Raw genomic sequence first — 47,601 nt, 5'->3', positions numbered from 1 at the left:
ACAAGGAGCAACGAAGTCATTGCTTAATGAAACGGTGTTAAGTACTTTTTACCAACAGCCTGTTCAACTAGTTCCATTGCGCAACGAAGCAATGGCAGTCTATCCCTATTAATGAAAAGGAGATTTTTTATGATTACAACTGATTTTCACGTAGCCGTTCCTACTGCCTTTACCGCAGACGAGGAATTAGATATCGAAAAAACGATCCATCATATTCGCTTTTTGCAAAACCAAGGAGTCCAGTCCGTACTTGTATGCGGTTCGACTGGTGAGCAGCACAGCTTGTTATTAGCTGAAAAACTGCAAATACTCCACGCATTGGAACAATCTGGTTTATTAGCGGAAATGGAAGTACTTTTTGGAGTGGCGAGTATTCGTCAAAAAGAAGCTGTTCTTTTGGCAGAAGCAGTCGCTGCTACGAAAGTGTCCGGTATTTTGCTAGGATTCCCGCCTTATATCCTTCCCTCTCAGCAGCAGGCCAAAGATTATGCCGATGCCATTATTTCGGTTTGTCCACTGCCAGTGATTTTGTATAACAATCCTAAACGGACAGGTTTTCATCTTGAAAGCACAACTTTGCTGGATATGGTGCAGCGCCATACAACGATTATTGGTTTGAAAGAAGCTGGCGATAAAAAACGAGTAACGGAAATCCGATCACAGTTACCTCCGGATGCTTTTGCTTTTTATGCCGGTGGAGAAGCAGATTTGGCAGGAAAAATCGCGGCAGGATTTGATCGTCTTTCTTCTATCAGTGCAAACGTTTTGCCTCAAGAAATCTTCAGCTGGTTTACTGCGTTGCTGCAGCATAAGGAATATCAAAATAAGGAACTATTTACCGTGGTCGATACTATTTTGAAAGCAGAAAGTCCCTTACCAAAATTAAAACAGCTTCTCAAAGAGAATGGCTCCGATGTAGGGAACTGCCGAAGTCCCTTAAAATAAAAAAAGCTGGAAGGCAGAGAATACTCTCACCTTTCAGCTTTTTCAAATTAAGCTTGTTCTTCAAATAAACGTGCTACTTCAATAATGACTTGGGTTGCCTTTTCCATACTTTCTAAGGAAACAAATTCAAATTTACCATGGAAATTCTCTCCACCTGCAAAGATGTTTGGGGTTGGTAATCCTTTAAAGGAAAGCTGAGCGCCATCTGTCCCGCCGCGAATCGGTTCAATGATTGGCACGATCGATAGATTTTTAAGCGCTTGTTCGGCAATATCGACGATTTCTTTTACAGGCTCGATTTTTTCCCGCATGTTATAGTATTGATCACGGATCTCGACGCTGATGTTTGTTTCACCGTACTTTGCTTGCAGTGCTTTTACTTCTGCCAGCATGTTCGCTTTTCGCTTTTCAAAGTTAGCATGGTCAAAGTCACGAATAATATAGTAGGAACTAGCAAGTTCTACTTCTCCTTTGAGCGAAATCAAGTGATAAAATCCTTCATAACCCTCTGTTTTTTCCGGAACTTCTTCTTTAGGCAGTTTATCGTTCAGTTCCATGGCGATTTTTAGCGCATTGACCATTTTATCTTTGGCAGTGCCGGGATGAACGCTGTTTCCTTTGAAAGTTAATTTTACTGCTGCGGCATTGAAGCTTTCGTATTCTAATTCTCCTAGTGGGCCGCCGTCCATTGTATAGGCATATTTTGCACCGAATGCTTCCACATCGAAACGCTCCGGTCCTCTGCCAATTTCTTCATCTGGCGTAAATGCTACGCGAATCGTACCGTGTTTGATTTCTGGATGCTCAAGCAAGTAGTTCATTGCGACAACGATTTCGGTAATACCGGCTTTGTCGTCGGCACCAAGCAAGGTCGTTCCATCGGTCGTGATCAGCGTTTGGCCTTTGTAATTTTTTAGATTGGGATATTGTGCTGGAGAAAGCACTACGCCTAGCGCTTGGTTCAAAACGATATCCCCGCCGTCATAATTTTCATGTAGCTGCGGGGAAACACCTTTGCCTGTTAGATCGGTTGCGGTATCAACGTGTGCCATGAAGCCTATCACAGGAACTGTTTTGTCGGTGTTTGCTGGTAAAGTAGCCATCACATAGCCATTTGCATCCATCGTCACTTCGGAGAGACCGATTTCCTTTAATTCTTCAACGAGTACTTTAGCTAGTTCTAGTTGACCGGGTGTTGTTGGACAAGTCGTGCTTTCCTCGTTTGATTGTGTATCTATTTTTACATATTTCGTAAATCGTTTTAACAATTCTTGCTTCATTTCAATCACTCCTCTATGTAATTCTCTTTCATTATAGCCAACTTTTTAGGATATTCCCACGATTCCGCATTCTTTTTCTTCAAAAAAGGGCCAAACTATAGTACCATTTAATCTATCAAAGTAAAGTAGGTGGGAAAATGCGTTTTATTTCATGGAATGTCAATGGATTGCGTGCTGCTGTCAAAAAAGGCTTCTCCGACTATTTCAAAGAAGCGGATGCAGACATTTTTTGTGTGCAAGAAACGAAATTACAAGCAGGTCAAATCGAGCTGGAGGGTTTGGAAGGCTATCATGATTATTGGAATTATGCTGTCAAAAAGGGGTATTCGGGAACGGCGGTTTTCACGAAGGAAGAACCGCTTTCCGTACAATATGGTCTTCCCGAGGATGTGCACAATCAAGAAGGACGTGTGATCACACTAGAATTTCCAGCTTTTTATTTTGTTACTGTCTATACGCCGAATTCGCAAGCGGAATTGAAACGACTAGACTATCGTACGGAATGGGAGCAAGCTTTCGCCGATCATATTATTGCGCTTGATAAGCAGAAACCGGTCGTTTTTTGTGGTGACTTGAATGTGGCGCATCAAGAGATCGACTTAAAAAATCCGAAGACCAACCGCAAGAATCCTGGCTTTTCTGATCAAGAGCGGGCGATGTTTGGGCAATTATTAGATAATGGGTTTGTCGATACGTTCCGCTATTTGTATCCAGAGCAAGAAGACGCTTATTCTTGGTGGTCTTATCGGATGAATGCCCGGTCACGGAACGTTGGCTGGCGGATCGACTATTTCGTGGTTTCCAGCCGCTTAGCTGATTCGATCCAAGAAGCACGTATCCATGCGGAGGTCTTGGGATCCGATCATTGTCCGGTCGAACTTGAGATTGCGATCCAAGAATAAAAAACGAAGCTCGGTAATGAGCTTCGTTTTTTTATTTCTCGTTCAGAAAATGTGCTGCTACTTGCGCATAGAGCTCTGCCCCGATCTTCAATGTGTCTTCATCGACATTAAAGCGCCCGTGGTGGTGAGCAAAAGTTGTTTCTTTAGCAGGATTTCCTGTACCTACTAAGGCAAAACTTCCCATTGCCTCAAGCTGATAATAACTGAAATCTTCTCCAACAGTAGTTGGTTTTGCCGTTAAAAGCGTTTCCTCTCCGAATGTTTTACGGATCACCTCTTGTACAAATGCTGCACTGTCGTCATCATTGATAACTGGTGCCGGGCCTCGGCGATAATGGATCTCAGCGGTTCCGCCATATAATGCGGCTGTTTGGTTCGCATAATGACGGATCGCTTCTTCCACTTGGTCACGAAGACTTGGCTCAAAACAGCGTACAGTTCCTTGTAAAACGGCTTTTTCAGCTATAACATTATACTGGGTGCCTACTTCCATTTTCCCGATCGTGATCACAGCGGGTTCCAAGGGATCGATTTTCCGAGAAACGATGGTTTGGACGTTCTGGACAAAATCTGAGGCAATAATGGCAGCATCTACGGTTTCATGCGGCATTGCGCCATGGCCACCTTTCCCTGTAAAAATGATTTCCAAAATATCGGCAGCTGCAAATGCAGGTCCCTTATGGCAGATGACTTTTCCTGCTGGTGCAGGCGACCAGATGTGGATGCCGAAAACTTGGTCGACATCTTTCATCGCGCCTTGCTCGATCATGACTTTTGCGCCCTCCCCGTTTTCTTCGGATGGTTGGAAAATCAGCCGGACATTCCCTTCTAAAGTATCTTTCGCTTCATATAATACCTTAGCAGCAGTAAGCAACATAGCAGTATGAGCATCGTGACCGCAGGCATGCATTTTTCCGGCTTCTGTTGATTTATAGGCGATATTATTTAATTCTTCAACTGGAAGTGCATCCATATCTGCTCGCAAGGCAATCGTTTTTCCAGAGGAGCCCCCTATTATTTCTGCGATGATGCCAGTGGGTTCAGTTCTCAGGGAGTGGATACCGATTGCATCTAATGTTGCTGCGATTTTCTCTGTGGTTTGATATTCCTGCCACTGCAACTCTGGATGGCGATGCAATTCTCTTCTGAAAGCGATCAAAGCATCCTCTTCTTCTAAAATTCGGGAATGGATTTGTTTATACATAAAATACCTCCAGCACGTTTACTTTACTTCATAATCCCTATTATAACGAACCCACCAGTTAGTCGCAAAGTTCAAGTTTTACTTGTTGACTGTTTCCCTTTATTTCGGTAAAGTAAGTCTATTACATCACTAAAGAAGGAGATTCAAAAATGAGTAAAGAAGAAACAGGGAAAAAATGGGCATTGATCGCGATCATGCTGGGTGCTTTTTTATCCTTATTAGATACCACCATCGTCAATGTCGCCCTACCGGATATTGGGCGCGTTTTAAAAACATCCAGTCAAACGATCGAATGGGTGATTTCCGGATATGCCTTAGCTTTTGGGCTTGTCTTGATCACTGCTGGACGGCTTGGCGATAAATTTGGAAGAAAGCCGCTTTACATTATCGGCGTTGCTTTATTTTTATTGATGAGTATTACAGCTGGTTTCGCAACGTCAGGAACGAGTTTGATTATTTCACGTGTTGTTCAAGGACTGGCTGCTGGATTGTTCTTCCCGCAGATCAATGCCACGATCATGGATCTCTATCAAGGACCGAAGTTAGGTAAAGTATTTGGTATTTTAGGGGCTGTTATCGGTGTTGCAACTGCGATCGGTCCGCTTACCGGTGGATTGTTGATCAATACGTTTGGTGCTGACGACGGTTGGCGCTGGGTATTTTTTGTTAATGTCCCTATTGTTATTATCACATTGATTCTTGCTTTTATTTATATTCCTAAAGACAAAAAACAACCACATCAAGTGAAGTTTGATATCCCCGGCGTTTTTGGAATAACATTGGCGCTATTATTATTGTTATATCCGCTGGTTGCTCATGGGGCAAATGATTTCAGCTGGTTAGATTTTATTGTGATGCTGCTTTCCTTGCCGGTCTTTCTACTGCTTTATTGGTGGAGCGCGCGTCAAGAAAAGCTTGGCAATCAGCCGATCATTTCGCCGAAGCTACTCAAAAACAAGAAGTTCTTGTCAGGAATGATTTTTTCACTCGTTTATTTTGCAGCTTTTACAAGTATTTTCTTTGTCCTTTCGCTTACTTGGCAGACTGGTTTTGGGAAATCAGCGATCAGTTCTGGACTTGCACTTAGTCCATTTGCCTTCGGAAGTATGTTCGCAGCGGCGAACAGTAATCGTTTTGTTCAAAAGTTAGGACGTAATTTATTCTTTATTGGATTGATCTTTATCATTCTGGGACTTGCTGGGACAGCACTTGTATTTTATCTGCATAGTGACGTCTTCTCTGCATGGTGGCTAACATTGCCACTTCTCTTGGGCGGGATCGGCAGTGGTCTGATTATTGCACCGATCAACAGCTTCACCCTCTCGACTGTTTTACCGGAGCAACGTGGAGGTGCAAGCGGGCTGTTTAACACCGCACAACGAGTTGGCACATCGTTTGGGATCGCGATCGTTGGGACAGTTTATTTCCGTACATTGAGTACGATTGGTGGAACGAGCCGTAACGAAGTGTTTTCCGGAAGTTTACAGATGAGTATGTTAGTGAACATCGCACTCTTACTTATCTGTACGGCGTTGGTGTTTGCGTTACCGAAGAAAATCAGCGAGCGTTAAAAAGAAGCGTAAATGAATGGAACTGACCTACTTTAACAGGTCAGTTCCACTTGTTTATGCTTCTTTTTTTGTTCTTTTTTTACGTTTGAATAGGTAGATGCTACTTATCATCAGCAACCCGATCAACGGATAAAAAATGGTGCTAGTGTCTCCTGTTGCTGGTAATTGTAAGTTGTTCTTCTCTGTCACTTGGTCAGCTGCTTTTTTCGCTGCAGCTTGAGTCGCCACTATTGGTTTTAATTCTGGCTTTTTAGCGTTGTCTGAAATGATAGGCTTATTTGTAATTTCATCAAGCCATTTTTTCGGTTCAATAGATTTCCCCCCCGTCTTGTCCGTATTCGGTTTGTCAGGCTTGTCTGTATTCGGTTTGTCGGGGATGATAGGTTTTTGCTCGTCTGTTGTAGTTTTGGCATAGATCAAACGTACTTGTTGGTTTACTTCTGTAAAATATCCCGTTTCGCTACCTTGAATCTCTTTTAGTTCATAACCTTCGATCGTTTTTGCTTCTGTTTGATAGGCTGTTCCGATTTTTCCTGTGAGTTGTTCCGATGTTGCTAGTTCTTTGCCCGACTCATCTTCGTATGAGACAGTCACTGGCGCGCCTGTTTTCGCTGTATAAATATAGCGTACCTCTTGTGTCGAAGCGGTATACGTACCTTTTTCTGCTCCGATAACTTCTTTTAGTTCATAACCTTCGATCGTTTTTGCTTCTGTTTGATAGGCTGTTCCGATTTTTCCTGTGAGTTGTTCCGATGTTGCTAATTCTTTGCCCGACTCATCTTCGTATGAGACAGTCACTGGCGCGCCTGTTTTCGCTGTATAAATATAGCGTACCTCTTGTGTCGAAGCGGTATATGTGCCTTTTTCTGCTCCGATAACTTCTTTTAGTTCATATCCTTCGATTTTTTTTGCTTCTGTTTGATAGGTCGTTCCGATTTTTCCTGTGAGTTGTTCCGATGTTGCTAGTTCTTTGCCCGACTCATCTTCATATGAGACAGTTACTGGTGCGCCTGTTTTCGCTGTATAAATATAGCGTACCTCTTGTGTCGAAGCGGTATATGTGCCTTTTTCTGTTCCGATAACTTCTTTTAGTTCATATCCTTCGATTGTTTTTGCTTTTGTTTGATAGGTTGTTCCTTCTATTCCTGTTTGCGTTTCGTCTTCTGCCAATTTAGTTCCTTCTTCGTCCTCGAAAGAGACAGTTACTTTTCCTTCCGCTCTTGCTTTGACTGTTACTGGATCAGAAAAGTGCTGTGAAAGCTGTGGATAATTGGTTGAATTATCGATACTTCCGGGAATAATGAATTGCGAGATAACATCGCCTTCTTTTAGGACAATATTATTAGGAAGCTGAAATTCATAGCGGAAATCTGCATCGACTGTATAGTTAAACATTGAATTGATTGGTGTTGTATTCCCGTTGGTGTAAAATTTACCGTTAATCGCTATCATTGCTGCGTCCCACTTTCCATTTAAAGGAAGTGTATCTTCTGAAGGGAGTGTCGCATAGTTTGGAAGTTGTCCTTTGATGGTCGTATCCCCCACATATGGCTGTTCAATCGTTGCTTTACCAATAATGGTCTGTGGAACTGCTTTTGGGGTAATCGGTTTAACGACAAATGTACTTACTGCTATCATTGCCGTTATTACAAGAAAAGCAAGTTTTTTCATTTATGATCCTCCATTTCCAATTATAAGCAACATCTATTGTTTGTTAATTTAATGATAGTTAATTTTTTCACATTAAACAATTGGTTTTTGGCAGAATTCTAATTTTATCATATATATCGTAACATTTTTGACATATTTAGCTGTTTTTTATACACAAAAAACAGCTCAGCATTTGCTGAACTGTTTACTTCATGCTTATTTATTTAATGCATTTTTAGCTTGGTCTGCTAAAGCGCCGAATGCTGCTGTATCATTTACTGCTAAGTCAGCAAGCATTTTACGGTTGATATCGATACCAGCAAGTTTAAGTCCGTGCATCAATTTGCTGTAAGATAGTTCATGCAAGCGAGCTGCCGCATTGATACGTGTGATCCATAATTTACGGAAATCACGTTTCTTTTGACGACGATCTCTGTAAGCATATTGGTAAGATTTCATTACCGCTTGGTTTGCTACTTTAAATAATGTATGTTTAGCGCCATAATATCCTTTGGCTAGTTTAATGACCTTTTTACGACGTTTGCGTGTTACTGTTCCGCCTTTTACGCGTGGCATATTGTCTACCTCCTAGATTTTACATAAATTAGTTGAATTGATTATTTCATTTTTGCGACCATTTGACGAATACGTTTGAAATCGCCAGCTGATACCATTGCTGCTTTACGCAATTTGCGTTTTTGTTTTTGTGATTTGTTTGCGAACATATGGCTAGTGAAACCATGTCTGCGTTTTAATTTACCAGTACCTGTTCTTTTTAAGCGTTTTGCAGTCCCACGGTGGGTTTTCATTTTTGGCATGAATATTTCCTCCTTAAAACTTTACTTTTCTTGAAGTGGCGCTAGGACTAAGAACATTGAACGTCCGTCCATTTTTGCTTTTTGCTCCACAGTACTTAGATCTGTACATTCAGTTGCAAAACGGTCAAGCACCTTTTGACCAATTTCTTTATGCGTAATCGCACGTCCTTTGAAGCGAATCGAACATTTCACTTTATCGCCTTTTTCAAGGAACTTGCGGGCATTACGTAATTTTGTATTAAAGTCATGTTCATCGATAGTTGGGCTTAAGCGAACTTCTTTCATAACGATGACTTTTTGGTTTTTCCGGGCTTCTTTGTCTTTCTTTTGTTGTTCAAAACGGAATTTACCGTAGTCCATAATACGAGCTACTGGTGGTTTCGCATTCGGAGCAACAAGTACTAAGTCTAGATTGGCTTTTTCAGCGATACCGAGTGCTTCGACTTTGCTTTTCACACCTAATTGTTCGCCTTCTTGGTCAATCAATCGTACCTCACGTGCGCGAATCCCATCGTTTACCAACATGTCTTTGCTAATAATAAGCCACCTCCAAATATTTCTGGTCCAACAAGCGAGAAAATTGCCTGCTTTAGATCTCGCTAGCCTGAACATTTCAGACCATTAAAAAACGGGCATGCTAGAAAGCAAGGCCCGCACATCCAAAATCACGACGAACGTGATATAGTGTTTGAAATGTTTGCCTGAAAACGTTCCGTTAACGAGGCGAGAAGCGGGTTGCTTCTTCTTTCTTGTATGATAACCTTTATTACTATATCACATGCATGCTTGCCTGTCAACAACTCTTTAATGACTAGTTGTTAGCAGAGAACCGGTAAGGTATTTTTTCCCTAGTTCGCTTTGCAGAAAATCTTGGAAATAATGGTTCTTGTCTGTTTTACGATAGTCGATCTGAATTTTATTTCCCATACCGATGTGCTTGCTGATAGCTTCTTCTACTCCCCGCTTAAATACGCGACAGCTCATGACCCAATAATGGATGCGAGGTGTTTCATCGTGGATCACGACAGAGATGATCCCTTCTTCCCCCAAGCGATCCCGATAGCTTACTGCTGTGATTTTTTTACCTTCTGCTTCTAATGCTTTCAGTTTAGACAATGTAAAAATCGTTTTGTTGTTGTTGAATTGATTGGTTTTGTTGAGTAGTTGGATGACCCGGGCTTCGTTTGCTTCTGTGAATGCTTCGTAGGTCAATTCAATTTGCAACGACTGCAGAAAGCTAGTTAAATCCGTGCTGCTAGCAAGTTCTGCTTCGATTTTTTTGAAATTGTTATTGCGAGCTTTATCCGTCTCGGTCAGGCTGATTTTTTCAAAATAGCCTCGCCATTCGAGTTCATAGAATAGATCCAGTTGATTGTTATAATGGAGCGTTGGCTGCTCTTCTCCAAGCGTTGCCTTGATTTCTGCTAGTTCCCGCTGATTGTCATCAATAAAAATGGTGTCACGGGGGTTGATATTCCATTTTTTTGCGATTGCTTGCAAATTATCACTTTTTGGCAACCAATTCAATTGTTTCAGGGAGAAAAGCCAGTCAAAATCGGCGAGTTTTTTCGCTTCAGTGGAAATACTTGCGTCATTTTTGGAGGCTGCTGCCATGAATATTCCGGCTGCTTCTAATTTTTTAAGGTGTTTTTGATAGATTCGGTGATTACTGTTCTTGCGCTCCTGCAGATTGGCTTGGATCATTTCTGCGCCTTTATCGCCGATGATACCTGGCCAGTAGGTATTATCCAGATCGCTGATAATGCCTTTTTTCGCTTTACCAAGCCAAGCTTTCAGAATGTTTCGCAGGCTTTGCGCGCAGTAATACTGTCCTTCTAAACTGCTGCCATAACTGAAATGGTACAGCATTGTGGTATCGAAATAATGCTTCAGGCCGACGAAGTTCGCGATGTAATTGGTGTCATTGATCTTAATGTGGTTGTCAGCTAAGGCGAATAAGCGTGTGTTCGCTTCTCGAATGATCGTCACTAAGCCTTGTTCATCTACAGCTTCTAAGTTTCCAGTTGGCCGGAAAGGTAGATATTCCAGCGTATTGATGATCAATAATGTGTCCGGATACTTCGCGCAGATCTGTTCCACTTGCTTCACGTATTGCCATACTGCAGCTTCAAAATCTTCTGCGAGGTAAAGCTGGAAACTACTTTCGTGAATGTGGATCGCATCCGCCTGTTTATCTTCGAGTAATAATTCTTCCCAGTAACGGTTAAAATCGCCACTTGTGATCTCGATCGGTGTGTCAGCCAGTTCATATTCCATTGCTTTTACCAAGTGATTATTGGCTGTCTGACCCATCGCCATAAATAAATGGATGGATTCTGCATCCTTGTTTTTTTCAACTTTTGCTGTCTTACGGATCATTTGAAAATAGTCTTCTTTATACATGCGCTTCCACTCCTTCGTTTACATAGGCGTTCAATTCATTACAATCATAGCGATTCAAGTTTAAAGCGCCGCCTTCTGGAACGATGCTATAAGCAGATCTCGTTCCCCAGCCGAAACGATAGCCAGCCTTTTGGTAGCATGCGCGTACTTCCTCGTTTTGACTTCCGAATGGATATGCCACTGTTTTACGCTTCATCAAATGACCTAGTTGCTTCTCATATTGGACGATATCTGCTTCGATCTCCGCTGGCGATTTATCTGGAAGATGCGTATGTTTGCACGTATGGTTGCCAATGAGATGTTTCGTTGCCAGCTGCATTTCCTCCGCTTGAGTTAGATAATAATCTTGATAATTGGCGGCTGGGATCTGTTCAAATAACGTTTCGATCAAGGCTTTCGCCAGCGATTCTTTTTGGAAATAACGTTTGATAAAAATGATCTCAGGTTTATCAAGTGAAGCAACTTGGCTGTAGCTTGCGTATTTTTCTTCAAACTGTGGTTCCTCCGATTGAATAGCAGTTAAGATCGCAGAAGGCCGGTAGTAGTTCAGGATCTGATGGATCTTGTTCACTTGAAGCAAGTCCGCTGTTTCTCTAGCGGGCAGGAAAAACTGTCCTTCGATACCTTTTTCTTCGAGGTAGCTTGCTGCACTGTATAAATGCTCTTTATAGCCGTCATCAAACGATACCATGAAGTATTCTTGTCGCTCGTCAAACTCGCCTTTTTCCAGTGTAGCCATATCCAGTGGCGCATAGTGTTCTGTTAGGTAGTCAATCTGCTTTTCAAAAATAGTTTTTGGCAAATAGTTGTTTACTGTTTGGACAGTTTCTTCTGAACGGATATAGTGGTACATAAAATTATTCACCAGTGCATACCGCTGCGTTAAGCGATTTGGCCTTCCCTGATCGGATCGCAACTGGAAGATGACTGGTTTATCGCCTTGATACGCATATTTTAAAGTAGCATTTTCGCCTAAGTATGGAGCCGTATAGATGGGGAAAAGCTGTTTATTTTCTTGCACTGACTTTAATCCCACCAATGCTTGATTGGTATAGACGGTCGCGTAAGGAAATTGCTCGATTTCCATGATTTCCTGCAGATCCGTTTCTGAAAATAAGGAAAGGTCTCCGATAATATCGCAGATCAATAAGAAATCATTCGTTTCTGTCTGGTATTTTTTATAAACGTATACAAGACCTGATGGCGTGTAATAGAAATAATAGGTAGTAAATGGATTTTGGAAAAACCGTTTTTGATAGCGCTGCTCTTCCATAATGCCCGGAAGTTGTTTACTTTCCAATTCTTCGGCTGTCAAAATAGTTCCAGAGATAGGCGCTTTCAGTGGTCTTTTTTCCGAATACTGATAGGCAAGTGTCTCCACTTGATAACCTAAGCGACTATATAGCTGCTCGGCCTGTTTAGATAGACCGATAATACGTAATGGCTTGTCTGTCAATGTTTTTTCGACTTCTTTCAGTAGCAAAAGCCCGTAAACCGAGCCTTGTTTGGCGCTCCACAGGGAGAGGAAGTATTCCGTTTTGTCAGAATAGAAACCTAAAATAGCGACAATTTCGGCTGCTTCTTCTAGCACAAACATATTGATGGGTTGTTTCTGGTCAAGTGTATTGGTGCCGGAAAAATATTCAAATACGAACAGGGCTTTGCTCTTGCTTAAAATGTGATTGGCTTGGTAATGACTGTGAATAAACTGTTGAATCGCTGGAATATCACGGTAACGTGCTCTTCTAAAGTGAGGCATTGATCTTCGTTTCCAATACCTGAAGATTTTCTGCTGCCATCACATCATCTAACGAAATCGTCGCGCCGTGTTGCTCGAGTAATGCCATCAATTCGATCAAGCTCAATGAATCAAACCGCGGTACTTCCAGCAAATGTGTTTCCATGGAATCGATCGTTACATCAAAATTATCTTCCAGAAAGGCTTTAATTTGCATATTTATGTTCCTCCATTACTAATTCATTCATAAACTTATCCAATTCTTCTTTTAAGATCACTGGATTGTTGCTGGTCATTCGGCTGGTCACGTCGTCAGTGAATTTGACACGGTCGATTTTTGATTTGATTTTGTAGATTCTTAGCCGATAGTATAATTCAATCATGCCCTTGACAATCAAATATTCCAATTGCTGACGTTTCTTGCTGCGGACACGAACTTTGTCGAGGAAGAAATCGCCTACGCAGATCGAACCGAAACGGCTCTCTTCGTTGATCGAATATTTTTGCGTCGTTCCTTGGCAGATATTAATGACTTCCAGATCATTGCCTTCGTTATAGGCAAAAGTCTGTTTGCTGAGTGGAAAATGGACTTTCTTTTTATACAGAGAAACAGTGCGCACATAACGCTCTGTATCCTCACGGTTGAAATGGACCGTTTTGCCATTAATGCGGATCAGCGGCATTTCCATTTGGATATAGGGAATCTGAACGATCCGTTTTACTGGCTCATAGATCCGGTTGAATACTTGTGGTTTATAAATCTCGAGTTGAGGCGGCAGCTCTTTTACTGGCTCGCCTTCGATATCGATCATGAAATTCTCGGCATTGATATTCGGAAAGTACGTAATATAATATTGTTTCTGATTTTTATGATCCAATAGTTTAAAATCGAGCAACACGATGTCTTTTTGGAAAGAAATATTTTCCTCCTCTAAGGCAGTAAAATGTGTTTCATCGATAAAAAAGACAACATTATCAGCTAATTTCATCTAAAACCTCTCCTACTGCTTTTTTTTGAAAAATATGATCCGCTTGTTTCAGTAAATCATATTGACTGATCTGCATATCGGTTAGTTCGTGCATAAAACCGGTGTAGATATATTTCTGGAATTCTTCACTATTTGTCACTTCTTGATAGCTGATCGAAACGGAATTCTGGCTCATGCTCTCGATCAACGCCGTGGAATAGCCACTGATGACCCATTTACTCTCTTGGATCCGTTCAAATGTGCTTTTCACATCATCACTATACTCTACTTGAACGCGATATTGTTTGAGTTTTTGGATAAAACTTCTTTCAAAGTTCACCCCTAGCGGCATTCTGAAAATGATCGGATATGGATTGTGTTTGGAGAGTGGCTCGATCAGCGCTTCAAAATCCTTGTATTCCAGCTTTTGGACCACGACTAGAATCTGATCTTTTTTCGTAATAGACTGATCTTCTAAGAAAGCAGGACAGCGGTAAAGCACCTTGGAAGGATTGAAATGTAGCCGTTCTCCGAATACTGGGCCCCAAGCGACTAAGTAATCTGCGGTCACGACGCTCGGTGCGGAAAAAGCGAAACCAGGATGTAGTTCGGAAATATTGGCATATTGGACTTCGACCGTTGTGATCCCCAGTTCTTTGGCTGCGTGGATCATACCTTGGTGGGCATAGCCTAGTGAAAGGAATACTTTTTCAACATGGTTCATTTGGAAAAATAATTTATAATTCAATTTATCAATGTAGTAATCTCGTAATTTCATAGTCAATAATTTCACGATTGGCATCCCTGTATAGCCGTTTGCTAATAGATCTGCTTCAAAGGCATTTAATGCCGCCAACTCTTCAGGTGTCCATGTAACAATATCGCTGCCAACAAATTGTTTGCTATAAATTTTAAAATCATCCGTTGAAAATGAAGCCTCGTAGCGATTGGGAGCATTTTTCCCATCTAAGTAGCGGTCAATCGGAATGCAGCGGTAGCCGGCATTTTCATAGTAGCGATAATACTCATCAAGCAGATTATCGCAGCCATCTTCCGTATATCTGCCGCGAAGCATAAAGACCACTGCTTTCTCACCAGGTCGCACGATCCGAAGCGACTTTTGTTTGCTTTGCGGAATGGTGGCGGAGGTTTTATAGCGTCTGATGATCCGCCCGATTCGCCCTTCGCTGGTACGGATACTTTGGTCAGTGATCAAATTCATAGTCGTTGGCACGGCGATCAGTTGATAGACAGAGAAGTCCTCGCGCTTAATCGCATATAGCTGATGTTTTGTTTCTAGTCTGCGGATCGTTTCGATCGCTTCTGCACGGTTCATTGGACCAGCCTCCTTGTCCATGTCGTCTGATAAAAATTTTCTAAGATCGTATTTCCCGCTGCTGAAAAATGCAGGCCGTCTGTCGTATAGCTGTACAGTAATTGTTTGTCAGCTGCCAGCTGGCTATTTGGATCTATCACTTCACAATTCCATTTTTCGCCTAAATAGTCGATGCGCTCATTTACTTCGGCGATCTGCTGATTGGAAACAGAAGCAACATATAAGGTGTACACAATTTTGACCAGTATGACTTCACAGCCCACTTGCTGCAGGTGCTTTAGGATCATTTCTAAGTGCTGGGCCGTTTCTGCGGGAGTGTAATCCGTGATCAGATCATTGACACCTAGTGCGACAACAGCCATCTCCGGGATTTGCTGACCAATCAATTGCGGCAAATTCGCAGCAACAGTGGCAGCGGTGATTCCACCCATTGCCAAATTGGAAAAACCTTCTGGCAGTTCAAGTAGTTCTCCTCGTGAATCTGCCAGAAACCAATTTGGTTTCAGCTGTTTAGCTTTCCATGTCGAAAATCGATTTTCGTATAAGGCTTGATTTGCCTGTTCACGCGCTTGATAGTCAAAGTAGCGAGCACCGACCGCTTGATAGAAATCGGCTTTATCGTCTACATCAATGGACGTTTCCTTTTCCATTTCAAAGCCGCACGTTTCTGTAGTAAAGAAACTTTTATCTGCTAGATAAGCTTCCTTGGTGGAAAGATAGATCGCACCGTTAGGATAATAATAGTCAGCCCTGTTTTGCCGGCGGTAGTTTTGATCCACACCGGCAATATCCGGCAGCTTTCCATCTGCTGTCATTGTTGTATAGAGCGCGGGACTTTTATCCGCTTTACTAACACTGACCAAATGGCGTGCCCCTGTTTTTTCAAATTGCTCTATCGCCGCTTGCACCTGTTCTGCAGTACGGAGCGGAGAAGTCGGCTGCAAAAGTGCGAATAAGGTATTCTCTGAAAACTGTTGGAGAAAATCAAGTACTACTTCCGCACTAGTCGTCTGATCACGTGCTAGTTCCGGTTCACGCAGTAAAACAGTCACGCCAGTTTGACGAATGATAGCGGCGTATGCTTCGGAATCCGTAGAAACGTAAATATCTTCCGGAGAAAATGCGCCCGATTGAAGCGCCGCCTCGATCGTATGAAAAATAAGCGGTTTTCCCGCTAAAAACAACATGTTTTTATCTCTAAGTCCTTTGGAACCAGACCTTGCTGGTATCAGACATATTTTTTTCATTTCTTCACCTCAAATGCTATTTCACTTTTCTCGCTGGTGTTCCGACATAAGTGCCTGATTGTTCGATTGGCTTTACAACAACCGCTCCCGCACCGATGATCGACCAAGAAGCGACCTTCATCAATTGGATCACGACACTGCCGCTGCCGATATAGGAACCTGTTTCGATAACGGAGAATCCATTGATCGTTGCATTTGGCGAAATATTGCAATGACTCGCTACCGTTGTATGATGTTCCACCACTGCGCCTGTGTTAACGATGGTATTATCATGAATTTTCACTTTAGAACCGATAAATGCGCTGTATCCAATGAAGATACCTTTGCCAGCTACACTATCTTCTGTAAATAAGTGCGCACTTTTACTAATGATATTGATGAATTTGTCATAGTATTTTGACTTTAATGTATGAAAAACTTCTTGGCGCTTGCGATTATCACCAATTGTAATAAAAATCGCATCAATTTCTCCTGTTTCAAGGAAAGCGGCTGCTTCTGCAATTTTCCCTAGGATCGGATAACCGTTTCGTTCTGTCCAATCTTTATCATCAAAATAACCTACAAATTCATACTTTGTCAGATCTACTACCGGTAATACTGCATCAGAATGGCTACCTGCACCAATAAAAGCTAACTTTTCCATCTAAATCACCTGTTCCTTCCTATCATAAAATGGTTTTTGTTTGGCGATGCCTTGTTCTAGCTTCTCTGTGATGATTTGATATGCCAGATAGCTGGAACTTGGTTTTTCATAAGGATTATCAAATACAGTGACTGCTGCTAGCTTTTTGATACCTGCCAGAATTGCTGGGGCAGTGGACTCGCAGTGGATGACGCTTGGACCGCTTGTTCGTGCTTTCTGCCGATCTCCGATATTAAGCGATGGCCTTTGCAGCGACGGTACCTCGATCAAGCCGGAGGAAGAGTTACCGATCAAACCTTCTGAGTAACGAACGAGGGAATGATAGCTTTGCGTTTCTAATGAAGGGAAATAATAATGCCTGTCTCCTTCTGCGATAAATGCCAGGCATGCTTCGCGGATATAATCAGAACCGGTATCCGAATTGGAACCGATGAAGATACACTGCTTGTCCGTGCTTTGCAATGCTTCTAAAAGTGCTGTGATCTGTGCTTTTGCACTAGCTTTGCTATCTAGTGTGACCGGATGGAAAAGGATCACGTAGTAAGCATCTTCTAAGCGGCAATCCAGTTTATTCTCTAGAGAGGCTTTGGTTAAAAGCAAGGTTTGCTTGCTGTTTTCGACACCTAGCGAACCGATATTATAGACCATTTGCGGAAGTTCGCCCATTTGAATGATACGGTCTCTATGATCATCGGTGGACGCTAAATGCAGGTGGCTCATTTTTGTGATGGCATGACGGATAAACTCATCATAGTTACCAAGTGTCAATTCCCCGCCATGTAGGTGACAGATCGGGACTTGATAGATCACAGCCACATTAGCAGCTGCCAACATTTCATATCGATCGCCTAAGATAATAAGCAGATCATAATGGTTGGCCGTAAACACTTCGCCTAGCCCCGCGGTCAGCTTTGCTAAGCCGCTTGTAATCGTCTGATTCGTGGTATCCCGCAGCCCCATTGGAATCTCTTTAACGATCGGGATCTCATCTTTTTTGATTGTCAAAATCGTTTTCCCATACTTTTCTTCTAAATGCGTGCCCGTCACGACCAGTTCAAGGCGAATCTCAGGATCTTCATGAAGCAATGTGATCAAGTTGCGGAGGATACCGTATTCCGCTCTGGAGCCAGTTACTACACAAATTCGTTTCACTGGACATTCACCTGCACTTCCGGAGCAGCTTCTAATTCGATCAGATCATCTTCTGCAAAATCACGAGTACTTTCTTTGCCAAGGATCTCATACCATTTCATTGGGGAAATACCATTACCCGGACGTTTGACCGTCAAATTATCGGCTGTGAATATTTCTCCTTTGCGAATGGATCGCTTTGCAACAATCGACTTGCGGGCTGCTTCTCGATTTGCTAGTTCCGCAGCGACCGGTTTTTTGTCGCCAGTTCCGAGTGCTAATTCGATATGGCGAATCCCTTCTACTAAACGTTTTAAGATATCCGGCGTTGCACTCGCCCGGTGGTCTGGTCCCGGCAAATCATTATCGAGTGTAAAATGCTTTTCAATTACTTGAGCCCCCATGGCAACAGAGGCGATCGGTACTTCATAGCCAAGGGAATGATCGGAATAACCGATTTCCAGGTCTGGAAAAAGGGTTTGAAATGTCCGCAAGACCTGTAGATTCACATCTAGAAAAGCCGTTGGATATTCCGTTGTACAATGCAGGAGCGCAATATCTGATGTTCCATTTTCCTGCAAGACTTGAATCGCCGTGTGGATCTCCTCCAGATCCGCCATCCCGGTAGAAAGGATTACTTTTTTCTGTAGACCGCCGATTTTTTCTAAAAATGGTAAATTTGTAAGATCCCCGGAGGAAATCTTATAGATCGGCATATCGGTCTGAATCAGAAAATCAAGCGACTCATCATCGAAAGGTGTAGAGAAGACGGCTAATCCCTTTCCTTCCGCATAATTTTTTAATCCTAAATAGTCGTCATGGGACAACTCTAATTTTCGTGTCATTTGGAGTTGTGATTCTTGCTCGCCTGTAGTTTCTTTTTGATAATTGGCTTTCGGCGCATGTTTCGAAATTAATTTATCCGCTTTAAAAGTTTGAAATTTAACAGCATCAACCCCGCATTTAGCAGCCTCATCAATCATTTGCTTCGCTAAATTCACATCACCATTATGGTTACATCCGATCTCTGCAATAATATACGTCATGAGGACACTTCCTTTTCTCTCTTTGATAAGGTGATTATAGCACTCAGAAATGCTGAATTGGGTGGATTTACAAAGACTTAACGGGGATTTACGAAGGGTTAACGGGAAATTAATGTGGCGGGGGGTTGCTGGCGAAATAAACATCTAACCCATGTCAACTATATTAGGGGGAAATCGCAGAGGCACAAACATTTTTGCATTTGATTTATTTAAAAATTCATATCTACACACCTAACTGAAATTTACGATTTCTTTATATTATCTGGTCATCTGTTTTTTTATTAGCTTTGTGTTTTTTTAAAAAATTCTTTACTTTTTCTTTTGATTAAAAGATAATAAATAATATAAATTACTTATTTGTGTGTCTAGGATACCAATACAACTGGGCTTGTGGGTAGATTTATATTTCAAAAAAATAATATAATAATTTATTAAAAAGGGAGCAATAAATTATGCATTTAGAAAAAATCAAAAAAGAAGAAAATAAAGTTAGCAACCCTCTCCACTCAGTAGAAACAGACTATAAAATACTTAATAAAACTTTTTATGAAAAAAATCCTGAAATGACTAGAGCATTAAAAATAGCACAAGAGCAAATTGCAGATAGGCCTCCTGTGAGGAAAATTGTTAATGTTATTGAAACCGTCGATTTTTTATTTAATAAAGGACAATTTAAAATCAGTTTTGCTATAAAGTTCGATGAACTGCAATTTAAAGAAAGCGAACAAGTAAACATTGATTTAGTGGCTAAGCTACAAAATGAATTAAATGAAGAAATACTCTTAGTTTCTCTATTCAATAACAATGGTGAATTATTTGAAGGAGAATGCAATTTAAATACAGTATATAAGAAAAAACCCCTTAGATCTGGTAATTATTCAATGCTACTTCATTTTTATGTAACAGATAGTAATGGTATTACTACCGACTTTTATAAACCTCTTAAAGACTCATATAAATTCTTCGCTCATACTTCCGATTTCATGAATACAACTTTATATTATTTTTCAGGAACTAAGCAGTTAGAATACAATACCATATTAAAATATGATCCTAAGAAATCTACAATAGTAATCCACAATAATTGCGTAAAAGATCTTAATCCTTCTTTGCTTTATGGAGATATAAAAAACAAAACAAAGAGACCTTCTCGATTATATCAAGTGTTTATCAATAAAGGATTTAAATATTTATATAGACTATTTAAAATTTTCCCTGTTAAAGCAAATAAAATTTTATTTGCTTCTGATAGCAGAGAAGAATTAGGTGGAAACTTCGAATACTTATATGAAGAACTTGTTCGACAAGGTCTTCAAAATAATGTACATCAAATATTTAAAGAAAATAATTTTGTTAATAAATCTTTCAGAGAACTTATTAAATTAGCTTATGATTTTGCTACTTCCGAATTTATTTTTTTAGAAGAAAATTACCCATTAATTACAAAAATAGAATTAAAAGAAAAAACAGAACTAGTGCAATTATGGCATGCTGCAGGAGCCTTTAAGAAGTTTGGCTATAGCAGATTAGGACTTGTCGGCGGGCCTAGCATAGACTCAAAAGACCATAGAAGCTACACAAAAGCATTAGTAACTTCTCCCAACTTGATAGACATTTATGCAGAAAGTTTAGACATTGAAAAAGATTTTGTAAAACCCTATGGGATTCCTAGAACGGATTTGTTTTTTGATGATCTAAAAAAACAAAAAAAAATCGAAGCTCTACATGAAAGATATCCTTTTATTAAAAATAAAAAAGTTATCCTATTTGCTCCTACTTTTCGTGGTGGCGGAAGAAAATCTGCGCATTATCCATATGAGTACTTAAATCTACGAAAAATATATGAAAATCTTCAAGGGAATGACTATGTTTTCTTATTTAAAGTTCATTTTAACACGCTAAATAAAATAAATATTCCTTATGAACTTAGTGATTTCTTCTATGATGTTTCTGACTATAGAGATATTAATGACCTAATGCTAATCAGTGATTTATTAATTACTGACTATTCTTCAGTATGCTTTGAGTTTTCATTACTAGATAAGCCAATGCTATTCTTTTCTCCAGATGTAGAAAATTATGTGAGTCAAAGAGGTTTTTATTACGAGTATAAAGAACTTATTCCCGGTAAATTAGTTCAATCGACTACCCAACTTATTACAGCTATCTTGGAAAATGATTTTGAATTTAAAAAAGTCGCTACTTTTAGAGATTACTTCTTTCAATATCAAGATTCCTTTGCGTCTAAAAGAATTGTTAATAATATAATACTAGCTAAGCAACAAAAAGTAACTCGGTAACCCAAAATAACTCTTGAGAGGTCGAAAAAATGAAGATTAAGAATCATAAAGTAATTGTTACGGAATCCGTATTAAGCCTTTTTTCAAAATATGATATTACTTTTCAAAAAAAGAATAACGCTAGAATCAAATTAGGAGATATCCTTACTTTTGATTCTTCTCTTTCTATGGAAGAGCATACTTCTATATGGAATAGTAATATTCTTTACTCAATGGGTAGTTTTTCATATTCTAGAGGCTCATTACCTAGAAACACTTTAATAGGAAGGTACACTTCTATTGCTAATAATGTTCGAGTAATGGGCTTTCAACATCCTTTAGATAGATTTACTACTTCTGGTATAAGTTATACTTCTCACCATCCATTTTCTTCTGTTTCTTCACAAAATGAAGAATTTGCAGTCCTTGAAAAGAGAACCGAAATTCCTTTGAAAATTGGTAATGATGTTTGGGTCGGAGAAGGAGTGCTTTTTAAAAGAGGAATTAAAATTGGAGATGGCGCAGTTATAGCGGCACATGCAGTAGTAACAAAGGATGTACCACCTTATGCGATTGTTGGTGGGGTTCCGGCAAATGTTATACGCTACCGTTTTGATGAAAAAACGATTGACTTGCTGTTGAAATCAGAATGGTGGAAATACAATATATTAAATGTCCCTAATTTAAAAGGAGACCACTCTCCACACGAACTAATAGATAAGCTTCAACAAGCCAATACGCTGAATCAATTAGAAACCTATATGCCTAAAGTTTTGACATCTAAAAAAATATTGAACGCGGATCAAGGTAATATAAAGGATTTTATAAAGAAAATAAAAACAGAAGAAGAATTGGCTTTATTAAAAACACATATTGAGAAAAAAGAACAAGAATTAAAGGAATAAACTTTTATAAGTCCTGTAGATTGCTTATTAATAAGTAATCTACGGGACTTTTTCCCTTTTTCAATTAATACTCTCAAAGTATTCGATTCTTGCAGCACGGAAATCATCGCCTTTTCTTTCCAATAAAATATACACCCTTTTATGTTCGGCTAACCATAGTTTCACGCATGCGCTTCATATCAGTAATCGGTGGTAATCCATACATACGAACATATTCTCTATTAAATTGAGAAGGGTTTTCATAACCAACTTGGAAAGCAGCATTAGCAGCTTCAGGGACATCAGAAACCAAAAGTCTGCGTGCTTCTTGAAGGCGTAAATATTTTTGGTACTGAAGTGGGCTCATTGAGGTTACTTTTTTAAAATAAAAGTGTAGTGAGGATGAGCTCATATTAGCAATTTTTGCAAGTTTCTCAATAGGAAGAGGTTTAGCAAAGTCACGGTTAAGAACAGTGATGACCTTGGCAATTCTTTCAGCATGAGTGCCGGTTATTGCAAATTGACGGATAGCCGCACCCTGCTTATCTTTAAGCACATGGTAAAGAATTTCTTGAATAAATATAGGGGCTAAAATTGGGATGTCCTCCGGCTCATCTAGCAACCGTATAAGTCTTAAAACTGCGTCAAGCAATCCTGAAGGAGTATCGCTTAAAATAAGTCCTCTTTTTGAACCTTCTTGAGCATTTTGATCCAGATTAGCAATTTTGACGATATCAAAAATTTGATTCGCTTCAAAATCCAATTGCAAGCTAAGGAATGGCTTATCTTGTGTTGCTTCAAGAATTTGACCTCGAATAGGAAAATGCACAGAAGCAACAAGATAATTAGATGGGCTATAAATATAGCTCTCTTCTGCTAGCATAACTAACTTGGAGCCTTGTGCCACCATACATAGGGAGGGGTTGTATAAAGTATGAATTGGTGGTGCGACTTCATTAGCTCTAAAAAATTTCAATCCATCAATTTTAGTCTGTGATTGCCCTAGTTTTTTATCGACCGTTTGGCGATCAATTAGAAGTGCTATCTCTCGAATCTGTTTTTCCATCTTTCCCTCTACTATTTTCTGCACTGTATCTCTCCTTTCTTGTCTCTAAGAGAATATTACGGTTAATAATAACAACATTTGGACAATTGTGCAAGGATTCGCTGTTATTCGACTACCTCCTGCAGGTTTAATTATTGCATACTAATTAAGCCTTTTATTATTAAGGTCCTTAAAAAATAAAGGAGGGAAAATAATTATGCCAAATACAATTAAAATATACATCTTGGCACTTCTCAGTTTTCTTGTGGGGACATCGGAGTATATTATTGCAGGGATTTTGGACAAAATTGCACTTTCAATGAATATTTCACTCGTTTCTGCTGGTCAATTGATCACGTCGTTTTCTTTAGCTTATGCTTTTGGAACGCCACTTGCTATGGTAGTGACAGCACGTTTTAAGCGTAAAAATTTACTGCTCTTTTCTCTAGGATTTTTTGTTTTGAGCAATATACTTGCTTTTGTTCTTTCAGGAATTACACTGTTAAATATTTCCCGGGTTCTAATGGGAATAAGTTCCGGTGTTGTCGTAGTGGTATCTATGACTATTGCAACAAAAATTGCACAACCTGGCAAAGAGGGTAGTGCCTTGGCAGCTGTACTAATGGGGTTCACAGCGTCCTTAATTTTTGGGGTTCCACTTGGAAGAATAATGACTACTGTCTACGAATGGCAGCTTATTTTTGGGCTCATTGCCGTAATCGGCCTTGTCGCCATCTTTATGATTGTAATAGTCATCCCACCCGTAGGAAAAGAAGAGATCATGCCGCTTCGTAAACAATTCACTTTGCTAAAGCGACCAAAAGTATTAGTCACCTTGTCCGTAACTTTTTTCTGGATCATCGGATATTCTATCTTTTATTCGTACATCACACCATATCTAACAAGTGCTGGTATGAGCGATAACGCCCTTAATACAATATTGTTTGTGATAGGAATCTCTAGCATGATTGGCTCGCGATTTGGCGGCTATGCTACAGATAAATGGGGACTACACTATGTACTTTTAATTGGCTTATCGTTGAATGGCATTGCTTTAATACTAATTGCACTGGGTACTTCACTTTCAATTTTGTTAATTGTCATGCTCATTTTATGGTCGACGGCAGTATGGTCATTAGGTCCTCCGCAACAGCTACATGTGATTAATATTGCCTCTGAATCTACAGGAATTATGTTAAGTTTGAACAGCATGATGCTTCAATTAGCCATGGCTAGCGGCGCCGGTTTAGGAGGATTAGTAGTTGAAAAACTATCCTTGTCTTTAATCCCATGGTTTGCAGCGGCCGCAATTGTTTTAGCAATTATAGCAGTCCTTTTCTTATGGCGAATGAACGAAAAAAATAATTAAATTAATAACATTAAAAAATCAGCTATACTATACAGTATAAGCAATCAAAAGGAGTATATAAATATGAAATTAACAGTCTATTTAGCAGGGGAAATCCATTCTGATTGGCGAAACGAAATCAAACAACGTGCCGAGGAACTTAATTTGCCGCTTTATTTCAATGGTCCAATGGAAAACCACAGTAAAAGTGATAGTATTGGCGAATGCATTAAGGGAGTACAGCCAAATGCGATTTTCACCGACGAAGCTGCTTCTAGCTTTAATAATTTGAGAACACAAATATGGATGAAAAAAGCTGATATTGTCATTGCATTATTCGGAACTTCCTATAAACAGTGGAATACTGCAATGGATGCTTCGCGAGCTATCGAAGCAGGAATACCTGTTATCTTGATCCGCCCTGAGTCCTTGCATCACCCTCTCAAAGAGCTGGCAAATAAAGTAAGCGTTGTTGTTGAAACTCGAGAGCAAGCTGTAAAAGCATTAGCATATATATTTGCAGAAGCTTAAGAAAGCAATTTACTTAATTGTCCCTAGTCTTCATAGCAAGGCGTATAGTGTAATCTGAAACATCAAAAGTCTGTTTCAAGGGGGTTTTTTATAAACTCAATTGAAACTGACTTTTTTATTTTATAATATCTAATTGCCACAAATTGGGAACAGCACTTTGGACACTCTCAATAAACCTCCGCTAATATGTATATTTATTTCAAAAGGCCTAAAAAGAAAAGACAGCCTATAAGCAGAGTCTCTTTTTATTAATAACGAATATCCATGGTACGGGCAACTTTGCCACGCAAATCAGCCTATCCCAATGATATTATCAAAAACACTTCAAAGGATAAACACTGTTGTCATAGATTGCTAAATATAGGTCATCGATTATTCAATAGTAATTACCTATATTTTCACATGAACTTTTAAAATCTATGGCGAAAATATTTAATTTTTAACTTCTCTTGTTTCTTATTGCTTTTCTTCCCGCAAAAAATTATAAATATTCCAACGATTATTAAATGAAAAAACGATGATTATCAAGCAATGTCACACTATTTGAAAAAACTCAGGAAGAATATATAAATATTCATGGGGATTTGTTAACTTAAATTGCTACACTTTTGTGATACACCCGGTTTGTAGCTCTTTTCCAAAACCAATAAAGAAGAACTTCTATATCTAATAAACACTGCCAAGGAAACAAGAACTAAAACATAAGAATGAATTGCTTAGGCATAATTTTACTTTGCAAAAAAAGCCCTGTACTTTAGGAATGAATATTTAAGAACGAGACATTTGGATCATCTATGAGATCCGATTAAAGGCTCCTCTTGGAAGTGACTAAATTTTCTAAAGCAGCCTCAAGGGCTAACAAAAATAATTAAATAATAAAACTACAAACGCGAAATTAGAGAAAGTCATTCAAGAAGTCTTTGTTGAAATAATTATAATTATAGATCGCGCCGCTAGGAAATACATCCCAATAAATAGAAGAATGGATTCGATTCCTCCCAAAGTAACTATATCTATATGAGTAACGCCACATTTTTATATACAAAGTTATCCCAAACACACAAAAAAAGGCAGCCAGAATTAACCTGACTGCCTCATTTTTAAACCTGAACTATTAACGAATCTCTTTGATACGAGCAGCTTTACCACGCAAGTTGCGTAGGTAATAAAGTTTCGCACGACGAACTTTACCGCGACGGATCACTTCTAATTTAGCGATACGTGGAGTGTGTACAGGGAATGTACGTTCAACGCCTACGCCATTAGAAATTTTACGAACTGTGAAAGTTTCGCTGATTCCAGCTCCGCGACGTTTGATAACAACGCCTTCGAACAATTGGATACGTTCGCGAGTTCCTTCAACGACTTTCGCGTGAACGCGAACAGTGTCTCCGGGACGGAAGCTAGGGATATCAGATTTCAACTGATCTTTTGTGATTTCTTCGATAAGTTTATTCATGATTTTTTCTCTCCTTTATTCCAATATTCATACATACTTGTTATGCAGCGGAACATTGTAGTTAGACTGGAAAATCCAGTACCTCTAATAGAATACCACTTAACGGAATGACTGTAAAGTTTTTTTCTTACTTTTTATCTAGTTTTATCCAGCTTGCGAGCCATTTTTTCTGTTGGTCGCTAAGTTCTAACTGTTCCAATAGATCTGGTCTTCGCTCCCAGGTCCGGCGTAGTGATTCCATTTGTCGCCACTCTTCTATTTTAGCATGGTTGCCGTTTAAGAGGACTTCGGGTACTTTTAAGCCACGGAAATCGGCTGGTCTGGTGTAATGTGGGTGTTCAAGCAATCCGGTGGAGAAGGAGTCGCTTGCAGCGGATTCGCTGTTGCCAAGTGCTCCTGGGAGAAGGCGTACGATGCTGTCAACCATTGTCATGGCTGCAAGTTCTCCTCCGGTCAAAATATAATCGCCGATCGAGATCTCATCGGTGACGAGTTCTGTGCGGATGCGTTCGTCGTAGCCTTCATAATGGCCACAGATGAAAATAAGCTGCTTTTCTGTTGCCAGTTCTTCTGCCAGTTTTTGGTTGAAGGGTTTGCCGGCTGGGTCCATAAGGATAACGCGGGGTCTCGTTTCTTCTGCTCTGACGGCTGCTACTGCGTCGAAAATCGGTTGTGCTTTGAGAAGCATTCCTGCCCCTCCGCCATATGGATAGTCATCAACGACGTGATGTTTGCCCTCTGCGTACTGGCGAAAATCAGTGACTGCTATATCGACGATCTCTTTTTCGATTGCTTTTTTTAAAATCGAATTCCCAAATACTCCGGTAAACATTTCTGGAAAAATCGAAAGAATGTCTACTTTCATTCCTATAACAATCCTTCCATGACTTCGATCGTGATTGTTTTTGTAGGGATATCGATCGTTTTTACGACATCCGCGATATAGGGAATCAAGATCTCTTTTTTGGCAGCCGTTTCCACTACCCAGACGTCGTTGGCGCCTGGTGTTAGGATCTCTTTGATTTCGCCAAGCGTTTCGCCTTCAGTAGTGACTACTGTGCAGCCAATGATCTCATGAAAATAGTATGCATTTTCTTCGAGTGGCTGCAACTGGCTTTCTGTTACTTTAAGGACGCCTTCTTTTAAATGTTCTACCTGATTGATGCCCGTATAGCCTTCAAATGTCAATAAATCGAATGTTTTATGCTGCCGATGACTTTTGATCGTCAGGGGCTGTGCAGATCCGCCGGTTTTTGGTACGTAGTAAAGTATATTACCTGGTACATAGCGTTCTGCAGCAAAATCTGTGGTGGAGATCACACGTACTTCCCCCATCAATCCATGTGTGTTGACGATTTTTCCTACTTTATACATTTTTTCCATAGTTCACCTCTACCGTATTTCAATAACGATACCGTCTTTGACAATGATCTCGCTGCTTGTTTGGACATTTTTCCACTTGTCGCCAACTTTCACTTCTTGCAGTGCATCCAGTTCACGTTCTCTGATCTCGCTTCCAAGCGGCAATATCTCCAACTGATTGATCTGAAAGTCTGCTAGTTTTACTTTTTCTCCTCGAAAATTTATTTCGCGGGAAAAATAAGTAGCGATTTGATTTTGATTATAGCCGCCACTTTTATGCTCGGCCTTTTTTTGTTCAAAACGTAGCTGTTCGATTTCATTTTCTAGTTCGGCTCGCTGTTTTTGATAATAATGTAATAATTCTTGCTTGCTTGTTTCTGTCAATATCTGTTTGACTACTACTTTTTGGATAATCTTCACGTTCGCCCTCCTCTTTCGGGTTACATGGATTTCTCTTTTATTTTAGCAGTTCAGATAGCTAATTCCAACTGTTTTCCGTAAGCGGCAAAGATTATTCGTGTTTTTGCGCCGCTTGTAAAAAGATCTGAAACAGTTTTTGCGTCTCAGGATCACGCTGGAACATCATTTCCGGATGCCATTGGACACCGATGAACCAACTTGCTAGTTCGCGGCTTCCCTCCATTGCCTCGATCATCCCATCGGTAGTCCGTGCGGAAACGACTAGCTTGTCAGCGACCGTTTTGATAAATTGATGATGCAGGGAATTTACTACTTTCTTATCGGAGAAAAGCTGATTCAGCTGCGAATCTTTTTCGATATTGATCGTATGTGAGCCGAGTGTTTCATCGACGTGTTGCAGATGCTGTACGAGCGGCTGTTTGACATAGTTGACATCTTGGTACAAAGAACCGCCTAGAGCAACGTTGACAAGCTGTAGACCACGGCAGATCGCGAAAATTGGTTTGCCTGCTTCCAGTGCAGCATGGACGAGCGCCATTTCAAAATGATCACGCTGCGGGGAATAGGCACCGATCTCTGGATTTGGTTCTTCTAAATATAAGTGCGGCGAGATATCTTGGCCGCCTGTCAGTAAGAGACCGTCAATGAGCGAAATAGCTTGGGCCGCTGCTGCTGGTTTATCAATTGGCAAAACGACAGGAAGTCCGCCTGTTCCCTGGATCGCATCGACATAATGCTGCTGCGTGTATGTCACGCGGTGTCCGTAAAATGTATCTACTCCTTTTACCAGCCTATTGCCGGTGATTCCGATTACTGGTTTCATGCCTAGATCCCCTTTGCTTTTTTCTTATCTTATCAAAAAAAGACTGGTATATAAATCAGTCTGTTCTGATTCATACCCAGCCTCTTTTCATTAATCAGTAATTTCGAGATGTAGCTTTTTATTGTATTTAGAACCAGCTGCATAAACAACTGTGCGCATCGCTTTTGCGATTCGTCCTTGTTTACCAATAACACGCCCCATATCTTCTTTGTTTACTGATAATTTATAGGAAGTCGTCTTACCTGTCTCGGAGACAGATATAAGCACATCTTCCGGATGGTCCACAAGGGGTTTCACGATGGCGAGAATCAATTCTTCCATTCGCGTGTTCCTCCTTATTTACCTAATTTTTGGTTGTGGAATTTTTCCATGATACCTTCGTTACTGAATAAGTTACGAACTGTATCAGATGGTTTCGCACCATTATGCATCCATTTCAAAACAGACTCTTCATTGATTTTCACTTCTGCTGGATTTAACAACGGGTTGTATGTTCCAACAGTTTCGATCGAACGGCCATCACGTGGATAGCGAGAGTCAGCTACAACGATACGATAAAAAGGTTTCTTTTTAGAACCCATACGTTTTAAACGAATTTTAACTGCCATGTTTTTATTTACACCTCCATAATGTCTTACACAAGTATATATATTACCAGTAAAGCATTTGTTTGTAAAGTGTTTTTTCTTTACAGAACAATTTTTTTAAAATGGTAATTTAAAGTTGCCAAACGGGTTTTTGCCTTTTTTCATTTTTTTGCCCATCGCACCGCCAGTCATCTGCTTCATCATTTTTTTCATTTCATTAAATTGTTTGAGCAGACGGTTGACTTCTTGAATCGGTCTGCCGCTTCCACGGGCGATCCGTTTTCTGCGGCCGGCATTAATGATGTCTGGATTGTCTTTTTCCATTTTCGTCATTGATTTGATGATCGCCTCGATGTGGCCAAGCTGTTTATCATCGACTTGCATGTTGTCCATGCCTTTCATTTTCCCTGCACCGGGAAGCATTTTCATCAATTCATCGAGCGGACCCATTTGTTTGACTTGTTGCAACTGTTCCAGAAAATCATCTAATGTCATGCTGTTATCTTTGAGTTTTTGTTCCATTTCTTTTGCTTTTTCCGTGTCGATGTCTACCTGTGCTTTTTCAATCAAGGAGAGGACATCGCCCATTCCGAGGATACGAGATGCCATCCGATCTGGGTGGAACGTTTCTAATGCTTCCATTTTTTCGCCGGTCGCCACGAATTTGATTGGTTTTCCAGTTACCGCGCGAATGGATAAAGCTGCCCCACCACGTGTGTCTCCATCGAGTTTGGTCAGGATCACACCGCTGACTTCGAGCTGTTCATTAAAGCTTTCTGCGACGTTTACTGCGTCTTGACCGGTCATCGAATCGACTACTAAGAAGATTTCATCCGGCGAAGCGACTTCTTTTACTTGTTTCAATTCGTCCATTAACGCATCATCGATATGCAGACGACCTGCTGTATCGATGATCACATAATCTAAATGGTCTTCTTTTGCTTTCGCGATGGCTTGTTTTGCGATTTCGACTGGGCTGACTTGATCTCCTAGCGAGAAGACTGGCATGCTGAGCTGTTTACCCAGTGTTTCCAATTGCTGGATCGCTGCCGGACGATAAATATCGGCTGCTACTAACAGCGGTTTGCGGTTATATTTTTTCCGTAATAAGTTAGCCAATTTTCCTGTAGTAGTCGTTTTACCGGCACCTTGGAGGCCGACCATCATGAGTACCGTCGGCGGTTTATCTGCTACGGCGATCTTGCTTTCTTCGCCGCCCATCAGGTTGGTCAGTTCCTCTTGGACGATCTTGATAACCTGTTGACCTGGTGTCAGACTCTTCATGACGTCAGAACCAACTGCGCGTTCGCTTACAGTCTTGATAAATTGTTTGACGACTTTGAAGTTTACATCGGCTTCGAGTAGTGCCAAACGTACTTCACGCATCATTTCTTTTACATCGGCTTCGGAAACTTTTCCTTTACCGCGGATTTTGTTCATTGTTTCTTGCAGTCTTCCTGCTAAACCTTCAAATGCCATTTCCTTTGCCTCCTATTCGGTCGCTTTAAGCTTTTCGATCCATTCTTCCAGCTGCTTGTCGAGTAATTTATTTTCCTGCAGATAGGTTTCGAGTTCTGTCAGCAGCTTTTCACGTTCTTCATATTTAGCGAGCATCCCGAGTTTCTGCTCATAATTCTCCAAGCTCTCTTCGGTCCTCTTTATATTATCATAAACTGCTTGCCGGCTCACTTCATATTCATCAGCGATCTCTCCTAAAGAAAAATCCTCCAAATAATACAGCGACACATAGTTTTTTTGTTTTTCTGTCAGCAGTCCTTGGTAGAAATCAAATAATAGATTCATTCGATTGGTCTTTTCAAACAAGGCGTGTCACCTCTCTTCTTCTAAAGGATACGGTTAAATGGCAGTGCTGTCAAGCATATTCCGGACGGAGAAAAACAGCTAGCAAAACTTACTTGCTAGCTGAAAAAATTATTTCTCGTCGATCAGATCAGCAAACAATCCGTACACGTAATCTTCCGCGTCAAATGGTTGCAGATCGTCGATTTTTTCGCCTAGGCCGATATATTTTACCGGGATTTGCAGGCCGTTTCGGATCGCGATCACGATCCCGCCCTTTGCTGTGCCGTCGAGTTTCGTGAGTACGATACCGCTGACATCGGTTGCTTCTTTGAATTGTTTTGCTTGGACGAAGGCGTTTTGACCTGTGGTCGCATCGAGAACAAGTAGCACTTCATGCGGCGCGTCTGGTACTTCGCGTCCAATAACTCGTTTTACTTTTTCAAGTTCGTTCATCAGATTTACTTTATTTTGTAGACGACCGGCTGTATCGCAGAGCAAGACATCTACGCCTCGGGCTTTGGCTGCTTGCAGTGCATCATACATTACAGCTGCAGGATCGCTTCCGGCTGTTTGTTTGATGACTTCAACGTTCGCACGTTCTCCCCAAACTTCCAGCTGTTCGATCGCCCCTGCTCGGAAAGTATCTCCTGCTGCCAGCATGACTTTTTTGCCTTGACTTTGCAGCATGTGCGCCATTTTGCCGATCGTTGTTGTCTTACCGACACCGTTGACGCCGACGAATAAAATAATATTCAAGCGACCGTCCTTTATATCTAGCGCTGGCTTTGCTTCTTCTTCACCTTCGTAGATCGCAACTAGTTTCTCGACGATGACTTCTTGTACTTCTTTCGGATCACTGATATTGCGTAGTTTTACTTCTTCGCGCAGCTGATCCACGAGTTCCATTACCGTATCAAAGCCAACATCAGCCCCAATCAGTACTTCTTCGAGTTCTTCAAAAAATTCCTCGTCTACTTTACGATAGCGTGCCATCATTTGATTCAATTTTCCTGAGAAATTTTGACGTGTTTTACTTAGCCCATCTTTAAATTTCCCTGTCACGGAGTCAGTTTGTCCCGTGATTTTTTCTTTGATTTTCTTGAAAAAGGTCATGTTATTCTCTCCCCTGCTTTATTTCACAAGTTCTTCGGTTTCTTCTAAACGGACGGATACTAGTTTGGAGACGCCGGATTCCTGCATGGTCACACCGTACAGAACATCTGCTTCTTCCATGGTTCCTTTCCGGTGCGTAATGACGATAAACTGGGTGTCTGATTCAAACTGTTTGAGATAGCGGCTGAAACGGATGACATTTGCCTCATCCAGTGCTGCTTCGACTTCATCGAGGATACAAAATGGCACTGGGCGGACACGAATGATCGCAAACAATAACGCGATGGCTGTAAGTGCCCGTTCGCCGCCGGAACGCAAGCTGAGGTTCTGCAGTTTCTTACCTGGTGGTTGAACGATGATGTCGATACCTGTTGTAAGTAGGTTTTCCGGTTCGGTAAGAACGAGTTTTGCCTCGCCGCCGCCGAATAATTCTGGAAAGACGATCGCGAATTCTGTTTGGATCGCTTCAAAGCTAGCTTCAAAACGAATCTTCATTTCCTCGTCCATTTCACCCATCACATCAAATAGGGTTTCTTTGGCTGCCAGCAGATCTTCTTGCTGACCATTCAAGAATTGGAAGCGTTCCTCGATGCGTTCAAATTCTTCGATCGCACCGAGATTGACAACGCCGAGTTCATCGATCGAACGTTTGAGCAAACGGACCTTGGAGCGCAACTGTTCCTGATCGACATCTGGCAAAATGTTTTCCTTTGCTTGCTCGAAATCAAGTTCATACGCTTCCTGTAGGCGGTTGATACGGCTTTGCATGTCGACTTCATAGCGACTGATCGCTACTTCGGCTTTATTGCGCTGTTCGCTGTAATACTGCGATTGTTCATTTTTCTGCTGCAACGTTTCTTCTTGCTTGGTCAAACTTTCTTGCAAGGCGATCCGCTTTTCGCGAAGCTGTTTCGCAGCTGTTTCACAGGTCGCCTTATCTGTCCGCGTTTGCTCGATCAGCTGCGTATATTCTTCTTCCGTCCTTGATTCGCTACGAATGGTTTGGATGCTTTCCAAGCGGTCTTCTGCGGCTTGCTTTTGCTGATATAACTCATTTAATTGATCTGTCAGCCGAGCTTCTTCGGCGCTTGTGTAGCCTAATTCTACTTTTTGGGCGGTGATCGTTTCTTTGAGATCAGCCAGCAAATGTAGGACTTCCGTGCGCTTGCTGTCTTGGATCTTGCTGTCTGCGAGCATCGTTTCGATCGCTTCGTTCATTTCAACGAGTAAGCGTTCGTTTGTTGCTTCTTCAGTCAGCAGCGCTTGTTTGCGTGCTTCGAGTTCATTTTTCTCTTTGAGATTGTCTGCTTTTTCATAATCATAGATTTTCAATTGGTGATTTTGGCGTTCTAGATTCTCTCTGCCACTGGAAAATTTACTGGTCCATTCTTGTTCTTGGATACGGAGTTTTTCCCCGGTGGAACGGATTTCTTCCAGCTGTTCGCGTTTGGTTTGGACATTTACCTTGCCTGCTGCGACGCTTGATTCAAATTGACTCGTTTGCTGCTGAAGGCTCTTTAACTGACTTTCCAGCTGCTCCAATTCATTTTTGCGTGTCAAGATCGAGGAGCGGCCTTTCGTTGTTGCTCCACCAGTCATCGAACCGCCTGCATTCACGACATCGCCGGCCAGTGAGACGATCCGGTAGCGATAATGTACGAGTTTTGCTAATTCATTGGCGCCTTTTAAATCTTTTGCTAAGATCGTTGTGCCTAGCGCGTTTTGAATAACCGGAGCGAGCGAAGGATCATGCGTGACGATCTGGCTGGCTACTGCTTCGAACGCTGGGTGCGCTTCTAATTGTTTCAGTGTCCCAGCCGGAAGTTCACGTGGCTGGATCGTTGTCAGCGGCAAGAATGTAGCGCGACCGGCACGTTTGGTTTTTAAATATTGGATTGCTTCGCGGGCAACGCGTTCATCTTTTGTGACAATATGTTGGGCATTATTGTTCAAAGCGATTTCCATCGCGGTCTGATAATGTTCTGGGATCGTGACCAGTTCGACTAATGCACCAATGATGCCTGGTATTTCTGTTTTTGCTTTTAATACTTCGCGGACCCCTTGAAAAAAACCGGCATAGTCATCTGCGAGTTCCGCAAGTGTTTCTTTGCGTGCCTTGACCTGTTCGATAGCTTGGTAGTGCTTATAAAGGGCGCCCTCTTCTTGCGCAAGGCTTTGTTCAGCTGCTGTCAGTTCTTTTTTATTTGTTTCGTAGGTCGTCAGTTGTTCTTCTAGCTGCTTTCGAATCGATGCAAGCGTATTTTCCGTTGCTTCGATTTCTTCTTGTCTGGCGATCCGTTCTTTGCTGCTGTCCCCGTTTTCTTGTTCTAAGCGTGTTAACCTGGCATCGATCTGTTTCAATTGACGGTCGATATAGCCCACATCATTATGGATCGTCGTTTGGCGGTGTTTCAGTTCAATGTAGTCACTCTTTTTGTTTTCGATCGTATCTTCGGTGATATTATCAAGTTCTGCCAAATTGCGTTCGTACGCCTTCCGCTGCCGGTCAGCCAATTCCAGTTTCGTTTCTTTTTCCAATTTTTCTTCGAGCAACTGTTTGCGCTCTGCTTCTAACTGGGTGATTTTAGCTGTTGTCGCAGTGAGTGTTTCTTGGTGCGTTTGTTCCGTTTCACTGCTGTGCTTTTTCCGTTCCAGTTGCAGGTTGCGCTCGCCTTCAAGCTTTTCGAGAGACTGCGCTAGTTGCAACAGTTTCTGCTGATTGGCATCGATTTTTTCGTCTAGTTCGGTTAAAGATCGTTTTTGTTCCGTTACGTGCTGTTCTTCTTCACGGATCTTTTCGCGCAATTTGAAAAGAGCTTGGCTGTTGGCTGCGAAATCATCGCGTTCTTTTTCCAATTTCGTTTCTAAGCCGCCGATCTCAGTTGCTAGTAAGGAAACTTCATATTTTTCAAGTTCCTCTTTTTGAAAGAGATAGTCTTTCGCGATCGATGCTTGCATTTCAAGCGGTTCAAGTTGTCCTTCTAATTCATATAAAATATCTTGGACGCGATTTAAGTTTTCTTCTGTCTCTGTCAGCTTTTGTTCTGCTTGTTTCTTTCGTTGTTTATATTTTAATACGCCGGCCGCTTCTTCAAAGATCGTCCGTCGCTCTTCGGGTTTACTGTTTAGGATCTCGTCGATCTTTCCTTGTGAGATGATCGAGAAGGACTCTCTGCCGAGGCCGGAATCCATGAAAAGTTCCACGATGTCTTTCAAACGGCATTGTTCATGATTGATGAGAAATTCGCTGTCGCCGTTACGATAGATTCGTCTGGTGATGGCAATCTCCGAATAATCTAAAGGCAGGAAATGGTCTTCGTTTTCTAAAACCAAAGACACTTCTGCGAAATTGATTGGTTTGCGCGAATCACTTCCAGCAAAAATAACATCTCCCATGCGCCCTCCGCGAAGGCTTTTGGCAGACTGCTCTCCCAGTACCCAGCGAATCGCTTCGGTGATATTGCTTTTCCCGCTTCCGTTTGGTCCTACGACAGCTGTCATGCCGGGAACAAAGTCCACGGTTACTTTATCTGCAAATGATTTGAAACCATTCATCTCTAATTTTTTGAGTAACAAGGCGGATACCTCCTTTGCCTGCCTTTTATTTACGGTGTAGTAATTTATTGATTGCTTCTTTTGCTGCGTTTTGTTCCGCTTGTTTTTTCGTTCTGCCTTCGCCTCTGCCAAGCATTTGGCCATTGACGACGACTTGTGCTTCGAAGGCTTTGCTGTGGGCAGGACCACTTTCTTCTAAAATATCATATTGGATCAGAACGTCGCGGTCACGCTGGACGATTTCTTGCAGTTGCGTTTTATGATCGACGGTTTCCAAAAAAGCGCCGGTATCGATTTTTGGAAAAATGACTCTTTCCAAGAAGCGGATGACGTTTTTGAGCCCATTGTCTAAATAGAGCGCACCGATAAATGATTCAAACACATCGGCAAGTAATGCTGGACGTGTTCTCCCTCCCGCTTTTTCTTCGCCATTTCCTAAACGGATGTACTTGGAAAAATGAATATTTTCCGCAAACTCGACTAGTGAGGGTTCACAGACGATCGCGGCGCGCATTTTAGTCAGTTGTCCTTCTGCGAGATTGGGGTATTTTTGAAATAGGTAATCGGAGACCGTAAGTTCCAAAACCGCATCTCCTAAAAATTCCAAGCGTTCGTTATCATTTAGCTTTTCCTTGCGATGTTCGTTCACATATGAAGAATGTGTGAATGCTTCTTGCAAAAGACCCACGTTTTCAAAAGTGAATCCTACGCTTTCTTGTAATTCTTCCCATTTGTCCATGTTAGCTGCTCCTCTCTTCTCTGCAAGTTTATTTTCTAAAGAGCCGATCTATTTAAAAGCTGCTTAGAAAATAAACTTCACTTTAGAGTGAAAAAGAGGCTGTCTTTCTGCTTCGCTTCATGCGCAGATAAACTACGCAAGCGCATGTCAAGCAAAGAGACACCCTCATTTATTCTTTCACATAAAGTTTTATGCGTTCTGCTCTATGTACTTCACTGCATCACCGACTGTAGCGATTTCAGCAGCGTCGTCATCAGAGATTTCAACTCCAAATTCATCTTCAAGTTCCATAACAAGTTCAACAACGTCTAGAGAATCTGCACCTAGATCGTCTTTGAAGGAAGCTTCCAAAGTTACTTTAGATTCTTCGACACCCAAACGGTCTACGATGATTTTCGTAACTTTTTCTAATACTTCTGCCATTTCCACTTCACCTCCCTCCAAGTATTATATAAGATAATCATGCCGCCGTAAACACTAATCGTAAAATAAAATCGATTAGTTCATTACCATGCCGCCGTCAATGGCGATCGTTTGGCCTGTAATATAGGCAGAGGCGTCGCTTGCAAGGAATAAAACAGCATTTGCCACATCATCTGTTGTCCCGTATTTGCCTAGCGGAATTTGGCTGAGCATCATTTCTTTTGTCTGTTCGTCTAGTTCGTCTGTCATTTCTGTCGTTATAAATCCAGGTGCGACAGCGTTGACGTTGATACCGCGTGCTGCAAGTTCGCGTGCACTCGTTTTGGTCAGGCCGATAACACCTGCTTTACTAGCAACATAGTTTGCTTGACCCGCATTTCCGATCAAACCAACGACAGAAGCGATATTGATGATCTTGCCATAACGCTGCTTCATCATGGTACGGCTAACTGCCTTCGTCGTCAAGAAAGTACCCTTGAGATTCGTCGCGATCACATCATCCCATTCATTTTCTTTCATACGCATCAGTAAGTTATCCCGAGTGATCCCAGCATTATTGACTAAGATGTCGATTCTGCCAAACCGCTCTACGGCTTGTTTGAAGAGCGCTGTTACTTCTTCTGAATCCGCGATATTTGCTTTCATTGCTTCTACTTCCACGCCGATCTCCGTAATCTTAGCAGCTGTTTCTTTTGCTGCATCCGGACTGCCGTTATAGTTAAAAAAGATGTTCGCGCCGGCTTCGGCAAGTTTGATCGCGATCTCTCTGCCGATCCCGCGTGAAGCTCCTGTTACTACTGCTACTTTTCCAGTTAAATCCATTACGCCTTATTCCCCCTTCAATGTCTCAATGACTGTCTCTACGGATGCTACATCTCCCGCTGATAAAACGGTCACGCCTCTGTCGATTTTTTTGATCAAGCCGGCTAATACTTTCCCAGCTCCGATTTCCACAAACGTATCTACACCTTGGTCGATCAAATAACGAACGGTGTCTTCCCATAATACTGGTGAATAGATCTGCTCGATCAGATTCTTGACAACCGTATCGCCAGAAGTCGTTGCTTCTGCATTACTATTAGCAACAACTGGGATCGCTCCGTCTTGGATCGTCACTTCTTGGAGTACTGGCACGAAGGCTTCAGAAGCTGGTTTCATCAAAGTAGAGTGGAACGGTCCACTTACTGCAAGCGGCATGGCACGTTTTGCGCCTTTTTCTTTTGCGAGTTCTGCTGCTTTTTCTACTCCAGCTACAGAACCAGAAATAACGATTTGTCCCGGACAGTTTAAATTCGCAAGCTGCACGTCATCGCCGCCAGCTGTAACTTCCTCTGTCACGCTAGTTAACGTTTCCCGGTCTAATCCCAAAATCGCTGCCATGGCACCTTGTCCGTTCGGAACGGCTGCTTCCATCAATTGACCGCGTTTATTTACCAAATAGATAGCGTCTTCTGCTTTCAAATAGCCGCCAGCCACTAATGCGCTGTATTCGCCTAGACTATGGCCTGCCACGTAATCCGCTTTGATCGCATGTGCTTCTAAGACACGTAGGATCGCCGTGCTATTTGTAACTAATGCCGGTTGCGCGTTTTCTGATTTTGTCAATTTTTCTATCGGTCCTTCTTGGATCAGCTCGGAAAGCGAAAAGCCGAGGCGTTTGTCTGCAGCTTCAAAAATGGCTGCTGCTTCTGGATATTTCTCCGCAACATCAAGTCCCATCCCGATTTTTTGCGAGCCTTGACCTGGAAATACAAAGGCGATCTTAGTCATTGTTCTTTATTCCTCCTACATCGATTTTATGGATTTCTGCTTTGATTGTTTCTACGATTTGTTTTTCGACCATATCGCGCACTTGGCGGATCGTTGTGAAGATTCCTTTTGCGTTTGTCGCACCGTGTGCTTTTACCACTGGCGCTTGGATGCCGAATAGACAGGCACCACCGTATTCACTATAATCCATTTTAGCACGAAGGCCATAAAGATCTTTGCGTAAAAAACTGGCAGCGAGCTTGTTTTTGATTCCGTTGTTCAAGCTCATTTTCAGCATGCTCATGACCGAAGAGGCAGTTCCTTCTACGGTTTTCAGTACCATATTACCGGTGAAACCATCTGCTACGACGATATCTGCCACATCCATCAAGAGATCGCGTGCTTCGACATTGCCGATAAAGTTATACGCGTTTTGATTTTTCATATATTGGAAAGCCGTTTTTGTCAGTTCATTTCCTTTTGTTTCTTCTGTTCCGATATTGAGCAGACCGACCCGTGGGTTTTCGATCTTGCGTACTTTTTCTGCATACACGGAGCCCATCAGGCCAAATTGCAGCAAATGCTCTGGTTTTGCTTCTGCATTGGCACCGGCATCCAGTAATACGAATCCTTTACCAGTGATAGTCGGTAAAGTCGGTGCAAGTGCAGGACGATCAATGCCTTTGATCCGGCCGATGATAAACAATCCGGTCGACATCAATGCTCCGGTGTTGCCGGCAGAAATACAGGCATCGGCTTCGTTGTTTTTAACCGCTTGAGCAGCTAAAACCATTGATGCTTTCTTTTTTCGTTTTACTGCACGGACAGGTTCGTCATCACTTTCGATTTTTTCGTCCGTATGTACAATGGTGATCCTAGTCTTGTCCGTTAGATATTCATTGATCTGTGCTTCGTCCCCATAGAGGATGTATTCTACATCTTTAAACTGAGCGGCAGCTTTCATTACACCTAACACAATTTCTTTAGGTGCGTGATCCCCGCCCATCGCATCGATTGCTATTTTCATATTCGTCATTCCTTTTTACTTTTTTCTGTAGCATGGTACATTTCAAATTTACCTTTTAAAACGATTTCGTCACCGACATAGCTGTTGATATCAACGATCGTGATCGAGCGATTATTCGTAGTCGGTCGCACTTTTGCTTTGGCTACCACTCGTTCGCCTTCATAAACGGAACGCACGAAACGAATCGTTGCTTGCGTGGTGAGGGCAAGCTTATTTGGGATGACAGCAGTTGCTAAGGAGTTGGCTTGGGCAAACAAATGATGTCCACGGGCTATTTTGTTGCGTTTAAAGACGTGTTCCGGTGTGACATCAAAAATCGAGATCGCACTGCGATTCAATTCAATGTCAATGATCTCGCCGATGATTTCATCAATCGGCAGACTTTTTACTGCATCTACGTAGTTTTCACTTGCTACTTCCTTGATACGCTCCCGAAGTTCGGGTATCGCTAAAGCTACTCGGTCCAGTCTGATCGTCTGCACACTGACTTGAAATTTTTTGGCAAGTTGTTCATCCGTAATAAAAGGATTGTCTTTAATTGCTTCTCGTAATTTAGATTGTCTTTCCTGTTTGGAATATTTTTTCATTGCCATTCCTCATCTCGTTTTTTCGGTATGGGGTTTTAATACCTGCTACTAAATAGGATTGCAAAAAATGGGACAACTCTCTGAAAAAGAATAGTAGTCCCGAGCTTCATGCACACAAGCATTACGCTATAATGGTATAAAAAAACAAGTCGATATGCAAGTGTTTTATTTAAATAGCGATAAATACAGCGCTTAGTCCAGCTTTTGTGATTCAAATACACCTTCTGCTTGTAGTTGGGCGTAAAGCGCTTGATAGGCTGGATTTTCAGTAAGGTTTTCTGTAAAGATCAGTTCCGCTGCATCTTGACGAGCGATTTCTAGGACGCGGTAATCATGTACCATATCTGCGACTTGAAATTCCGGCACACCGCTTTGCTTACTTCCAAAAAACTCACCCGGGCCACGCAGTTCCAAATCACGTTCGCTGACAACGAAGCCATCATTCGTCTCCGTCATGATACTCATGCGTTCCTTTCCGACCTCTGTTTTCGGATTGGCGATCAAGATACAGTATGATTGTTCACTGCCTCGGCCAACCCGGCCACGCAACTGATGAAGCTGCGCTAAGCCAAACCGGTCCGCATCATAGATGACCATCATCGTTGCATTGGGAACGTTGACGCCTACTTCTACGACAGTAGTCGAAACTAAGCAATCGAGATTATTTTCATTAAAATCACGCATGATGTCTTCTTTTTCTGCAGGAAGTAGTTTCCCATGCATCAGTCCGACTTTGTGACGGCCATGCCATTTTTGTTCTAAGATATTGTATACGTCGATCGCATTCTGGACGTCTAATTTCTCCGATTCTTCGATCAGCGGACAAATAATATAAACTTGTCTGCCTTTTTGGATCTCTTTTTCCATAAACCCGATCACGCGATCCAACATCTCATGTTTGACCCAAAAGGTTTCGATCGCTTTTCGTCCAGCTGGCAGTTCGTCGATAATCGAAACGTCCATTTCGCCAAACGCCGTGATCGCCAAGGTTCTCGGGATCGGTGTCGCGGTCATAAACAGCACATCCGGATATTCGCCTTTTTCGCGCAGCACTCTTCGCTGTTTGACTCCGAAGCGATGCTGTTCATCCGTGATCACAAGTCCCAGTTTGGAAAAAACGACTTCTTCTTGGATCAACGCATGGGTGCCGACTACGACATCGATCGCACCGTCTTCGAGCAGCTGCAATAACTCGCGCCGTTTTTTCCCTTTCACACTGCTTGTTAAAAGGGCTACGGTGATATCTAGTGGCTGCAAGAGTTCCACTAGAGAATTCGCATGCTGCTCTGCCAAAATCTCTGTCGGTACCATCAAGGCAGCTTGAAAACCGCTTTGAACAGCCGCATACATGGCAATTGAGGCAACGACGGTTTTCCCGGATCCTACATCTCCTTGCAGCAGCCGGTTCATGTGGAAATGGGATTTCATATCGCCACAGATCTCATTGACAACTCGTTTTTGGGCGGAAGTTAGTGGGAATGGCAAGCCTTCGATATAATGGCGCAGTTTTTCTACGTCGTAGTCGATCGAGATCCCCCCGGATTTTTCTCTTTCCAGCTTGCGGAAAAACTGCATTTTCAGTTGAAAGAGAAGAAACTCTTCATAAACAAAACGTCGGCGTGCTTGCTTGAGCGCATCCTCACTTTTCGGGAAGTGCATCGTAGCCAGCGCTTCCTGCCTGCCGATCAGCTGATATTTCTCCAGCCATTTTGAAGGAATGATCTCTTCAATATCTTGGAGATATAAGTCTAAGGCTTGTTTGACATATTTCTGGATCGTTTTATTGCGGATCGTGCCCTTTAATCGATAGACGCCTTCAAGTTCTTGTTCTTCTTGAAGTTCGCCTTTTTTCAATTTGCTACCAGTGATTTGAGCACGTGCCTTGTTCCATTTTCCTGAAACGGTAACGGTCTCCCCGACCACGATATTGTTTTTCAAATAGGGCTGGTTGAAAAAATCGACTTTCACGACTTGTTCGTGATCCGAGATCCGAAAAGAGAGTTTTGATTTTTTTCTGCCGTAAAAGGCGATCGTTGCCTCAGTCAGGACTTCGCCTTGGATCGTGATTCGCTCTTCATCTGCAACATCCATCAGATCTTTTAAGCGATAGTCTTCATAGCGATGCGGGAAGTTCCACAGCAAATCAGCTATCGTGTCAATCGCCAATTCATGAAAATGCTTTGCTGTTTCTTCGCCGACTCCTTTTAACGCGGAAAGTGGCAGCTTAGATAGATTCGTCACTGGTATTCTCCGGAGATAGGCCAAAGATCCGTTGTTGGATCGCTCTGCCTGTTGGTGTAGCTGCGAGTCCGCCTTCTGCTGTTTCCCGAAGCGAGCCTGGGATTTGGAGTCCGACACGATACATCGCTTCAATAACTTCATCACATGGGATTCTGCTGGTTACTCCTGCTAGCGCCATATCGGCTGAAATGATCGCTTGTGAGGCACCTAGCGCATTACGTTTGATGCAGGGAACTTCGACAAGACCTGCTACTGGATCGCACACAAGACCAAGCATATTTTTCATCGTGATCGCCATCGCGTGCGCTGATTGTTCCGGCGTTCCGCCCGCCGCTGCTACAACTGCTGCTGAAGCCATTGCACTTGCTGATCCGATCTCTGCTTGACACCCGCCTGCTGCCCCACTGATAAACGCATTGTTGGCAACCACATAACCGAATGCACCAGCTGTAAATAGAAAATCGACCATATCGGCTTTGGAGAGGCCGAGCTTATCTCTTACAGCGAATAGCACACCTGGAACGACACCAGCGCTTCCTGCTGTTGGTGTGGCGCAAATGATTCCCATAGCAGCATTCACTTCATTCGTCGCGACTGCTTTCGCCACTGCATCCAATAAAACGGGACCAGATAAAAAGTTGCCTTTTTCGATATATGCTTTTATCAATGTAGCATCTCCGCCCGTTAATCCTGTGGTGGATGTTACTCCTGCTTCCCCATTTTCGATGGCTTGTTCCATCACTTCTAAATTATGTTCCATGGCTTGGACGATTTCCTCGCGCGGTGTGCCGGCAATCGACATTTCCCGGCGGATCATCAGTTCCGCAATGGTAATATTTTCTTTCGTGGCAATCTCCACTAGTTCTGCGACTGTTCGAAACATTTCTATCACTCTCTTTCCTTCACATCTTTACAGGAAGAAACTTATCACATGCGAGTGATAAGTTTCTGAATGTTCATATGATGATGCTGGCTACCTGATAAATACCAGCTAATGCTGCGATCTGATCTAGTACTTCCTTACTTGCTGTCTGGTCTACTTCGATGACCATAAGTGCCTCGTCGCCTTTTACTTTGCGTGAGACTTTCATTTGACCGATATTGATTTGATTATCGGCAATGATACGGGAAACAGCGGCAATGGCGCCGTATTTATCTTGATGCAAGATCACGATCGCCGGTGCGGTCCCGGTGAATTCCAACTCAAATTCATTCAAGCGGACGATCTCGACTTTGCCACCGCCGATCGAAGCTCCCACTAATGTCATTTGCTGCATCCCGTTTTTCAAAACTAATTTGACTGTGTTCGGATGCGGTGGTTCTTCTTGCTCTTCAATAAATTGGATATGGATACCGGCATCAAGTGCCAGTTGTTTGGATACTTTTAGCTGTGGATCGTCCGGAGCTAGTTCAAGCAGTCCGCCGATCAATGCCACATCAGTGCCGTGCCCTTTATAGGTCTTGGCAAAAGAGCCGTATAAATGGATATCTACTTGCGAAGGCTGGTCGCCGAAAATACTTCTAGCGATCGATCCGATTTTGTTTGCCCCTGCTGTATGGGAACTGGATGGTCCTACCATAACTGGACCAATGATATCAAAAACACTATTATATTTCACGTTTACCGACTTCCTTCCGCCTTTTTTTATTCGACCGAGAACAAGAACGGATAGACAGGCTGACCGCCTTGATGGATCTCCAACTCGATATCCTCGTCTGTTTCTTCTAAGTATGCGGCGATCGCATCGATATTAGTCTGTTCGACATTCTCGCCGACTAATACTGTAACAATCTCTACATCTTCGTCCAGCATAGCTGCTAATGTATCGATCGCTGTTTTTTCTAACGACGGCGTGCTGACTACGATCTTACTTTCAACAAGGCCAATAAAGTCATTTTTCTTGATAGCAACACCATCGATCGTCGTATCGCGGACCGCTGTTGTTACTTGACCGCTTTTCACTTCTTGACTCGCTTCTTTCATTGCTACTTCATTTGTTTCCAAGCTCTCATCTTCTTGGAAAGCAAGCAGTGCCGCCAGTCCTTGTGGGATCGATCTAGTCGGGATCACTTTTACTTTATCGTTGCCTGCTACTTCTGCAGCTTGTTCGGCAGCCATTTGGATATTTTTATTATTTGGAAGTACAAACACATACTCGGCATTTACTTGTTCGATCGCCTTTGTGATGTCTGCTGTACTAGGATTCATTGTTTGTCCGCCGGAAAGCACATATGTCGTGCCCATGCTTTTAAACAGTTCCTCAATACCACTTCCGGCAGAAATACTGATAATACCGTACTTCACAGTTGGCGTGGCGGATGCAGCTTCTTCGCCCACAATCGCTTGGTGCTGTTCCCGCATATTTTCGATCTTGATTTTAAGTAGCGTTCCGTATTGTTCGCCATAATTCAAGACTTCTCCAGGATGTTCGGCATGGACGTGGACTTTAACGATCTCCTCATCCGCTGCCACAAGTAAGGAATCACCCATTTCACTTAGATCTTGGCGGAATGCACCTTCGTCAAATGCTTTTTTCGTTGCCGGCTGATCTTTGATCTGTACGATCATTTCGGTACAGTAGCCGAATTCGATCTCACTTGTATCCATAAAATCTTGGACATGCCGATGATGTTCGGCGTTCACCAATTCCTTCATCGAATCGATCGCTTTTGATTCTGGAATCACTTCACCGGTAAGAATGCTCAAAAAGCCTTCATAAATAAACATCAGCCCTTGACCGCCACTGTCTACTACGCCCACTTCTTTCAGGACAGGTAATTGCTCTGGCGTATGTTCAAGCGCGATTTGGCCTTTTTCGACCACAGCACGCATTACTTTTTCAACATCATTTTCCGCTTTCGCTGCTTCCATTCCTGCTTTGGCTGCTTCGCGTGCCACTGTTAAAATGGTTCCCTCTACGGGTTTCATTACTGCTTTATAAGCCGTTTCCACGCCACGCGCAAAAGCGGCTGCAAATGTTTCTGCATCTAATTCTGTCTTTGTTTCGATGGCTTTTGCAAAACCGCGGAATAATTGAGAGAGAATAACACCAGAGTTCCCTCTTGCTCCCATCAATAATCCTTTTGCTAAACTTGCTCCTACACTACTTACAGTAGAGTGGCTCGTTTTCGCAACTTCTGCCGCCCCGCTGCTCATTGAAAGATTCATATTGGTTCCTGTATCGCCATCCGGCACTGGAAAAACATTCAGCGAATCTACAAATTCTGCTTGTTTTGCTAAGTTTTCAGCACCAAGCGCTATCATTGCTGCCAATTTTTCTGCATCGATCTGTTTCGTTCCCACTAGATAGTGTCCTCCCTTATAATTCCTTGGTTACGCGCACACCCTGCACATAGATATTGACGGATTCAACATGAATCCCAAGTGTTTTCTCTAATGTATATTTGACACGTTCTTGCACGGTATGAGCTACCTCAGAGATTTTTGTACCGAAGCTGACGATAATGTACATATCGATATGCAGCCCTTCTTCTTGTCTGACAATTATTCCTTTAGTGTAGTTTTCTCTACGCAAGATATCTGTTAAGCCATCGCGGATCTGATGTCTGCTTGCCATCCCGACGATCCCAAAATTTTCTTCTGCAGCGCCGCCGGCAATGGCCGCGATCACTTCATTTGTTATGTCTACTTTTCCTAGATTTGTTTCATATTCTAAGGCCACATTAATTCCTCCAAATTAGCATAATTATACGGAACGATTTCGTCTCCACTCTATTTTACTATAATCATTTATCAATGGAAAGCATAGGCAAAAACTTCTCTTCTGTCAAGTAAAATTTCTTTGCACCTTTTTCGCATAAACACTTGCAATGTTGTAATCGGTATGGTAAATTATTCTAGTGTATGAAAACATCAAACGTTTTTAATTTATGATAAAACGTCAAAGTGACTCTGTAAGGAGGGGTAATAATGGCTAAAGAATGTGTCATCACAGGTCGTCGATCACGCTCTGGTAACAAACGTTCTCACGCAATGAACTATAGCAAACGTACTTGGAAAGCTAACCTGCAAAAGGTCCGGATCCTAGTAAACGGTAAACCGAAAAAAGTTTGGGTTTCCGCTCGTGCGCTTAAATCTGGTAAAGTGGAACGTGTTTAATCGTATATAAGCGATCATGTTTCTCTAGATAATAGAGAAATCCGGCTGCAAGGAAGTAGTTACCGCTACTTTCCTTGCAGCTTTTTTGTTTTGTCAGCGAATATAGCGCCATAACGTGGTTCGGCTGATCCCCAGCTCTTCTGCCAGTTTCGTCTTATTCATGCCTGTCTCCTTTAATCTTGTCTGGATCAAATGGCTTACGATCTCATCGAGCGGCTCTCCTTTTTGATAGCCCACCCATTTTTGTTTCTCCCCACTTTCAGTTGTCAGGTCCATTTTAATAACTTGTTGCAGTTGCGCCTGTTTGATATAGGAACTTTCCGCGAGATAAAAACTCTCTTTGATGACGCGCTTAAATTCCCCATAATTACCAGGCCAGTGATACAGTTCTAATTCCCGTAGTGTCATTTTGTCAAAACCGACGACTTGCCGTTCATACTGCCGATTGAGCTTGTTGATGTAGATCGTTGCTAAGTTGGGGATATATTCCCGCCGTTTCCGAAGTGGCGCCAACTCAATATGTAGCAACGATAAGCTTTCTTCAAAAATGCCTTCGACCTGCTTTCTGGACAGCTGCTTTTCTTCTTTTGTATAGAAAGACAAGATGATTTTATTGCGTAAAAT

General features: G+C 42.0%; 46 protein-coding genes, 2 pseudogenes and 1 other annotated feature (2 of these 49 cut by a window edge). Of the genes and pseudogenes, 9 read left to right on the top strand and 39 right to left on the bottom strand.

Going from position 1 to position 47,601, the window contains the following annotated elements:
* Together EL241_RS05185 and EL241_RS05180 are read left to right on the top strand one after the other, a co-directional pair.
* Positions 1–112 carry the 3' end of an ABC transporter ATP-binding protein gene (locus tag EL241_RS05185; protein ID WP_036106869.1) on the top strand. 662 nt of this gene lie to the left of the window's left edge, so the window shows 112 of its 774 coding nt (coding positions 663–774); its start codon lies beyond the left edge, outside the window; its stop codon occupies positions 110–112.
* A gap of 17 nt (positions 113–129) precedes the next feature.
* Positions 130–945: a dihydrodipicolinate synthase family protein gene (locus EL241_RS05180; RefSeq protein ID WP_126320403.1), complete on the top strand. Its 816-nt coding sequence runs from the start codon at positions 130–132 to the stop codon at positions 943–945.
* A gap of 47 nt (positions 946–992) precedes the next feature.
* Here the strand turns inward: EL241_RS05180 and pepT are convergent, their stop codons facing one another.
* A complete protein-coding gene (pepT, locus tag EL241_RS05175; RefSeq protein WP_126320402.1) occupies positions 993–2,225 on the bottom strand; it encodes a peptidase T in 1,233 nt (410 codons plus the stop codon).
* Between the two features lie 137 nt (positions 2,226–2,362).
* Between pepT and EL241_RS05170 the strand changes: the two genes are divergently transcribed.
* Positions 2,363–3,127 carry an exodeoxyribonuclease III gene (locus tag EL241_RS05170; protein WP_036106875.1) on the top strand — a complete coding sequence of 255 codons (765 nt, stop codon included), beginning with the start codon at positions 2,363–2,365 and terminating at the stop codon, positions 3,125–3,127.
* A gap of 31 nt (positions 3,128–3,158) precedes the next feature.
* Here the strand turns inward: EL241_RS05170 and EL241_RS05165 are convergent, their stop codons facing one another.
* Positions 3,159–4,331: an amidohydrolase gene (locus EL241_RS05165; RefSeq protein WP_036106877.1), complete on the bottom strand. Its 1,173-nt coding sequence runs from the start codon at positions 4,329–4,331 to the stop codon at positions 3,159–3,161.
* Positions 4,332–4,480: 149 nt separating this feature from the next.
* On the opposite strand from EL241_RS05165, the gene EL241_RS05160 reads away from it, so the two are divergent.
* The gene (locus tag EL241_RS05160; RefSeq protein ID WP_126320401.1) at positions 4,481–5,902 is read left to right on the top strand and encodes an MFS transporter; all 1,422 of its coding nucleotides are present in this window, start codon (positions 4,481–4,483) and stop codon (positions 5,900–5,902) included.
* Positions 5,903–5,956: 54 nt separating this feature from the next.
* Here EL241_RS05160 and EL241_RS05155 read toward each other — a convergent pair whose 3' ends face one another.
* From EL241_RS05155 to neuB, 13 genes are all read right to left on the bottom strand, one after another.
* Positions 5,957–7,573, bottom strand: coding sequence for a MucBP domain-containing protein (locus tag EL241_RS05155; RefSeq protein ID WP_126320400.1), 1,617 nt, complete (start codon positions 7,571–7,573; stop codon positions 5,957–5,959).
* 195 nt (positions 7,574–7,768) lie between these two features.
* Positions 7,769–8,128 carry a 50S ribosomal protein L20 gene (gene rplT / locus EL241_RS05150; protein ID WP_003758704.1) on the bottom strand — a complete coding sequence of 120 codons (360 nt, stop codon included), beginning with the start codon at positions 8,126–8,128 and terminating at the stop codon, positions 7,769–7,771.
* 41 nt (positions 8,129–8,169) lie between these two features.
* Positions 8,170–8,370 carry a 50S ribosomal protein L35 gene (gene rpmI / locus EL241_RS05145; protein ID WP_003758702.1) on the bottom strand — a complete coding sequence of 67 codons (201 nt, stop codon included), beginning with the start codon at positions 8,368–8,370 and terminating at the stop codon, positions 8,170–8,172.
* A gap of 21 nt (positions 8,371–8,391) precedes the next feature.
* Complete coding sequence (gene infC / locus EL241_RS05140; protein ID WP_077904819.1) at positions 8,392–8,907, bottom strand: translation initiation factor IF-3; 516 nt, start codon at positions 8,905–8,907, stop codon at positions 8,392–8,394.
* 77 nt (positions 8,908–8,984) lie between these two features.
* Positions 8,985–9,123, bottom strand: a sequence feature (ribosomal protein L20 leader region).
* A gap of 51 nt (positions 9,124–9,174) precedes the next feature.
* Positions 9,175–10,773: an HAD-IIIC family phosphatase gene (locus EL241_RS05135; RefSeq protein ID WP_126320399.1), complete on the bottom strand. Its 1,599-nt coding sequence runs from the start codon at positions 10,771–10,773 to the stop codon at positions 9,175–9,177.
* A complete protein-coding gene (locus EL241_RS05130; RefSeq protein WP_036106893.1) occupies positions 10,766–12,532 on the bottom strand; it encodes a polysaccharide deacetylase family protein in 1,767 nt (588 codons plus the stop codon). The genes EL241_RS05135 and EL241_RS05130 overlap by 8 nt, the downstream gene beginning before the upstream one ends.
* Entirely contained in the window at positions 12,519–12,728 is a 210-nt protein-coding gene (locus tag EL241_RS05125) for a phosphopantetheine-binding protein (RefSeq protein ID WP_003758694.1), read from the bottom strand. The genes EL241_RS05130 and EL241_RS05125 overlap by 14 nt, the downstream gene beginning before the upstream one ends.
* Entirely contained in the window at positions 12,718–13,500 is a 783-nt protein-coding gene (locus EL241_RS05120; RefSeq protein ID WP_003758691.1) for a hypothetical protein, read from the bottom strand. Before EL241_RS05120 ends, EL241_RS05125 begins: the two co-directional genes overlap by 11 nt.
* Positions 13,487–14,815: a hypothetical protein gene (locus tag EL241_RS05115; protein ID WP_040486784.1), complete on the bottom strand. Its 1,329-nt coding sequence runs from the start codon at positions 14,813–14,815 to the stop codon at positions 13,487–13,489. The genes EL241_RS05120 and EL241_RS05115 overlap by 14 nt, the downstream gene beginning before the upstream one ends.
* Positions 14,812–16,062 carry a cytidylyltransferase domain-containing protein gene (locus EL241_RS05110; protein WP_036106898.1) on the bottom strand — a complete coding sequence of 417 codons (1,251 nt, stop codon included), beginning with the start codon at positions 16,060–16,062 and terminating at the stop codon, positions 14,812–14,814. Before EL241_RS05110 ends, EL241_RS05115 begins: the two co-directional genes overlap by 4 nt.
* Before the next feature lie 16 nt (positions 16,063–16,078).
* The gene (locus tag EL241_RS05105; RefSeq protein ID WP_003758683.1) at positions 16,079–16,705 is read right to left on the bottom strand and encodes an acetyltransferase; all 627 of its coding nucleotides are present in this window, start codon (positions 16,703–16,705) and stop codon (positions 16,079–16,081) included.
* Positions 16,706–17,857 (bottom strand): UDP-N-acetylglucosamine 2-epimerase, encoded by a 1,152-nt coding sequence (gene neuC, locus EL241_RS05100; protein ID WP_003758682.1) that lies wholly within the window; start codon positions 17,855–17,857, stop codon positions 16,706–16,708.
* A complete protein-coding gene (neuB, locus tag EL241_RS05095) occupies positions 17,854–18,882 on the bottom strand; it encodes an N-acetylneuraminate synthase (RefSeq protein ID WP_036106902.1) in 1,029 nt (342 codons plus the stop codon). Before neuB ends, neuC begins: the two co-directional genes overlap by 4 nt.
* A 452-nt stretch (positions 18,883–19,334) precedes the next feature.
* Between neuB and EL241_RS05090 the strand changes: the two genes are divergently transcribed.
* Positions 19,335–21,182: a CDP-glycerol glycerophosphotransferase family protein gene (locus EL241_RS05090; protein WP_126320398.1), complete on the top strand. Its 1,848-nt coding sequence runs from the start codon at positions 19,335–19,337 to the stop codon at positions 21,180–21,182.
* 434 nt (positions 21,183–21,616) lie between these two features.
* Positions 21,617–21,817, top strand: a pseudogene (locus EL241_RS13910) (CatB-related O-acetyltransferase); the annotation flags it as partial.
* A gap of 388 nt (positions 21,818–22,205) precedes the next feature.
* Here EL241_RS13910 and EL241_RS05080 read toward each other — a convergent pair.
* Positions 22,206–23,135, bottom strand: a complete 930-nt coding sequence (locus EL241_RS05080) for an AraC family transcriptional regulator (protein ID WP_232020852.1) — start codon at positions 23,133–23,135, stop codon at positions 22,206–22,208.
* Positions 23,136–23,307: 172 nt separating this feature from the next.
* On the opposite strand from EL241_RS05080, the gene EL241_RS05075 reads away from it, so the two are divergent.
* Entirely contained in the window at positions 23,308–24,459 is a 1,152-nt protein-coding gene (locus EL241_RS05075; RefSeq protein ID WP_126320397.1) for an MFS transporter, read from the top strand.
* Positions 24,460–24,522: 63 nt separating this feature from the next.
* A complete protein-coding gene (locus EL241_RS05070) occupies positions 24,523–24,969 on the top strand; it encodes a YtoQ family protein (RefSeq protein WP_036106907.1) in 447 nt (148 codons plus the stop codon).
* Between the two features lie 1,114 nt (positions 24,970–26,083).
* Here EL241_RS05070 and rplS read toward each other — a convergent pair.
* The 22 genes and pseudogenes from rplS to EL241_RS04960 form a co-directional block, all read right to left on the bottom strand.
* The gene (gene rplS, locus EL241_RS05065; RefSeq protein WP_003758674.1) at positions 26,084–26,428 is read right to left on the bottom strand and encodes a 50S ribosomal protein L19; all 345 of its coding nucleotides are present in this window, start codon (positions 26,426–26,428) and stop codon (positions 26,084–26,086) included.
* 127 nt (positions 26,429–26,555) lie between these two features.
* Complete coding sequence (trmD, locus tag EL241_RS05060) at positions 26,556–27,293, bottom strand: tRNA (guanosine(37)-N1)-methyltransferase TrmD (protein WP_003758672.1); 738 nt, start codon at positions 27,291–27,293, stop codon at positions 26,556–26,558.
* Positions 27,294–27,295: 2 nt separating this feature from the next.
* On the bottom strand, positions 27,296–27,811 hold the full coding sequence (rimM, locus tag EL241_RS05055; RefSeq protein WP_003758670.1) for a ribosome maturation factor RimM: 516 nt from the start codon (positions 27,809–27,811) through the stop codon (positions 27,296–27,298).
* 9 nt (positions 27,812–27,820) lie between these two features.
* Positions 27,821–28,210 carry a YlqD family protein gene (locus EL241_RS05050; RefSeq protein WP_036106911.1) on the bottom strand — a complete coding sequence of 130 codons (390 nt, stop codon included), beginning with the start codon at positions 28,208–28,210 and terminating at the stop codon, positions 27,821–27,823.
* 91 nt (positions 28,211–28,301) lie between these two features.
* Positions 28,302–29,033, bottom strand: a complete 732-nt coding sequence (locus EL241_RS05045; RefSeq protein WP_003758664.1) for a gamma-glutamyl-gamma-aminobutyrate hydrolase family protein — start codon at positions 29,031–29,033, stop codon at positions 28,302–28,304.
* Positions 29,034–29,123: 90 nt separating this feature from the next.
* A complete protein-coding gene (locus EL241_RS05040; RefSeq protein ID WP_003758662.1) occupies positions 29,124–29,354 on the bottom strand; it encodes a KH domain-containing protein in 231 nt (76 codons plus the stop codon).
* A 14-nt stretch (positions 29,355–29,368) separates the two neighbouring features.
* Positions 29,369–29,641, bottom strand: coding sequence for a 30S ribosomal protein S16 (gene rpsP / locus EL241_RS05035; RefSeq protein WP_003758659.1), 273 nt, complete (start codon positions 29,639–29,641; stop codon positions 29,369–29,371).
* A gap of 96 nt (positions 29,642–29,737) precedes the next feature.
* Complete coding sequence (gene ffh, locus EL241_RS05030; protein WP_036106913.1) at positions 29,738–31,099, bottom strand: signal recognition particle protein; 1,362 nt, start codon at positions 31,097–31,099, stop codon at positions 29,738–29,740.
* 12 nt (positions 31,100–31,111) lie between these two features.
* The gene (locus EL241_RS05025) at positions 31,112–31,444 is read right to left on the bottom strand and encodes a putative DNA-binding protein (RefSeq protein ID WP_003758656.1); all 333 of its coding nucleotides are present in this window, start codon (positions 31,442–31,444) and stop codon (positions 31,112–31,114) included.
* A 108-nt stretch (positions 31,445–31,552) separates the two neighbouring features.
* Positions 31,553–32,536, bottom strand: a complete 984-nt coding sequence (gene ftsY / locus EL241_RS05020) for a signal recognition particle-docking protein FtsY (protein ID WP_003758654.1) — start codon at positions 32,534–32,536, stop codon at positions 31,553–31,555.
* Positions 32,537–32,554: 18 nt separating this feature from the next.
* Positions 32,555–36,112: a chromosome segregation protein SMC gene (gene smc, locus EL241_RS05015; protein ID WP_036106915.1), complete on the bottom strand. Its 3,558-nt coding sequence runs from the start codon at positions 36,110–36,112 to the stop codon at positions 32,555–32,557.
* Between the two features lie 25 nt (positions 36,113–36,137).
* The gene (gene rnc, locus EL241_RS05010; protein WP_003758648.1) at positions 36,138–36,830 is read right to left on the bottom strand and encodes a ribonuclease III; all 693 of its coding nucleotides are present in this window, start codon (positions 36,828–36,830) and stop codon (positions 36,138–36,140) included.
* Between the two features lie 189 nt (positions 36,831–37,019).
* On the bottom strand, positions 37,020–37,253 hold the full coding sequence (locus tag EL241_RS05005; protein WP_036107204.1) for an acyl carrier protein: 234 nt from the start codon (positions 37,251–37,253) through the stop codon (positions 37,020–37,022).
* 75 nt (positions 37,254–37,328) lie between these two features.
* Entirely contained in the window at positions 37,329–38,075 is a 747-nt protein-coding gene (gene fabG, locus EL241_RS05000; protein ID WP_003758645.1) for a 3-oxoacyl-[acyl-carrier-protein] reductase, read from the bottom strand.
* Positions 38,076–38,081: 6 nt separating this feature from the next.
* Complete coding sequence (gene fabD, locus EL241_RS04995) at positions 38,082–39,023, bottom strand: ACP S-malonyltransferase (RefSeq protein ID WP_126320396.1); 942 nt, start codon at positions 39,021–39,023, stop codon at positions 38,082–38,084.
* Complete coding sequence (gene plsX / locus EL241_RS04990; protein WP_036106919.1) at positions 39,016–40,029, bottom strand: phosphate acyltransferase PlsX; 1,014 nt, start codon at positions 40,027–40,029, stop codon at positions 39,016–39,018. The genes fabD and plsX overlap by 8 nt, the downstream gene beginning before the upstream one ends.
* Positions 40,030–40,034: 5 nt before the next feature.
* Positions 40,035–40,616, bottom strand: coding sequence for a transcription factor FapR (gene fapR / locus EL241_RS04985; RefSeq protein WP_040486783.1), 582 nt, complete (start codon positions 40,614–40,616; stop codon positions 40,035–40,037).
* Between the two features lie 225 nt (positions 40,617–40,841).
* Positions 40,842–42,890 (bottom strand): annotated as a pseudogene (gene recG / locus EL241_RS04980) (ATP-dependent DNA helicase RecG); the annotation flags it as partial.
* On the bottom strand, positions 42,841–43,740 hold the full coding sequence (gene sdaAA, locus EL241_RS04975) for an L-serine ammonia-lyase, iron-sulfur-dependent, subunit alpha (protein WP_003758635.1): 900 nt from the start codon (positions 43,738–43,740) through the stop codon (positions 42,841–42,843). The gene sdaAA and the pseudogene recG, both read right to left, overlap by 50 nt.
* A gap of 73 nt (positions 43,741–43,813) precedes the next feature.
* Positions 43,814–44,476, bottom strand: a complete 663-nt coding sequence (gene sdaAB, locus EL241_RS04970; protein WP_003758633.1) for an L-serine ammonia-lyase, iron-sulfur-dependent subunit beta — start codon at positions 44,474–44,476, stop codon at positions 43,814–43,816.
* Positions 44,477–44,502: 26 nt separating this feature from the next.
* Complete coding sequence (locus EL241_RS04965) at positions 44,503–46,161, bottom strand: DAK2 domain-containing protein (protein WP_036106925.1); 1,659 nt, start codon at positions 46,159–46,161, stop codon at positions 44,503–44,505.
* A 16-nt stretch (positions 46,162–46,177) separates the two neighbouring features.
* Positions 46,178–46,540, bottom strand: coding sequence for an Asp23/Gls24 family envelope stress response protein (locus EL241_RS04960; protein WP_003758629.1), 363 nt, complete (start codon positions 46,538–46,540; stop codon positions 46,178–46,180).
* Between the two features lie 248 nt (positions 46,541–46,788).
* Here EL241_RS04960 and rpmB point away from each other — a divergent pair, with 248 nt between their 5' ends.
* Entirely contained in the window at positions 46,789–46,977 is a 189-nt protein-coding gene (gene rpmB, locus EL241_RS04955; protein ID WP_003758626.1) for a 50S ribosomal protein L28, read from the top strand.
* A 93-nt stretch (positions 46,978–47,070) separates the two neighbouring features.
* Here the strand turns inward: rpmB and EL241_RS04950 are convergent, their stop codons facing one another.
* Positions 47,071–47,601, bottom strand: partial view of a sigma-54-dependent transcriptional regulator gene (locus tag EL241_RS04950; protein ID WP_126320395.1) — the 3' portion only. Its footprint extends 1,215 nt past the window's final position; the window shows 531 of its 1,746 coding nt (coding positions 1,216–1,746); the start codon falls outside the window, past its right edge — the gene reads right to left on this strand; the stop codon is at positions 47,071–47,073.

It is taken from the genome of Listeria grayi (assembly GCF_900638015.1).
Lineage (GTDB): Bacteria > Bacillota > Bacilli > Lactobacillales > Listeriaceae > Listeria > Listeria grayi.
The sequence above is the reverse complement of the archived record's forward strand: the minus strand, read 5'-3'. Positions and strand labels throughout refer to the sequence as shown.

Excerpts from the sequence above, each read along its gene's own strand:
- EL241_RS05040 (WP_003758662.1), bottom strand. The coding sequence starts at position 29,354 with ATGGAAGAATTGATTCTCGCCATCGTGAAACCCCTTGTGGACCATCCG.
- EL241_RS05165 (WP_036106877.1), bottom strand. The coding sequence starts at position 4,331 with ATGTATAAACAAATCCATTCCCGAATTTTAGAAGAAGAGGATGCTTTG.
- EL241_RS05130 (WP_036106893.1), bottom strand. The coding sequence starts at position 12,532 with ATGCCTCACTTTAGAAGAGCACGTTACCGTGATATTCCAGCGATTCAA.
- fabG (WP_003758645.1), bottom strand. The coding sequence starts at position 38,075 with ATGGATTTAACTGGAAAAGTAGCAGTAGTAACAGGAGCTTCACGCGGG.
- EL241_RS05170 (WP_036106875.1), top strand. The coding sequence starts at position 2,363 with ATGCGTTTTATTTCATGGAATGTCAATGGATTGCGTGCTGCTGTCAAA.
- rpmI (WP_003758702.1), bottom strand. The coding sequence starts at position 8,370 with ATGCCAAAAATGAAAACCCACCGTGGGACTGCAAAACGCTTAAAAAGA.
- EL241_RS05125 (WP_003758694.1), bottom strand. The coding sequence starts at position 12,728 with ATGCAAATTAAAGCCTTTCTGGAAGATAATTTTGATGTAACGATCGAT.
- fabD (WP_126320396.1), bottom strand. The coding sequence starts at position 39,023 with ATGACTAAGATCGCCTTTGTATTTCCAGGTCAAGGCTCGCAAAAAATC.
- EL241_RS05070 (WP_036106907.1), top strand. The coding sequence starts at position 24,523 with ATGAAATTAACAGTCTATTTAGCAGGGGAAATCCATTCTGATTGGCGA.
- rpmB (WP_003758626.1), top strand. The coding sequence starts at position 46,789 with ATGGCTAAAGAATGTGTCATCACAGGTCGTCGATCACGCTCTGGTAAC.
- EL241_RS05135 (WP_126320399.1), bottom strand. The coding sequence starts at position 10,773 with ATGTATAAAGAAGACTATTTTCAAATGATCCGTAAGACAGCAAAAGTT.
- ffh (WP_036106913.1), bottom strand. The coding sequence starts at position 31,099 with ATGGCATTTGAAGGTTTAGCAGGAAGACTGCAAGAAACAATGAACAAA.
- EL241_RS05155 (WP_126320400.1), bottom strand. The coding sequence starts at position 7,573 with ATGAAAAAACTTGCTTTTCTTGTAATAACGGCAATGATAGCAGTAAGT.
- plsX (WP_036106919.1), bottom strand. The coding sequence starts at position 40,029 with ATGAAAATAGCAATCGATGCGATGGGCGGGGATCACGCACCTAAAGAA.
- rpsP (WP_003758659.1), bottom strand. The coding sequence starts at position 29,641 with ATGGCAGTTAAAATTCGTTTAAAACGTATGGGTTCTAAAAAGAAACCT.
- ftsY (WP_003758654.1), bottom strand. The coding sequence starts at position 32,536 with ATGACCTTTTTCAAGAAAATCAAAGAAAAAATCACGGGACAAACTGAC.
- rimM (WP_003758670.1), bottom strand. The coding sequence starts at position 27,811 with ATGGAAAAAATGTATAAAGTAGGAAAAATCGTCAACACACATGGATTG.
- EL241_RS05120 (WP_003758691.1), bottom strand. The coding sequence starts at position 13,500 with ATGAAATTAGCTGATAATGTTGTCTTTTTTATCGATGAAACACATTTT.
- EL241_RS05090 (WP_126320398.1), top strand. The coding sequence starts at position 19,335 with ATGCATTTAGAAAAAATCAAAAAAGAAGAAAATAAAGTTAGCAACCCT.
- rplS (WP_003758674.1), bottom strand. The coding sequence starts at position 26,428 with ATGAATAAACTTATCGAAGAAATCACAAAAGATCAGTTGAAATCTGAT.
- EL241_RS05075 (WP_126320397.1), top strand. The coding sequence starts at position 23,308 with ATGCCAAATACAATTAAAATATACATCTTGGCACTTCTCAGTTTTCTT.
- EL241_RS05045 (WP_003758664.1), bottom strand. The coding sequence starts at position 29,033 with ATGAAACCAGTAATCGGAATCACCGGCAATAGGCTGGTAAAAGGAGTA.
- fapR (WP_040486783.1), bottom strand. The coding sequence starts at position 40,616 with ATGAAAAAATATTCCAAACAGGAAAGACAATCTAAATTACGAGAAGCA.
- pepT (WP_126320402.1), bottom strand. The coding sequence starts at position 2,225 with ATGAAGCAAGAATTGTTAAAACGATTTACGAAATATGTAAAAATAGAT.
- rnc (WP_003758648.1), bottom strand. The coding sequence starts at position 36,830 with ATGGACAAATGGGAAGAATTACAAGAAAGCGTAGGATTCACTTTTGAA.
- neuB (WP_036106902.1), bottom strand. The coding sequence starts at position 18,882 with ATGACGTATATTATTGCAGAGATCGGATGTAACCATAATGGTGATGTG.
- EL241_RS05115 (WP_040486784.1), bottom strand. The coding sequence starts at position 14,815 with ATGAACCGTGCAGAAGCGATCGAAACGATCCGCAGACTAGAAACAAAA.
- EL241_RS05110 (WP_036106898.1), bottom strand. The coding sequence starts at position 16,062 with ATGAAAAAAATATGTCTGATACCAGCAAGGTCTGGTTCCAAAGGACTT.
- trmD (WP_003758672.1), bottom strand. The coding sequence starts at position 27,293 with ATGAAAGTAGACATTCTTTCGATTTTTCCAGAAATGTTTACCGGAGTA.
- EL241_RS05005 (WP_036107204.1), bottom strand. The coding sequence starts at position 37,253 with ATGGCAGAAGTATTAGAAAAAGTTACGAAAATCATCGTAGACCGTTTG.
- EL241_RS05160 (WP_126320401.1), top strand. The coding sequence starts at position 4,481 with ATGAGTAAAGAAGAAACAGGGAAAAAATGGGCATTGATCGCGATCATG.
- EL241_RS05180 (WP_126320403.1), top strand. The coding sequence starts at position 130 with ATGATTACAACTGATTTTCACGTAGCCGTTCCTACTGCCTTTACCGCA.
- EL241_RS05105 (WP_003758683.1), bottom strand. The coding sequence starts at position 16,705 with ATGGAAAAGTTAGCTTTTATTGGTGCAGGTAGCCATTCTGATGCAGTA.
- sdaAA (WP_003758635.1), bottom strand. The coding sequence starts at position 43,740 with ATGTTTCGAACAGTCGCAGAACTAGTGGAGATTGCCACGAAAGAAAAT.
- rplT (WP_003758704.1), bottom strand. The coding sequence starts at position 8,128 with ATGCCACGCGTAAAAGGCGGAACAGTAACACGCAAACGTCGTAAAAAG.